Origin of the sequence: Streptomyces regalis (assembly GCF_001509475.1) — a bacterium.
Lineage (GTDB): Bacteria > Actinomycetota > Actinomycetes > Streptomycetales > Streptomycetaceae > Streptomyces > Streptomyces regalis.
Genome location: NZ_LLZG01000355.1, coordinates 1 through 57671 on the forward strand (window position 1 = coordinate 1; position 57671 = coordinate 57671).

The 57671-nt window shown below is 70.0% G+C and carries 39 protein-coding genes and 1 pseudogene (1 of these 40 running past the window's edge); 22 read left to right on the forward strand and 18 right to left on the reverse strand.

What is annotated here, in order from left to right; genetic code table 11:
* The first annotated feature begins 1073 nt into the window (after positions 1-1073).
* Complete coding sequence (locus ADL12_RS30235) at positions 1074-1400, forward strand: hypothetical protein (protein WP_062707369.1); 327 nt, start codon at positions 1074-1076, stop codon at positions 1398-1400.
* Positions 1401-1409: 9 nt separating this feature from the next.
* A complete protein-coding gene (locus ADL12_RS30240; RefSeq protein ID WP_244188114.1) occupies positions 1410-2573 on the forward strand; it encodes a helix-turn-helix domain-containing protein in 1164 nt (387 codons plus the stop codon).
* Here the strand turns inward: ADL12_RS30240 and ADL12_RS30245 are convergent.
* Genes ADL12_RS30245 through ADL12_RS30255 form a run of 3 tightly spaced genes read right to left on the reverse strand, consistent with a single transcriptional unit; the run spans position 2552 to position 8701 of the window.
* A complete protein-coding gene (locus ADL12_RS30245) occupies positions 2552-3190 on the reverse strand; it encodes a hypothetical protein (protein ID WP_062707372.1) in 639 nt (212 codons plus the stop codon). The genes ADL12_RS30240 and ADL12_RS30245 overlap by 22 nt on opposite strands.
* Positions 3191-3193: 3 nt before the next feature.
* Positions 3194-8218 (reverse strand): DnaB-like helicase C-terminal domain-containing protein, encoded by a 5025-nt coding sequence (locus tag ADL12_RS51155; RefSeq protein WP_079052361.1) that lies wholly within the window; start codon positions 8216-8218, stop codon positions 3194-3196.
* A 6-nt stretch (positions 8219-8224) separates the two neighbouring features.
* Positions 8225-8701, reverse strand: coding sequence for a hypothetical protein (locus tag ADL12_RS30255; RefSeq protein ID WP_062707374.1), 477 nt, complete (start codon positions 8699-8701; stop codon positions 8225-8227).
* Positions 8702-9807: 1106 nt separating this feature from the next.
* Here ADL12_RS30255 and ADL12_RS30265 point away from each other — a divergent pair.
* Complete coding sequence (locus ADL12_RS30265) at positions 9808-12231, forward strand: DUF3376 domain-containing protein (RefSeq protein ID WP_159053335.1); 2424 nt, start codon at positions 9808-9810, stop codon at positions 12229-12231.
* Positions 12232-12909: 678 nt separating this feature from the next.
* Here the strand turns inward: ADL12_RS30265 and ADL12_RS30270 are convergent.
* Positions 12910-13155 carry a hypothetical protein gene (locus ADL12_RS30270; protein ID WP_159053336.1) on the reverse strand — a complete coding sequence of 82 codons (246 nt, stop codon included), beginning with the start codon at positions 13153-13155 and terminating at the stop codon, positions 12910-12912.
* Positions 13156-13189: 34 nt separating this feature from the next.
* Between ADL12_RS30270 and ADL12_RS30275 the strand changes: the two genes are divergently transcribed.
* Positions 13190-14089 (forward strand): hypothetical protein, encoded by a 900-nt coding sequence (locus ADL12_RS30275; RefSeq protein ID WP_062707386.1) that lies wholly within the window; start codon positions 13190-13192, stop codon positions 14087-14089.
* Positions 14090-14411: 322 nt separating this feature from the next.
* Here the strand turns inward: ADL12_RS30275 and ADL12_RS30285 are convergent, their stop codons facing one another.
* From ADL12_RS30285 to ADL12_RS30295, 3 genes are all read right to left on the reverse strand, one after another.
* Positions 14412-19304 carry a tetratricopeptide repeat protein gene (locus tag ADL12_RS30285; protein WP_079052363.1) on the reverse strand — a complete coding sequence of 1631 codons (4893 nt, stop codon included), beginning with the start codon at positions 19302-19304 and terminating at the stop codon, positions 14412-14414.
* 1 nt (position 19305) lies between these two features.
* Positions 19306-19704, reverse strand: a complete 399-nt coding sequence (locus ADL12_RS56945; RefSeq protein WP_062707394.1) for a CU044_2847 family protein — start codon at positions 19702-19704, stop codon at positions 19306-19308.
* A gap of 152 nt (positions 19705-19856) precedes the next feature.
* Positions 19857-21875 (reverse strand): helix-turn-helix domain-containing protein, encoded by a 2019-nt coding sequence (locus ADL12_RS30295; RefSeq protein WP_159053338.1) that lies wholly within the window; start codon positions 21873-21875, stop codon positions 19857-19859.
* A 262-nt stretch (positions 21876-22137) separates the two neighbouring features.
* On the opposite strand from ADL12_RS30295, the gene ADL12_RS30300 reads away from it, so the two are divergent.
* A complete protein-coding gene (locus ADL12_RS30300) occupies positions 22138-23268 on the forward strand; it encodes a hypothetical protein (RefSeq protein ID WP_062707401.1) in 1131 nt (376 codons plus the stop codon).
* A gap of 357 nt (positions 23269-23625) precedes the next feature.
* Positions 23626-24921 (forward strand): hypothetical protein, encoded by a 1296-nt coding sequence (locus ADL12_RS30305; RefSeq protein ID WP_062707404.1) that lies wholly within the window; start codon positions 23626-23628, stop codon positions 24919-24921.
* Positions 24922-25017: 96 nt separating this feature from the next.
* On the opposite strand, the gene ADL12_RS54325 is transcribed toward ADL12_RS30305, so the two are convergent.
* Both ADL12_RS54325 and ADL12_RS30310 read right to left on the reverse strand, forming a co-directional pair.
* On the reverse strand, positions 25018-25179 hold the full coding sequence (locus tag ADL12_RS54325) for a hypothetical protein (protein WP_159053339.1): 162 nt from the start codon (positions 25177-25179) through the stop codon (positions 25018-25020).
* Positions 25176-26264 carry a hypothetical protein gene (locus tag ADL12_RS30310; protein ID WP_062707407.1) on the reverse strand — a complete coding sequence of 363 codons (1089 nt, stop codon included), beginning with the start codon at positions 26262-26264 and terminating at the stop codon, positions 25176-25178. The genes ADL12_RS54325 and ADL12_RS30310 overlap by 4 nt, the downstream gene beginning before the upstream one ends.
* Before the next feature lie 284 nt (positions 26265-26548).
* On the opposite strand from ADL12_RS30310, the gene ADL12_RS51160 reads away from it, so the two are divergent.
* Positions 26549-27310: a DUF6193 family natural product biosynthesis protein gene (locus tag ADL12_RS51160; protein ID WP_159053340.1), complete on the forward strand. Its 762-nt coding sequence runs from the start codon at positions 26549-26551 to the stop codon at positions 27308-27310.
* A gap of 90 nt (positions 27311-27400) precedes the next feature.
* On the opposite strand, the gene istB is transcribed toward ADL12_RS51160, so the two are convergent.
* The gene (gene istB, locus ADL12_RS30320; protein ID WP_062707413.1) at positions 27401-28171 is read right to left on the reverse strand and encodes an IS21-like element helper ATPase IstB; all 771 of its coding nucleotides are present in this window, start codon (positions 28169-28171) and stop codon (positions 27401-27403) included.
* Between the two features lie 20 nt (positions 28172-28191).
* Complete coding sequence (locus ADL12_RS30325) at positions 28192-29226, reverse strand: Mu transposase domain-containing protein (protein ID WP_062707416.1); 1035 nt, start codon at positions 29224-29226, stop codon at positions 28192-28194.
* Between the two features lie 145 nt (positions 29227-29371).
* On the opposite strand from ADL12_RS30325, the gene ADL12_RS54330 reads away from it, so the two are divergent.
* Entirely contained in the window at positions 29372-29839 is a 468-nt protein-coding gene (locus ADL12_RS54330) for a hypothetical protein (RefSeq protein ID WP_159053341.1), read from the forward strand.
* A 13-nt stretch (positions 29840-29852) separates the two neighbouring features.
* Here the strand turns inward: ADL12_RS54330 and ADL12_RS30330 are convergent, their stop codons facing one another.
* Entirely contained in the window at positions 29853-31682 is a 1830-nt protein-coding gene (locus ADL12_RS30330) for a tyrosine-type recombinase/integrase (protein ID WP_062707419.1), read from the reverse strand.
* Positions 31682-32704, reverse strand: a complete 1023-nt coding sequence (locus ADL12_RS30335) for a tyrosine-type recombinase/integrase (protein WP_062707422.1) — start codon at positions 32702-32704, stop codon at positions 31682-31684. The genes ADL12_RS30330 and ADL12_RS30335 overlap by 1 nt, the downstream gene beginning before the upstream one ends.
* A 954-nt stretch (positions 32705-33658) precedes the next feature.
* Here ADL12_RS30335 and ADL12_RS30345 point away from each other — a divergent pair.
* Positions 33659-35251, forward strand: coding sequence for a protein kinase domain-containing protein (locus tag ADL12_RS30345; RefSeq protein WP_062707423.1), 1593 nt, complete (start codon positions 33659-33661; stop codon positions 35249-35251).
* 73 nt (positions 35252-35324) lie between these two features.
* Here the strand turns inward: ADL12_RS30345 and ADL12_RS30350 are convergent, their stop codons facing one another.
* From ADL12_RS30350 to ADL12_RS30360, 3 genes are all read right to left on the reverse strand, one after another.
* A complete protein-coding gene (locus ADL12_RS30350) occupies positions 35325-35507 on the reverse strand; it encodes a hypothetical protein (RefSeq protein WP_167364443.1) in 183 nt (60 codons plus the stop codon).
* 388 nt (positions 35508-35895) lie between these two features.
* Positions 35896-39096: an AAA family ATPase gene (locus ADL12_RS30355; protein ID WP_062707429.1), complete on the reverse strand. Its 3201-nt coding sequence runs from the start codon at positions 39094-39096 to the stop codon at positions 35896-35898.
* Positions 39093-40415 (reverse strand): metallophosphoesterase family protein, encoded by a 1323-nt coding sequence (locus ADL12_RS30360; RefSeq protein ID WP_062707432.1) that lies wholly within the window; start codon positions 40413-40415, stop codon positions 39093-39095. The genes ADL12_RS30355 and ADL12_RS30360 overlap by 4 nt, the downstream gene beginning before the upstream one ends.
* A gap of 135 nt (positions 40416-40550) precedes the next feature.
* Between ADL12_RS30360 and ADL12_RS30365 the strand changes: the two genes are divergently transcribed.
* The 8 genes from ADL12_RS30365 (at position 40551) to ADL12_RS30400 (ending at position 52261) form a co-directional block, all read left to right on the forward strand.
* The gene (locus ADL12_RS30365; protein WP_062707435.1) at positions 40551-41396 is read left to right on the forward strand and encodes a hypothetical protein; all 846 of its coding nucleotides are present in this window, start codon (positions 40551-40553) and stop codon (positions 41394-41396) included.
* Between the two features lie 48 nt (positions 41397-41444).
* Positions 41445-42584, forward strand: a complete 1140-nt coding sequence (locus ADL12_RS30370; RefSeq protein WP_062707438.1) for a hypothetical protein — start codon at positions 41445-41447, stop codon at positions 42582-42584.
* Entirely contained in the window at positions 42581-44092 is a 1512-nt protein-coding gene (locus ADL12_RS30375; protein WP_062707441.1) for a hypothetical protein, read from the forward strand. The genes ADL12_RS30370 and ADL12_RS30375 overlap by 4 nt, the downstream gene beginning before the upstream one ends.
* Positions 44082-45431, forward strand: a complete 1350-nt coding sequence (locus tag ADL12_RS30380; RefSeq protein ID WP_062707444.1) for an AAA domain-containing protein — start codon at positions 44082-44084, stop codon at positions 45429-45431. The genes ADL12_RS30375 and ADL12_RS30380 overlap by 11 nt, the downstream gene beginning before the upstream one ends.
* A 179-nt stretch (positions 45432-45610) precedes the next feature.
* Complete coding sequence (locus tag ADL12_RS30385; protein ID WP_244188115.1) at positions 45611-47053, forward strand: DUF3375 domain-containing protein; 1443 nt, start codon at positions 45611-45613, stop codon at positions 47051-47053.
* Positions 47050-47640, forward strand: coding sequence for a DUF4194 domain-containing protein (locus tag ADL12_RS30390; protein ID WP_062707449.1), 591 nt, complete (start codon positions 47050-47052; stop codon positions 47638-47640). Before ADL12_RS30385 ends, ADL12_RS30390 begins: the two co-directional genes overlap by 4 nt.
* Complete coding sequence (locus ADL12_RS30395) at positions 47637-51080, forward strand: ATP-binding protein (RefSeq protein ID WP_079052365.1); 3444 nt, start codon at positions 47637-47639, stop codon at positions 51078-51080. Before ADL12_RS30390 ends, ADL12_RS30395 begins: the two co-directional genes overlap by 4 nt.
* Positions 51077-52261 carry a Wadjet anti-phage system protein JetD domain-containing protein gene (locus ADL12_RS30400; RefSeq protein WP_062707452.1) on the forward strand — a complete coding sequence of 395 codons (1185 nt, stop codon included), beginning with the start codon at positions 51077-51079 and terminating at the stop codon, positions 52259-52261. Before ADL12_RS30395 ends, ADL12_RS30400 begins: the two co-directional genes overlap by 4 nt.
* A 271-nt stretch (positions 52262-52532) precedes the next feature.
* Here ADL12_RS30400 and ADL12_RS53175 read toward each other — a convergent pair.
* Positions 52533-52670: pseudogene (locus ADL12_RS53175) on the reverse strand (IS5/IS1182 family transposase); the annotation flags it as partial.
* Positions 52671-52715: 45 nt separating this feature from the next.
* Positions 52716-53750, reverse strand: coding sequence for a hypothetical protein (locus ADL12_RS30405; protein WP_062707454.1), 1035 nt, complete (start codon positions 53748-53750; stop codon positions 52716-52718).
* A 166-nt stretch (positions 53751-53916) separates the two neighbouring features.
* Here ADL12_RS30405 and ADL12_RS30410 point away from each other — a divergent pair, with 166 nt between their 5' ends.
* The 5 genes from ADL12_RS30410 to ADL12_RS30430 form a co-directional block, all read left to right on the forward strand.
* Positions 53917-54180, forward strand: coding sequence for a helix-turn-helix transcriptional regulator (locus tag ADL12_RS30410; protein WP_062707457.1), 264 nt, complete (start codon positions 53917-53919; stop codon positions 54178-54180).
* Positions 54181-54394: 214 nt separating this feature from the next.
* Entirely contained in the window at positions 54395-55282 is an 888-nt protein-coding gene (locus ADL12_RS30415; protein ID WP_062707460.1) for a DUF6083 domain-containing protein, read from the forward strand.
* Complete coding sequence (locus tag ADL12_RS30420; protein ID WP_062707463.1) at positions 55279-55764, forward strand: hypothetical protein; 486 nt, start codon at positions 55279-55281, stop codon at positions 55762-55764. The genes ADL12_RS30415 and ADL12_RS30420 overlap by 4 nt, the downstream gene beginning before the upstream one ends.
* A 75-nt stretch (positions 55765-55839) precedes the next feature.
* Positions 55840-57309, forward strand: coding sequence for a UvrD-helicase domain-containing protein (locus ADL12_RS30425; RefSeq protein WP_062707465.1), 1470 nt, complete (start codon positions 55840-55842; stop codon positions 57307-57309).
* A 151-nt stretch (positions 57310-57460) separates the two neighbouring features.
* Positions 57461-57671, forward strand: the 5' portion of a protein-coding gene (locus ADL12_RS30430) for an IclR family transcriptional regulator domain-containing protein (RefSeq protein WP_159053342.1). Its footprint extends 203 nt past the window's final position; 211 of the gene's 414 nt are visible here — the first part of the coding sequence; it begins with the start codon at positions 57461-57463; its stop codon lies beyond the right edge, outside the window.

Below are 57671 nucleotides of genomic sequence, written 5' to 3' on the forward strand. Positions count from 1 at the left end.
GCCTGGGCGCGGGACCGGGGCCGTTGGCCCCGGTGGTGAACGGGCGGGTGGCGGGGGCGGGTTGTCCGTGCGGGGGGGGGTGCCTCTATGTCCTTCGTCTAGGCACCCCCCGCAACCCGCATCCCCAATCCCAATCCCCGCGGGGAGAATGCGCCGCGGACCGGCCGTCCAGGCCAGGGACGCGGCGGACGAGGCGCATCAGCCCGCCGGGCGTACGGCGATCCCCGGGCGGGCCGTCCGGGGCGCAGCTGAACGGCCCGCGGGTGAGGCGAGACAGCGTGCGAGGGTGACACTGAGCGATGCTCTTGGAAGAGCAGATTCTGAACGATGTACGGGATTTTCCGATGGCACCAGACGGCCCCGAACACCGCACTGAACACCACCGAACAACGCCGGACGCTGCCGAACACCACCGACCAGCCGGACCGTCATCACCAGCAACGTCGGCCACAACGACGCTCCCCGCGCCAACGCCCTCCTCCTCGACACCCGCCCGCGCTGGCCGGTCGAGCAGCTGAGCAACGGCCTCGCCGCAGGCCCGGGACGCGCGGGAAGTCACCGCCGTCGCCCTGGACGCACGTCAGGCCGTCACCGAGGGCGGTGCCGGCCTGACGTGGCGGCGGGCGCGGGCCAACGCGCCTGCCGGGAGTCCTGAAGCGGTTCGGGCTTGCGACCAGTAGCCGTCAGGAGGACACCGGCGAACTCGCCGCCGGTGTCGTGCTGAGACCACCGTCTTGCTGATACGGCCTAGGCCGCAAGTCAGCCGGAACAAACGGTGGGCCGCCAGAGGCGCCGCAGGCGCGCAACCCGTCGTCACCGGGCCGGTTTTGGCGGGCCGGCCGGGCGGCGGATTTCACGGGGAGACGGGGAACACCGGCGGGGCCGGCAAGCCGCATACCGGACAAAAGCTGTACCGGGGCGGGGCGGCGGGATACCGGAGCGTGGAAGGCTGTGTGCCGCGCAGCCCGACCAACGGCAGGGCCAACTGCCTTGAGGACTGCGTCACTTTGCGACCACAGCCCGGGCCCCGGCATACCGCCGGCGGCCCCCGTCAGGATGGAGTCCTGCGCACCATGAGCATTCCCCCTCTCCCCCACCCGGCCGGTCCCGCCCCGGCCTGCACCTGCGCACCCGCCGCCGAGGCACCGGCGCCAGCGGACGGCGGTGAACCGGACGGCGCCGCCGGGCGGTTCGGGCCCACTCACGCGCTGATCCTGCTGATCGCCGTCCTCGGGCTCGGCAGCGGCCTGTTCCTCGCTGGCACCAAGCTGGAGACCGTCTTCGCCCTCCTGGGCGGCTGCGGGGCGATCGGCGCGGCCACCCTCACCGCCGCCGGCGGAGGCCGCCGCCTGATGAGCATCCTCGTCGAGGCCGCCGTACGCTCCGGCACGGGCAAGTAGGCACCGGCCATGACCCGTTCCCCCGCCGGCGCCGCCGCTCAGCGCCACTACGCCCGTCTCGCCGAGCACCTCACCGCCCTGCGCGACACCGCCCGGCTGACCCAGCGCGCCCTGGCCGACGCCGCCAACATCTCCCGCGGCGCCGTCCAGCGCGCCGAGTCCGGCACCGCCCCGCCCACCCCGGCCGTCCTCGACGCCTACCTCCGCGCCTGCGGCGCCGGCCCGGCCGACCAGGACAAGGCCCGCCGCCTGCACACCCTCGGCCGCACCGCCCAGCGCGGCAAGCTCCGCGTCCTCAAGGCGCCCGCCCCCCACCTCGTCTGCGACGCGCGCGACTTCAGCCTCGTCCTGGCCACGGCGTACGAACGGGCCGGCGCCCCGCCCCTGCGCGACCTCGACCGGCCGGGCCGGGCACGGGTACCGCTCGCCACCGCGTCGCGGATCGTCAACCGCAAGGCCCTACCCACCAGCCGCGAGCAGCTGATCACGTTCCTCACCGTGTGCGGCATCTGCCACCCGGCCGCACAGCGCCCGTACCTCGACGCCTACAGCCACGTCACCTCCCGGTGCGGCACCCGCCCCGCACCCCCGCGCAAGCAGCTCACGCAACTGATCCGCCGCACCCACCCGCTCCCTCTGGCGTACGGCGGACCGGACATCGGCGCCCGCTACGACGCCGAGCGGCTGGCCGCGGGCATCAGACCGGTCATCGAAGCCCTCACCGCACACCGCGCCCGCTACGACATCGAACGGCTGGCCGCGGGCATCAGGCCGGCGGTCGAAGCCCTCGCCGCGGACCCCGGCATCCGCAACGCCCCCGCCGTCATGGCCGCGGGCGTCCAAGTGTTCGCGGACGCCTTCGCCGTCATGTTCCGGTCGGCCAGCCGGGAGGCACACCGCAACGGCACCACCCCACCCGACTGGATCACCGCCACCAACCTCCTCACCCACGGCACCGGCCCCACCCGACCCGGCACCGCCGCCCACACCACCCCCACCGACGACGACCACGGCATCGACCTCATCGCGCACACCGACGACGGCGGCACAGTCCTCTACCAGACCAAGACCCACCAGCAACGGCCCGGCCCTCCCCCGGCGTTGACGGGCACCCGCGTCCCGGAACCACCACCGCCACCGGTCCGCTCAGCTCAGGCGCCGAGGCCGACGTAGGAGACGTAGGTATAGGCGCCCCAGTCGGAGTCGAGCTCGGTGATGATGTCGTCCCAGATTTCCTCGAGTTTGCCTTCGTCGCTGGCTTCCATGGCGTCGACCGCGTCGTCCCAGATGTAGCGGACCGCGGGCAGGGTGCGGTGGGCCTGCTCGCCTTCGAGGTTGGGGCGGCGGGCGTGCTCGTCGACCAGGGACTGGTCGATGGGGTGGATCTCGACCGCGGTGCCCTTTCCCTGGTTGTTGAGGTGCTGCTTGAAGGCGCCGAGGTTGTCCAGGATGCGCCGGGTGCGCAGGTTCCAGTACGCGGTGTCGACGAGCTCGAGGTTCGCGACGCTGGGCTTCTGCTTGCCGGCGAACCAGTTCTTCAGGGCACGGGACTTGACGGTGATCCCGGCCTCCCGCATGGCCTCGACGCCGGCGTCGCTGTTGAGGTACTTCAGGCGCGCCTTCAGGCCGCGGGGGGAGGTGACGGGGGACTTGATGCCGCCCTCGATGATCTGACGTTCCAGGGCCTCTTCCAGGGCTCGGCCGAGCGCGACGCCGCCGCGGACGTTCTCGAGGGAGCGGTTCGCGCCGTAGGTCCCGAAGTTTTTCCAGCCGCTGTCGTCGTACGGCATCGGTTAATTCCCCCCGAGGGTGTAAAGGCGCTTCACCTTCATCTGGGTGGGCTTACGGCCCTCTTCCCAGACTGTTTTCCAGTCGCCTCCGGCGACGTGGAGTTCGTCGACGCCGGAGGCCTGGACCAGGATAAGGCCCCCCTTGTGGGCTTTCCATCCTTTCAGCCAGAGGCTCGCGAAGGCCTGGGAGCGGATGGTGTGGACCCACTCGGGTCGGCGGAGTTCGCGGTTCTTTCCTGATTCGCCGATCGTGGAGGTGAAACGGGAGTACATGGCCTTGACGTATTCCTCGGTGGCCGAGTCCTCGTTTTCGATCGCGGTCTGACGGGCCTGCTGCAGGACGCGGCGGAATTTCTCCAGGAGTGCTTCTGAGGCGCCGGAGGTCCACGATTCCAGGATCCGGGGCGGCTCGCTGAGTTCGAGTTCATGGCAGCGGATCAGGAGGCGGACGGTGGCCTCGTCCAGGAGGTAGGGGCCGGGCTCCTTGCGGTTGCCGATCGGGTTGGGCAAGTGGTCGTGGGGCCATACGAAGTGGTCGACGCGGTGGATCCCGGCGCGGCGGCGGTCGTAGCCCCCGTTGGGATCGTGCTTGAGTGCGCCGATGGGCAGGTGCGTCTTGAAGGCGGACAGGTAGGCCGCGTTGGTGTCCAGGCCGACCACGTCCAGCGGGTGGTGATCCCCCTTCTTGATGGCCTCGTAGAGGGGGGCGTTGCGCCATTTATGGCGGCCTTCCCAGATTCCGTCGGCCTCGCCCTGTCCGGGTTTCGAGAGGAAATCCAGAGCGGGCGGATAAACGGTGTGGACGTAATTGGCGCCGACCCGGGTGAGTTTGAACAGGGCCATGGAGTCCGGCACGGCTTTCTTCTGCAGCATCTTGACCGCGGCCTCGATGTCGCCGTGCGTCTCGTCGAGGGCCTGATCGACCGCGGCGCTGATCTTGTTGAGGAAGTAGGTGTAGTTCCGGCCGCCGGTGCCGGGAGTGTCCTCAGGCGGAGGCGTGTCGTCGCTGAACGAGGCCGAGGGCGCCTCCATGACCAGCCCCTCGACCACCTTCGGGGCCGGGTCGGCCGTACCGGGCGCGGCGCCGGTGTCCTCGGCGGCCGTGGCGGGCTCGGCGGCGGGGGCGGGCTCGGTGACCGTCAGGGACGCCGTGGCCGGGGCACCCGGGCGCGCGGGGGCGGGGAGGACGGACGGGGTGATCCCGGCCGCCGTCACGGCCGCGTGATAGGCGCTCAGGGCCGTGCGCAGCCGGTCAGCCTCGGCGGTGGCGGGCAGGCGCAGCCGGCGCGCGCCGAGCTCGGTGGCACGGGCCCGGGCGGCCGGCAGCACCGGGAGGAGGTGGTCGTTGCCGGGAGCGAGCGCATCGCGCAGGGCGGTCAGGACGTGCTGGCCATGGACCGACAGCTCAGAGCGCTGCTCGTTGCCGGTGAGGAATGGCGCGGCGGCGGCCAGGAGTTCGGCCTCCGCGGTGGCGAGGTCCGGCGCCTGGGCGAGGGTGGGGCCCGCCTCCGGCGTGCCGACGGCGGAGACCGGTGACGGCGCGGCCGACGTCGCCGGGGCCGGCCGCGCGGACGGGATGGTGGTGGGGGTGCTGCGGTGAGCGGCGGTGAACGCGGCCAGGGCCGTACCGAGGCGCTCGCCCTCCACTGTGGACGGCACCGGCGGGCGACGGGCAGCGAGGTCGGCCACGGCCTGGCGCAGCCCGGGCAGTTCGTCCGCGCGGCCGGGCATGGCAGAGGCCTCGCGCATGGCCGAGAGCGCGCCGGCCAGGCGGGCGGACAGGCCGTGGCGGGCGCCGGAGGTGAACGGCAGCGCGGCGTCGAGGAGTTCGGCCTCCGCGGCCGCGAACCCCTCCCCCGCGGTCACCGGGACGGCCGGCGCCGCGGCGGGCGCGGGAGAGGGCTGCAGGGCGACGCCAGGAGCGGCCGGGGTGGCCCCGGCGGCCGTGGACGCCGACATCGTCGCAGCCGGGCCGGCGGTGGTGCCGGGCGTCATACCGGCGCCGGGATCCGCCGCCGGCTCTACCGGCCCCGCCGAGGTCGCGTCCTGGGCGACCGGGAGCACCTCGCCGGGGACGGGGGCGTGCGGCGCGGCGGACGGACGGAAGCCGTGGGCGGTGGCGTACGCGTAGAAGGCCTCCAGGGCCTGCTGAAGACGCCGACCGGGGGCGGTGTCGGGCAGACGCGGGCGGCGGGCGGCAGCGGCGCACACCGCCCTCTGGGAGGAGGACAGCTCCGAGACGGTCCACTCGTCCCCGGCCCGCTCCTCGTCGAGGTGGTGGACCAGGGCGGCCAGCACACCCCGCAGGTCGTCCGGGAGCTGCTCGAGCGCGCCGGCTTCCATGTAGGGGCGGACCGCGTCGGCGAGGCCGGCCGTGACCTTCTCGCCCTCCGCACCGCGGAACGCGCGTGCGGCGTCGAACCGGCGGACCGGCTCGGGCGGGTCGGTGAAGCGGGCGCACGCGAGATCGGCGCGCAGCGGCACGGTCGTCAGCTCGCCGAAATCACGCTCAACCACCGACACCTGGGCGTCGTTGCCAGTGCGGGTCAGGGTCAGGGTGAGGTGCGCGGCGTCCAGCGCGGCCAGGACGTCGGGGTCGGCGGTGTCGAGCACGGCCACCACCGGCACGTTCCGGCTGCGGGCCAGGTGCGCCAGCACCCGGGCCGCCTCGGGCAGCGCGGGGCCGGACAGCGGGATGAACGGATCGGCCGCGTGCTGGAAGCGGTCGACGACGACCAGGGCCAGGCCCTCAACGTACGGGGCGGTCTCGGCGATCGCCTGGGCGGTCAGGCCGGTGCCGTCGTCGACGTGCAGGTCGGCGGCCGTCAGCCGGGCCTGAACCTGGGCCGCGGCCTGTTGCTCGTCCGGAGTGAGGGCGCCGGTGCGCAGCCGCCGGTAGTCGAGCTCGGCCTCGGCGGCGATCACCCGCAGCGCCACAGCCGTCCGCGACGGGCCCGACGCCGCGTACAGCACGGGGAGTTGGTGGGTGAGGGCGGTGTGCCGGGCGGCGTGCACGGCCAGGAGCGAGCCGCCCGCGTGCGGCTCGGCCGCCACCACCGTCAACACCCCCGACGGCAGGCTCCCCAGCGCGGCATCCAGGGCGTGCAGGCCGAACCCGAACCGCGGCACAGCCGGCGGCGCGACGGCCTCGGTCAGGGCCAGACCGGCGACCTCCCCCAGACCATGCAGCCGGCGCTGTCCACCACCCCCGGCCGACGGGGCCGCCTCAGCCGCCGTCCCGGGCGTCGTACCGCCCACGCCCTGGCCGACGGTGGTGTCCTGGCCGACGGTGGTGTCCTCAGCAGCGGCGTCGCCGACCGGCTCCGCCTCGGCGGCCCTGTCGGCCTCGACGGCAGCGTGACCGGCCTCGACGACGTCCTGAGCAGCGGTGTCGCCGGTCGGCGACACCGGGGCATTCCCGGCGGGGACCGCCGGCGCTGCAGGGACGGGCGCTGCAGGGTCCGAGACGGCGCCGGCGTCCTCACGGACCGCGGCCGCCACAGCAGTAGAGGCCATCTCGGACGGCTCCGTAGTGACGGCCGGTCCGGCAGCGGCCCCGCCAGCATCCGCGGAGCGGCTCAGCACGTCGGCGACCCGCGTGAAGCTCATCGGCCAGGGGCCCGCCCACCGAGGCCCGGACTGCTCCGACTCCACACCGGCATCCGGCCCGCTCCGCACACCCGAGATCTCGGCCAAGGCCTCGGGCGCCACGTCGGAGGCGGTCAGGCGAAAACGCACGGACACACCGGACTTCAGGCCCGCCAGATCAGGGTGCTCAAGGACACCGTCGAGACGGCTGTCACCGGTCAGGACCACGGGGAAGCGGCCCTCGCGCCGCATCTCGTGCAGCACCTCCAGCGCCCCGGTATCCAACCGGTGCGCATCGAGCACCACCAACAGACGGGCACTGCACTGCAGTTCGGCGGCGACCACGTCCTCTACGCCGCGAGCCAGAGCGCGGCGCCCTGGCCGGCGCAGGTCCAGGCGCAGCTGCCCGTGCAGGGCACTCAGCAAGGAGCCGCGGTCCATGCCCTGTTCCGACGTCACCCACACCGCGGCCGTACCCAGCGTCTTCCGGCATGCCTCAAGAGCCGTCCGGGCAGTGCCGTCCGGACCGGTGACACACACCACCGCCCCGGACTCCATCGCCTCCCGCAACCCCTCGAGAAGACTCACGACCTGAGACCCCGGCACCGGCTCCGGCACCTCGGTGGCCTCCCCCACCGCAGCCGGGACACCGACACCCGCTCCGGGAACCGTGCCGCTCCTGCGCACGACGGCGGGCGCCTCCTCCCCGGCGGCCGCGGCCGCCGGGGAGGGCGTGAACAACGCCTCCGCGGACACAACGGAAGCGGGAGCGGCCGCGGGGGCCTCGGCCGCCGCGGACAACGGAGCGGCGGGGCCGGTGGAGTCGGTGGAGTCGGTGGAGTCGGTGGAGTCGGGCACGGTCACCAGGGCGTCGCCGGGCGGCACCAACGCGGCGTCCACCAGCACCGCGACCGCCTTCGTACGGTCCAGCAGCACCTGCGGCACACCCCGCCGCACCGGCGAATCCCCCGCCTCCACCACAAGATCACCCAGCTTCGGACGCGCCGCCGTCCGCGCCCACGACGGCCACCCCGAAAGCCGGCCCCGCGACCCAGCATCCAGCCGCCCCACCGGAATCAGCGCCGCGCGATAGGTATGACGGGCCTTCGCATCCCGCTTCTCGACCACCACCACCTGGCCGTCGTCCCGCGCCGCGTCCACCAGCTGATACAGCCGGTTCCGCGCCTGAGACACCCCCAACACCACAACAGCCGTCGGACCGGCGACCTCCTCGGAGAGCGCGGCAGCGACGGCACCGTCGGACGGCGCAGCACCGGGCACGGCCGCCCTGGCAGAACCCGCAGGGACAGCCAACTCCCCGCCGCCGGCCCGGCCGTCGGCACCCGGGGCACCGGCGGACGCCTCGGCCGGCGCGGAGGTACTGCCGGACACGGCGATCCCGGCGGCAGGCTCGGAAGCGGGGTGGGCACGGTCGGCCATGACAGCTCAGCACTCCTTCGAAAAACAGCGAAACAGCCCGCCCGGAACGGCGAGACGGGACAAACACACAGGCCGCAACAGCCGGTTGAACCGCCCCTTACGAACCGGACGAACCGGCCACAGCACCGGCCCGGACACGGGCACGTTCAAGGCGCGCGGGGTCGGCAACCGCCACGAACGCGGGGTCCGCCAGCAACGGGGCCAGCAGCCCGCACGACGCGGCGTGGGAAGCGAGGTGGTCACGGATGTAGGGGTCGGCACGCCCCAGTCCCGCCCGCCCTGCGAGGTCAGCCGCCAGGGCTTGTCCATCCAGGCCAGCAGCGCCAGCGTGACGGCCTCACGCATGGAGGGCGGGGCCTGGCGGCGCAGCTCCTCGGCCAGGTCCTCATGGACCAGCCGGTACACCGACCGCTCCTCGGCATCGAGGCCTTCGACAACGAACTGCCCGTCAGCGCTCAGCAGCCACGCGACACCGTCGTCCACACCGCCCGGCGTACCCCCGTCGGCGCCGGTCAGGGACTACGGACCGCCAGACCGGCCCCGGCATGCCCTCCCCCTCGCTGAACGCCAGCACCGTCAGCAGCACGCGCCCGTACGCCTCACGATCCCCCAGAGCCTCACCCAGCGCCCACCGCACCGAACCCCCCGACCAAGGACCGTCAGAAAGCGGCTCAGGAAAACCGGGATGACTCCTCCACCGCTCCGCGAAACTCCTCAGCTCCCCCCACGCCGCCCGGGCGGCGTCCAGGTCGCCTCGGTACACGGCATCGACGAAGCCCTGGTGTGCCGCCTGCGCCTCCCCCAGCCGCACCCGGTAGACGTCCACCGCCGGCTCACTGTCCGCCGTCGGATACTCCGCACGCAGCTCCTCATCCAGACGCGCATCGACGAACTCATACACGGCCCGAGCCACGGCCTCGGACGGCACATCAGTCGGCGCAGGAGACACAACAACCCCTCCAAACGATCAACACGGCAACGACCAGCACGAGCACCGGACAGCCACGGGAGGCGGGACAACGAGACAGCGAGACACCCGCTGCCGCACCCCGACCGGGCACAACACGCCCACCCGACAGCCGAGTTCACACCCAGCCCGCCCGCAGCACCCCCACCCTACCCAACCCGTAACACCATCCGCCACACAATACGTAACGTGAAGGGGGGAGGGTCGGGAAGGAAGGGGACACGTAACACCGAGAGAGGGGCGGGCACGACCGGGTGAGGGACGGCGGGGAGGCCGGGCACCGACACCGCACAGACAGACCCACCCGCCCACAGACGCACGAGCCAGACGCACCCATCCCGCCACAGCACCCATGACAGCCCACGACGGCCCACCCCACCGCCACGGCCCACCGCCACGGCCCACCAGGCCGACGCACCCACCAACCATTACCTCCGTTCGGGCGTACTGCGGTCCCGTGCAATCGCGGGCCGCACGAGGAGCTGCAATCGTCGCAACCGGGGGAGGGCGGCGAACCAACCAAGGAGCATCGCGTGGGCCACGACGTCAGGCCGGGAGAAAGAGTGGCGAGGCAGCCATCATGAGGTTCCTCCCACTCCGCTGCACGCCAGCCACGGACGAGATGGATCGTGTGCAGGTTGCTGACGCTCAAACAACCGAAGTCCGGCTCGCCCTGGTAATGAACGGCGGAGTCAGCCTCGCAGTTTGGATGGGAGGTGTCGCCCATGAGCTCGACCTACTGCGTCGCGCGTCCCGTGGTGACGACGCAGAAGACGTGGCGGTTGAAGACAGGCAGGTCTTCGAACTCTGGAAGCGACTGGCAAACGATGCTCGCAAGAAAGTACGGATTGACGTCATCTCAGGAACGTCGGCCGGCGGTCTCAACGGCATGCTGCTGGCCACCGCGATCGGTCGTGGATCGGCCTTGCCAGACCTTCGGGAGATGTGGAGGTCGGCCTCGCTCGAATCCCTACTGCCACAGGCCTCAGACTCCGATGAGAGCGTCCTCAGCGGGCAGTCACTCGAGAACAAAATCCGCGAGGCCCTCGCGGCCGTCCCGGAAATGCCAGAGCCCGACACCGAGACGATCACCTTGTTCCTCACGGCGACGGCACTAGACGGCCAGAGTCGCGCCTTCAAGGACAGCTTCGAACAGCACTTCGACGTTCGCGACCACCGGCGTGTGTACCGCTTCAAGAACCAGCGGCCTGGAGGGGGTGCCCAGAGGTACAGGAAAGAGAATGGTACGTGGAAGTTCGGGCCGGATGAACCCAAGCATTTCGCCTCCATCAACGAGTTCGCCTTGCTACGGGCCGCGCGCGCCACCGCTAGCTTCCCGATCGCTTTTCAACCCGTCAGCGAGCTCCCCCTGCTGGACCATCGCGTGCGCCCCGACCCAACATACGGAGACCCAGCAAGTTGCGTCATGGACGGCGGCGTACTCAACAACGCGCCGTTCAGTCCTGTCCTCGACGAAATCACGAAGCGCCGCGTCACTAGGCGGCCGGTGGAACGCGCCCTCGTCTTCGTCGTCCCCTCCGCCGCGCGGCTGGAAGATGAGAAGGTCACGCAGCAGCGTTGCCACGAAATTCGCCCCGGCGTCGTGGGCTTGAGCGCTCTGAATTACCCACAGGAGGTGGATCTCCGCTCCGGCACTGAGGACATCGGCCAGCGGGTTCAGACCAGCGTACGCGGCACCCGCGAGAATCTGTTCGAACGCCTCGTCACTGATACCGGCACGCAGCACCGAAAACAGATGCAGGAGGCCGCCCAGAGTCTACTCGACGAGTACCGGCGAAGCCGCGTCAACGCCGTCCTGCTGGACCCAGTGGTCGGGTACACGAGCACAGGAGCGGTGACCTCTCTCGCGCCTCTGCCTGAAGTGGACGACGACGCAATCGCTGACATCCTCGATCGGCCGCTCTCCTGGTTTCCCCCAGGGGACGAGCAGCTCAGCGATCCCAACATCGACCACTGGCCGTGGGGAATCATCACTGCCGAGCGGCTCCTGCAGACCCTTGGTCATTACCTGCATGAACTCCTTAGGCCCACGCACGGTCGCGCGCCGAATCTCTCACCGGAGAAGCAGGCGGTGCTCGTCGAAGGGACTGCCAACATCAGCACCCGGCTCCGTGAGGCACTTGCTGTCAGGGATGCAGTCAGGACTGAGTTGGGTAGTCGACATCTCCTGGACGGCGGACTGGGCGAGATGCAGGCGGCCCTACTGGCCGATCAGGTATTCAACGAGCTGAACGTGCCGGAGGTGGTCGGCCGACTCGTTAACGAGGCGGCCACGTGCTTCCTCCGCACTCTCAAACAGACCACACCGGGCCCACACTGTCGGAAGCAAGAGGACGTGATTTCCGCCTATCTGACGGTAGAAGTGCTCACCCAAGCGTTCGCGCCGCCTGCGAAGGTCATCGACAACCTGACGCCGAAGTTCAAGTTCCTACGGCTGGGGCCTGACGACATGGGGCCGCTCTTCCACGAGGACTGGTCGGCGCGCCTTGGCGACAAGAAGCTCTACGGCATCCGGTTCCGCCACTTCGGTGCCTTCATCAACAAGGAGTGGCGGCAGTCAGACTTTGTCTGGGGTCGTCTAGACGCAGCCCACTACTTGCTGCCCCTGCTGCTTCCGGACGAGGCTGACAGGCAAGAGGAGAGGACCCTTCACGAAGCGATCCTTGCTGCCGAGGAACTGCCTGGCGAAGAAGGGGATAGCCCCACTGAACGGATGCGAAAGCGCCTGGCGGATCTGGCGACGAAAAGCGATGCCCAACTGCTGGCCGACCAAGACGCCAAGCCGGTGAAGAAAACCGGCGACAAGCTGATCGGCGTGATGGTGAAAAAGCAGCCGCTTTGCTTCATCGCTGGCCTGGTGTGGCACCGGACTTGGGTAATCTGGCGTAAAGGGCACGAGCAGGGAGAGCAGGTGTCCCTGAGGGATGCGGCAAAGTCCGCTCTGGCACAGATCGTGATCGCTCCACTCATGCTGGGGAGTGCCTTCATCGGGGCCGTGATCGTGGCCCTAATCCGCCATCTCTAGCAGCCGCCCGCTGCACCCCCGAGTCGGTGGGGCCGACGGCGCCAGAGACCAACCAGACCCCGCGCGCCCTCCAATGCACAGCACACCGGACACCCCACACGCCACACCCACAAGACCGGCCCATACCCCCTCATGCTCGGCTGTTGCGCCGATACTTCGTCTCGCCATTGATGGACGTGTCCTCACCCGCGAACCAGCGAGTCACGGCCGCGGGGCCCGGGACGTGCGGTCTCCGTGGGCTATCAGCAGTGTGTCGCGCTGGGGTGCGGGCCGGCTGAAGTCTCCGCGAGGGAATCCTTCGATCCACAGGGGCCGGTGTTCGTCGACGCTGGCGTAGTACTGGTTGCGCCAGTGGCCTCGGACCCAGTGTCCGGCGGGTGTGCGGCCTTCGGCGGCGGCCCGGGCGGCTGCGACTTCGTGAGCGCGGTTTCCGGGCGGCGTAGGAGTCTGTCGGGATCTTGGTGCCGCCGAGGTCAGCGGGTCTGTCCTGGCCGCCGACGTGATCAGCCAAGTGCCCGCGGGGTGTCACAGAGGCCAACCGGGAGGGGCAGCCGGCCCGAGGAACCGCGCGGGCGGGCACGGACGCCACCGCACGGCGGGCAGCCGCAGCAGTCTCCTGTGGCATGTACCGTGTTTCGGCTCGGCTGGGCAAGCCTTGGGCGCAACGACGTTCGGACGTCAGCGAACGGTGTCGAGGAGGGCGAGCCTGATCGGCCTTGGTGTCATGAGGGGGTTGTCGTGCAGGACGCTGTCGCTGTGCGCGAGCGGTGCCAGGGTCGCTGCGACGTCGGTGGGCAGTCCGGTGGCGGTGGCCAGACCGGAAACGGTGCGTGCCGGACGTACCTGCGGGCAGCAGCTCGGCCGAGGACGCCGACGCACGTCTCCCCGGTGGATGTCGCGGCCCTTGGCGCGCCGGTCCATCATCCTGCTGTGACGTACGCCGCGTTAAGGAGAAGGAATGGGCCGCTGGCTTGATGACTTGAGGGACGCGCGCAACTCCACCAAGATCGCCGCAGGGGCGTCCTTTGCCCTGGGTTTCCTCCTGCTCGCATGGTCCACGAGGAAAGATCTTACGTCTGGCTGGGGTCTGGCGTATCTACCGAGCCTGCTCTCTGGACTCACGGGCTTCCTGATCGGCGCGCCTATCGCACTCTTCTTCCTCAACGCGCTCAACAGAGACCAGGTGGAGCGCTCGGAGCGGCGAGCAGTGCTCGCCCTGGCTCGCAATGTGGCGGAGGATTTTCACCTGACGGTGCGGAGTTGCCTCCGGGTGGGCGACTCCGAGGCAGATGCTGAGGCGAGGCTCAACAGCCTTGTAACCAAGGCCGAGAACTTCTACAGATACGCCGTCACCGACACGAGAGACCTGCGCAAACCGAACCGGGGCATGCGCTCACGGGTGATCGGTGTTTCCGTGTCCAGGAGCGTGTGGGATCGGGCTGCAACTGCCGCGCGGGATTTCCTGGATGAGGTCGGTGCGGCGACGACGCTTTCGCAGAGTAGACAGGCCCTGGAATGGGCGGGGAAGGCCGAAGCGGAGTGGCGCTTCTTGGAACGCGACATCCGAGCTCGGCTGGTTGCAGCCGGTCGGATGTGGTTGGACCCCGACCTCGCCCAGTCGATGCACAGAGATATGGACCTCCTCACCGGCGACGACGCCCAGTGCCTACGCAGAACTCGCCAGCTGATCCAGTCCATGCCCAAGGCCAAGGGGGCGCCGACACTCCGAGACGTCCTTGATCTCTCAGACTGCGCAAGCAGCGCGTGGAGGTGGGCACATGCGCTGAGGAATGTGCAGACGGCATCGCACCGCCCCGCCGACTTTTGGGCCGAGACAGCGTCTCTGCCCACGAAGTGACGACGGGCATCGCGCGTGAGCCAGGGTCGGCAGCCCGTGCCGAGATCAACAGCCTCTCCAGCTATGAGCCACCGAGGACCAGGCCAACGACATCCGCCGTCAGAAGGACATCATCGAAGCACTCGCCGCACAGCAGGCGCCCGCCGGTGTTCGTCGGCCGGAGTGTGGTGGACGGTCGGCGTTCGGTCACGGGGACGAGGTCGCTGCGGCACTCGCCCGGCTCAGGGATGTCCTCACGGTGGCCAACCAGGACCGCAATCGGCACTGTGTCGGACTCGATGCCCAGGTCAGCAGTGTCTGGGGTGCTTCCCACGTGGGTGGTTCAGAGTCCTCGGGCCATCTCTTGAAGGACCGCGGCGGCCGTGTCCGGGCTGGTGTGCTGCTGGAGGGCGGTGGTGAAGAGTGTGCTGCCCAGCGCATTCTGGCAGGCGGCAAGGCTTCGCAGGCATTTGCTGGTATCCGGCGACTGCAGCCGGGTGAACATGACCAGTGCGTTCGCGTACAGCGGTACCGCTTGTTCCCAGGCTTCTTGCTGCCGTGCCAGGTTGCCAAGTTGGTGGTAGACCGTGGCAGTTGCGCCCTGATCGCCGAGCTGCTGGAAGGCGTCGAGGGCCTGGGCGTAGAACACGTGGGCCTCGTCTGGTGCGTCTTCGGTTTCCGCGATCACACCCAGTAGGTGGTGAATGCGGGCGGCGGCGGCCCGGTCACGCACACGCTCGAATGTCGCGAGGGCGTCGGTGCAGAGCTGTCGGGCTTCGCCCAGGTCTCCTCGCAGGTAGGCGAGGTTGCCGAGCTGGTGGCGGACGCGGGCGATACCGACTGGATCGCCGAGTTGCTCGAAGGCGTCAAGGGCCTGGGCGTAGAACGCGTGGGCTTCGTCCGGGTGGCCTTGGGTTTGGGCGAGGTTGCCGAGTTGGCCGTGGACTCGGGCGGCGCCAGCGAGGTTGCCGAGGTCCTGGAAGGTCTCGAGGGCTTCCAGGGCCAGACGGCGGGCCTCGTCCGGATCGCCTTGCGCATGGGCGATCATGCCGAGCTGGTGCAGGGTGTGGGCAATGCCGTCGCGGTTGCCCAGGCGCTCGTTTATGTCGAGTGCCTGCCGGAAGATCTGGCGGGCCTGGTCGAACCTGCCCTGGCCTTGGAGGATCACGCCGATTTGGTGGAGGGTCGCGGTGGCGCCGGGCTCGTCGCCGACCTGCCTCTTGATCTGGAGAGACTGGCCGTACAGCTGGAGGGCTTGGTCGAGGTCGCCCTGGGCCTGCGCGAGAATGCCGAGCTGGTTGATCGTGCGGGCGGTGTTGGCGTCGTCGCGCGCCCGCCGGAAGGTCTCAAGTGCGTCGGTATAGAGCCGGCGGGCCTCGTCCGGATCACCTTGCTCGTGGGCGATCATGCCCAGCTGGCAGTGGGTGAGGGCCGCGCCGACCTGGTCGCCGAGCCGTTGTTTGATCTCGAGCGAGCACTGGTAGAAGTGGCGGGCTTGGCCGATCTCGCCCTGGCTTTGGGAGGTCATGCCGAGCTGGTGCAGTGCGCGGGCGGTGCCGGCGTCGTCGCCTAGCTGTTGGAAGGACTCCAGCGCCTGGGCGTACAGGCGCCGCGCTCCGGCCGGGTCTCCCTGCCCCTTTGTGACGATGCCGAGGTGGAGTATCCAAGCGGCTCGTCGGCGCGAGTGATCGGGGAGCTGGTCCAACGTGGTGGTGATGAGGGTGCGGGCCCGGTCCCACGCTCCGCGGTTTTGCAGATCGAGACAGGCCCTCTCGGCGGCATCGGCGGCGTGTTCAACGTCGCCGGCCTGAAGCAGGTGGTGACGGGCCTCGAGGCGGTCGTGGATATCCGCCAGCCGGTCCTGGGGCCATGTTTCGGCGCGCCATTGCCAGTAGGCGGCGGCATCACGGTGGGTCTGGCGTAGCTCGTGCTCCCGGCCGGCCTGGGACATCTGGCGGTGGAGTTCGGTGGCGGTCCACCGGTGGACGAAGACCTGGCTGTGGTGCGGGTCGGTGTGCAGCAGGCCCGTGCGGGCGCACTCGCTGATGAGCTGGTCGAGGTCGGCGGGGCGGGTCCGAGGCGGCGCGGGTTTCTGCTGGTACTGGGCAAGCAGCGGGGCGAGTTCGTCGCGCAGTGCGGAAGGCAGCGCATCGAGGTCGACGGGCTGGTCCAGGGGAATCCCGGCCGTGGTGAGCACGTCGTGGATGCGCTGGCCGGTGGCGGCGATGGCTGCGTTGGCGTTTTCGTCGGGGGCGCCGAGGTGGAACGGCAGGGCGTTGGTGTCGACGGGTTCGCGGTAGACCGCGGCGGCGTGCAGCAGTTCGTACGCGGCCGGTGACAGGCAGGCGGTGAGTTCGGGCAGCATGACGTCGTCGGCGGCCAGGGCAGCGGTCTCGGCGAGACGGGCGTCGAGCCGCCCGCTGCCGTGTGGGGGGCTGCTTGTGCCGGCGGGTGCGGGAGCCGGCGGCTGTCGGCGGCGGAGGGCTTGGGCGAGGCGGTGGGTGATGTCGGGGTAGCGGGCGGTGTTGTTGTTCAGGAGTGCGTCGAGGTATTCCAGGGCGCGGGGGTGGCCGCCGACCAGGTGCCAGACGCGGGTGAGTTCGGGTTCGGTCAATCGGTCCAGGGCGGACAGGGACCAGGCGAGTTTGAGGGTCTCGGCGTGGCTGAGGGGGCCGAGGTGTTCGAAGACGAGTGCGTCGTGGGCGTGGCCGGGCAGCGGGAAGGGGAACCGGGAGGTGATCAGGAGTCGGGTGTCGCCGGGATCCAGGACCCAGGCTGCCAGGAGACTGGCGAGATTCGGGTCGCTGATCTGGCTCGCGCCGGGTACGTCGCCTTCCTCAAGTGCTGCCGTAGCGGGGGTGGGTGAGGTCCCGGAGTCCGTGGTGCTGGCTGTGGGGGTGGCGCCGCCGGTTGTGGTGAGGTTGTCGTCGAAGTTGTCGAGGCTGACCAGGACCGGGGTGTCGGCGATGGCGTTGCGCAGGTACCTCAGGCGCTGCTGCCAGGGCAGATCGCTGCGGCGGGCCTGGAGCAGGTGCGTGTGCTGCTGCCGGGTCAGGATCACCCCCGACTCTCCGGCGCGCTGCGCTGTCTGTCCGTGTACCTGTCCCGGTCCAGGTGTTGCCGGGAGGGGAAGGAAGGGGTCGGTGATGGCGGTGAAGAAGTCGTCGACGCAGATGTCACCGGTGAGTCCGGTATGGATCCATGCGGGGCGCAAGTGCTGCATGCGCAGGACGAGTTCGGCGGCGAGCGTGGTCTTGCCGATGCCGCCGATGCCGTGGAGGACGAGCCCGGCGGTGGCGGCGGAATCGACGGTGCGGGGCCAGGCGCGTTGTTCGCGGCGTCGTCCGACGAACTCGCCTTCCGGCCGGGTTACAAGACCGTCCAGTCTGCGCCGGTGCGGGACCGTGGGGTTCTCGCTGTCGGCTCCGCTGTCCTGGCTGGAGTCGGCGTTGGCGGTGGGCAGCAGAGGCAGGGTTCCGGTGGCGGCGAGGACGGTGAGGGCGGACCATTCCTCCAGCGCGGCGATCTTGCGTTCGCGCGCGTTCGGGGAGCGGGCAAGGTCGGTCTGGACGATGCGGCGGGCCTGGGCGACGGCGTCGATGACGTCGGCGGTGGCGTGGCTGGCCAGGGCGCCGTAGATGCGGGCGAAGACGCGGGTGGCGTAGAGGTCGGTGATGGAGGTCTCGGTGGCGATCACGGCCGTGACACCGCGGGCGGCCAGGCCCGCCGCGAACGTGGGTCGTTCACCGTCGTCGGCAGCGGTGTGACAGGCCGCCAGTGCCACGACGGGGGGCGTCCGTCCTGCTGGGACAGCCTCGGTGATGAAGGTGTCGGCATCCACCAGCCGCGGTTGGCCGTCCTCGTCCTCCAGTTCCATTTGTCCAAGATCGCCGTGGCAGGACAGGTGCAGGATGTGGAATCGCTCGCGTTCCAGCGCGGTGCGGATTGCGCTGGTGGTGGCGAAGGGCACGATCCGCACCCGGGCCTTGTCCTGGCGCGCGGAGCGTACGGAGGCCAGGACATTACGCAGTTCGCGTTCGTAGTCCAGGACTTCGCCGCCGCTGCCCTCGGGCCCGGCGACCGCAACCAGGATGCGCAGCGGCCCCGGCAAGGCGGGGGGAACGTGGGCCGGGGTTCTCCGGTAGAGGGTGACGTGCGGACAAAGAGCCAGTGGCAGACCGGTTTCGGGGTGGGTGAGCGTCTCCCACGGCAACCGCCCGGCCTGCCCGTCAGCCTGCACGGCCAGCCGGACCGGTGCGTGCTCACGTTCGGCCTGCCGCAGCACAGCGGCCAGCGCATCGGCCACCTCCCCGGTGACGAACGCCTCGGCCAGCAGCCGGCCCGCCCGGTGCACGGCGGCCGCCACCGGCGCCCGGTGCGCCATCTCGCTCCCCCGGTGCACCAACCCGCCGCCAACTGCTGCGGGTGTATCTGCCGGGTCCGGCCGTGCTGCTGCGGCCCGGGCCCGGTGGGCCTCCTCCAACGCGGTGGCCAGGGCGGGCCGCACCCCGCGGTGTGCGGCCACGGCCGGCTGCGGGCCTGCTCCGGTCAGGCGCACCTGATCCGGGCCGATGTGCAGGACCAGATCGACACCGCCGGCGGGCAGCGCGGCTGCGGGCAGGGCAATGGGGGTCATGTCCTGCAAGAGAGGAACGAGGTTTTCCGTCCGGGCGATCCAGATACTGTGCTGGAGCCACCCGTCCGCACTGTTGTAGCGGGCGGACAGCACACCGATGACGTGGCCGTCGCGGGCGCGGCGGACCGGCGCACCGCTCATCCCGGGAACGACGTCCTGGGCCTTCGCACGGCCCAGGGGGACTGCGCCGTCCCGCACCGTTCCGCCTTCGCACGTGCCCCGCGCGTCCAGGAACCGGTACTCGTGTACGTCCTCGACCTCCGGTACACCGGTGATCACTACTTCGGCGCCGGGCCGCTGATCATCGGTACGGTCCCAGCCCGGCACCGACGCCGCCAGTGCCTGCTGCGCTCGGATCACCGCCAGGTCATGCACATCGTCAACCTTCACGACGGTGCCCTCGAAAGCACTCCCGCCCGCCAGCGGGTCGACCGAAACACCCGCTCCTCGTTCACCTGCTCCTATACCGTCCAAGACGTGCCAGGCGGTGACCAGTAGCCCGGGCGCGGCCTGGAAACAAGTCCCAGCCGGAGCACCTCCACGGTCCAGAACCCTCCCCAGATACCCCGGCACCACCGGGGCCGCGGCGAGGGTGCTCATCTCATGCCCCCGCAGGTCCTGAGACAGCGCCGGTGCCCGGGACGGCCGGTGCTGCGGGGTCGGCGGCCGAACCGGCAGCGCCACGGTTGTAGGTGAGCTTGACCCGCAAGGTGGCCTCACCGGCCGAGCCCGCCACAATGACGTTTCCCTGAGCGGAGAACTTCAGCCCGAACTCCACCTCCATCGCGTCCGGACGGGCCGCCCGCTGCCCCGCCCTGTCGAGCACCGCGATTGTCGAGGTAGCCACCTCAACGATCGCATTCTGAGCCCGTGCGAAGGCCTCCCGCACACTCTCCGCCGCATCACCGACCCGTGAGGTGGCCTGCGTGCCACCAGCCTGCACCGTTTCCACGAGGAGTTCCGTCTCCCCGACCTGAACCGTGATCGGCCCGCTGGCCATACGTCCCCCCACAAGCAGTACTCACCTGATGCAACAGCCCCAGCCTAGTGACACCCGAAGTGCCCAGGTCTCAGTCTGGCAGCGCGGCAGCGGGGCGAGCCCGGCAACCGGCACGTGGGACTGCTGTAGTCGTTGATGCGTTCATGCCTGGCTCACTCGCGGGCGGTCGTCTCTCCAGTACCGGCCTCTTCCGCGCTTGTGTCCTTCTCAGGCTGCATGGCCGCGCGTACATCGCCGAACAGGTTGATCGTAGTGATCCGGGGTCGCTGTCCGACACCGTTCAGCGCGATGATCGACACCAGCCCCCAGATGACGGCCACCAGGCCGGCCGCGGTGCCCCGGGCGGCCTGTCCGGTCCCAAACCACGTCATCGCGACGGTGCCCACCCCCCACAGCATCCACGTCAGCCTGGCCGCGAAGGCCCGAACGACGGTGGAGAGCACCAGCGCCAGGATGCCGAGGCCGATCCACAGGGCGTGCGCGGCCCCGGGGGTGAGCGGCAGACCGGCGGTATGGGCGTGAAGGAACCGGCTGACCGGTTCGTCGACGGTGCGCACCGCCAGACGGGCGTGGTGGCCGAGGTCGAGAGCTCCGACGGCCTGGGCAAGGCCAACCCCGATGCCGTACAGGCCGGGTAAGACGATCGGGGTCAGGCAGATCCACATCCATGCGGGCGCCTCGCGCCATTTGCCGGACAGTACGGTGTGGAGTTCGTCGGCGCGGCGGTCGATCCACTGCGCGTCCATCACGCGCAACCAGGGCTGCTTCTTGGCGAGTTCGGCGGCATGGTTCGGGGACAGGTTCGGTGCACGCAGGTCGGCGGCGAGGTCGGCCAGGGCTGCACGGGTGGTGCGCCGCAGAGCCGGGTCGTAGCCCACGACGGTGATCGAGAAGAACAGCATCGTCCAGGGGGCGGTGAACAGCCACCACCACGGGCCCCAGGAGAGGCTGGCCTGCACGCTTGCCGCGGCGCCGGCGGCGGCGAGGGCGGCGGTCAGGCAGCGCAGCGCGCGGGGGGCGAGCGTGGCGTAGGTGATGGGCAGCGGTCGGGGCAGCGTTTCGCGGCGTGCCGCCGCGCGCAGCCACGGCCACAGGCCCGCGACCAGGTGCCAGGGTTCGGCGGCCAGGACGAGCCCGGAAAGGGCGACCGGGTCGGTGATCACGATCCAGCCGGGAGCGTGCGCGGCAAGGGCTACCAGGTGGAGCGAGGCGCCGGCGGCGGCGATCAGGCAGCCGAGCGTGCGGCCGAGCAGCGTCGTGGCGGCGTGCCAGCGCTCGCTGCGCCGCACCGTGATGTCGGTGGCGGCGGTGGAGGCCGCCAGGCCCATTTGGCCGGCCACTTCGGTGCGCAGCGCGTGGCCTTGGTCGAGGAGGATGCGGGCGGTGCGCAGGGCCTGGGCCGGGTCGGCCAGGAATGCCGCCTGGTCCAAGTCCGGGGCAGGCTGCTCCGGTTGTGGTGCGGCGGCCTCTTCCTTGATGGGGCCGGCCAGGCGGAGGAGGGCGAGTTCTTCTTCCAGTTCCAGGCAGCGGCGGCGGGCGGTGGCGGCGAGTTTCTCCGCCTCGTTGCGGGCTTGGCGGGATTCGGCGAGGTCCTGTTCGGTCTGCTTGAGCTGCTCGATGGCGCTAGCGAGTTCCTCCTGGGCCTGATCGGCGTTCTCGCTCTCCGGCGAGACGGCGGCGAGCTGTTCGATCTGGACCCTCAGCTGGGCGTTGAGAGTGGTCAGCAGAACCACGAGTTCCTGAGCGGTGGCCAGGTCCTGTGCCAGGCGGTGGCTGTGGGCGTCGGCCTGGGCCAGGCGTCCGCGGCCCTCGGCGATGAACCGTGCGGCGGCCGGCGCGGCACCCGGCGGCGGCCGTCGCACGGCCAGGTCTCCGGCGGGCGGGTTGGTCGCCCGTTCCCACAGCCGGACCGCCCGCGTCTTCACCGCCTCAAGCTGGCCGGCTGGGGCGGTGGCCTCGACCAGTTTCAGCACCACGTCCATCGTCGGGACCGTGCCGGACAGGTGGTTGCCGATGCTTGAGCGGGACCAGTTGAGTTCCTTGGCCAGGTCGTCGTAGGTCTTGCCGGACTTCTCGCGCAGTTCCCTAAGGAACTCGGCTAACGCCCGCGCCTGGGGCGTCTCCGCCCGGATCGGGGCCGGTTTACGGCCCCGCTTTCCCCCACCCGCCATCCACGCCCCCATCAGCGCATTCATTTGTCCTGGACATACCCAGCAATGTCCAGAGTCGACCTGCGTGAACCCTCCGTGGGCGGTGTGGACAATTCCCGGCCGCCGCACGCTCAAGGCGTACCGCTCAACCCCAACCGCCGTTACCGGGAGCTGACCCATGCGCACCGCCGCTACTGCGAGCCACCGTTCCTCCGCCGTCCGCCACCCTGCCCGCGCCGTGCCCAGTGCCCGCCGCCCGCGCCCCAGGCACGGGGACATAGCCGTGGACACCGCCACAGCCCTGCTCGTCGACCTTCGCCAGGCGCCGGACAGCGTCCGCGGTTTGCCGCGCGGGCGCGCTTCCGGCCGCTACAGCTGCCTGGCGTGCGGGCAGGCGCTGGAGCTGTGCGGGCCCCGCGACCACGCCGACTTCACCGCCCGCTTCCGTCACACCCGCAACGAGATCGACCGCTGCCCGGCCGGCCCCGAGCACCTGGCCCGTGTGCGTGCCGCCGTCGCCGACGCCCAGTCGCTCGCCGAGCACCTCGTGGCCGCCGCGCCCGGAGTGCGCATCCAGGCGGCGGTGACCGCCACCGGCGCGCCGGAGGTGATACCGGTGCTGGCGCTACGGCTGGAGGCCCCCTCCGGCGTCGGCGTCATCCACCTCCCCCACGGCGACCTGAGCGACGACCAGGCCGACCGGATCCTGGCCGGCGGAGACACCGTGACGCGGCAGTGGGTCCTGTTCGACCGCCATGACGGCGCCCACTACCGCGCGGCCGGCCAAGTCCAGGTCCGGACCCGCCGACAGGACCAGCGCATCGACAAGATCAGCCCCACCTCCGGCCAGCGGCGTCTGGCCCAGGCCCAGCTCGCCGTGGCCTGGCGCGACAACGGCACGCTGCTGCTGCCCTTCGGCGGCCACCCGATCACCTACCCGCCCCGGGCCGGAGAGGACTGGAGCGGATCGGCAGCCTCCTGGCAGCGGGACTGGAAGATCAGCCAGCCCAGGCCCGCCGACGGCGCCGCCTGGTGGGGCCTGCTGCCCCTGCCCCTGCGCGCCCTGGCCGCCCCCGCCCTGCTGGGCGCCGCGGTCACCGCGATGGCCGACCTGGAAGCAGCGCAGTCCGGCCGCGAGGCATACCGGCGCGGCAAGGCCCGCGAACGCTACGCCCAGCAGCAGACCCGGCTCGTCCCCGCCCGGCCGCAGCAGCTCGCCCTCCCGCTTCCCGCCGACACCGCCACCTCCCCCGACAGCACCATCTCCGCCGCGGACCAGATTCCCCAGCTCTCCACCCAGACCCCGGCAGCTGCCGGTCTGGCGCCCGATCCCGGACCCGCCGCCGCCCCGGAAAGCCGACCGCGCCGGTGGCGGCGCTGGCGCAGGCTCCTGGCCCGGCTGCGCCTCCGCTGAAGCGCCGAGCCGGCATCCCGGCCCCCGGCGCAGTGCCGGGGGCCGGGATGCCGGCACACGTCCGGCCGCTCACGCGCGGTGATGTCCGGCGCCATCGCCACCTGGACCGTGGCGGGCCGTACGGGAACAGCGGATCGAAGACCCTCGGCCGGTACACCGAGGCGCCATGACCTGACCGGGCGGCTGACGCAGCCCGCGCGCGGCACGAGCGCGCCGTAGGCCGCCCCGCACAGTCCGTGCGGCGGCATGGGCAGGCGTCCCACCGTAGATACGCCAATCGGCTTGCACCACACGGGATATGGGCCTCATTCTGGCCAGTTCGCCAGAATGAGGCCGGAGAGGCAGGCACGAACCCGCATGGACATCAAGACGCTCGAGGAGCTGCAGGCCGCCGACGAGCGCGCCCTGATCTTCACTCCCCTCGGGCTCGGCCTGATGACACCCAAGGACGCCGCCGACTTCCAACAGCGGGTGATCGCCGGGCTGCAACTGGCCGACGACGTCGCCGAGACGACGCGGCAGAAGTTCGAGCAGCTGCGTGCCGCCTTCAGCCACGGCGTGCTGTGCTACGAACTGTTCACGCTCGTCGCGGACGCGGCGCAGCTCGCGCTGGAGCAGGCGCTCCGTGACCGGTTCTGCGCCCACCACCGCGGGCAGGTCGTCGCTGTCCGGGACCGCAGGAGGCGTGAACACCGGATCACCATGACCAGCCCGACCGACTTCTTCGAGAAGATCAGGGACATCCGCGGCCCGGAGATCCGCATGGGCGCCGCCCGCGACTGGATGCCGTTCAATGGCATGCTCACCGGCCTGCTGACCTGGGCACGCCGGGAGGGACTGCTGCGCGGGCAGCGCAACCGGAATCTCGAGCCGGTCCGCAAAGCGCTGCGGAACATCGTCGCGCACGGGACGTACCACCTGGACACCCCGGTGGAAGCCGCCAGAGCGCTGTCCGACCTCGCGGAGATCATCAACCACCTGTGGGGACATCCGACACCAGGAGGCCGGCTGTATCCCGCGCCGCTCAGTCGAAACGTGGTCGCCATCGGCTGGAGCGACAACGGTGAGAAGACCACGGTCGGCTACGCCGACCAACTGGCCGAGGCCCGCGCCGAAGAGGGGTTCACCTACATCCTGGTCCGCGCCGTGTTCTGCCCGGGCGAAGTCACCGACCCCAATCTGCTGGAGTTCGACGCACGCAGCGCGACCACCGCCTTCCCCTCGCAGTACCTGTGGGGCCCCGGGTCTGGTGAGGAAGCCATCGTCTGGCTGGCCCGCCATCAGCCCGAGTCCGATCTGTGCGACTACCTCGACCAAGTCGTCCTCGTCCGAGTTCATGACAGCCACATCAGCCTGCCTCTGTATCCGGGCGTCGCAGCCGGACTCCCGGCAGCCGAGCAGCGCGGCACCTGGCACGCGTTGCGCGTCGACCGCGGCCTCGACGCCCTCGCCCACCTCCGGGCCCTCACCGACGCCGCGGCGGCACACACAAAGGAAGGGGAATGCCAGGCGTGCCCCGTGGATACGCTCGCGACCGGGGACCTCACGGCAGCAGTGAAGGCAGCGCGCGGCGCAGGCGCAGACACAACGCCACTGCACGTCCCGGACGTACGCACGCCCTTCGCACACTGGCTTGCGGGTTCGGCGACCTGACAAGGCGTCCGGCTACAGACGATGTCCCCTCCACACGCTGGGCCCTTGCGCGCGGGCTTAGCCTCGGACGGGCCGGGGCCCGCCCGAGACGGCAGATCAGCGCGTTGGCCAGGAAGCCGCGCCGACGGCGAGCGCGCACAACGGCAGCAGCGCGGCTACCGCTCGCCGCAGCGTCCGCCCGGTGGGGCGGTCCTGCAGCGAGCACTCGAACCCGCCCACCCGCAGCCGCAAGTACGGCCGCGCCGGTGTACCGCTCACCGGTACGCCTCCGCCACCCGGACGCCGGCCGCGTGACCGGTGGCCTGGGCAGCGCGGCGGCGCACAGCCTCCTGGCCGAACCGCTTAAGCCGTCGCCGCACCCGTTCCCCGAGCGCGAAGGCATCCGCTCCCGGCACCGCCGCAGCTGCGGCCTCGGCCCACGTGCCCTCACCCTCCAGGGCCAGGTAGGCGCGAAGCACCTCGCGGTCCTGTGCAGACAGCAACGCCTCCACGCGCCGCTGAAGCTCGCCGGGCTCCGCGCCCAGCACCGCCTCCTCGGGGTCCAACCCCGACGGCGACCAGGCCGGCAAGGTGCGTGCGCGGTCGTGGACGTACGGGTCGGCGGGGTCGATCAGCACGATCCGGCGGCCGGCGACCTGGCGCCGCGTGAGCAGACCCGCCTCCGGGCCCGGTCCGGCGACCGCTTCCCACAGCCGGGAGCGCAGCTCGCCGTCCCCGTATGGCCGGTCCTCCAGCTCGCTGCGGGCCGTGACAGCGTTCGCAAGCTCGGCGAGCAACTCGGGGTGGCCGACCGGCCCGGACGGCCTCGTGCCGTCGGCGTCGGTGATCCAGTCGACCAGCCAGTGGCGGCGCAGCGCCTCCAGATGTGCCTCCCGGTCGGGCAGGCCGATGGCGGCGCGGGAGGTGAGCACCGCGGCGGACAGCGAGCGCATCGCCGCGTAGATGAAGCCGGTGCCGAACTGAGCGACGTGCTCCCACAGTTCCAGCGCGTCCTGGCCGGGCACCGGCTCGGTGACCTTGCGGGCGTAGAGATTGACCCCGGGCGCGGGCAGTTCGCCGACCGCTGCCGCGTCGGAGGCTGCCGCCGTCGCGGGGTGCCGGGCCCCAGCCTGGTCATTGAGCCGTTCCCGCCTGCGGCTGACGTCGGGTGTGGCGAAGACCGGGAGGTAGGCCGGCAGGTCGGCGACGGGAAGCCACCACGGCTCCGCTCCCCGCGCGCTGCGGGTGAGCAGGCTGCCGGTCGTCCGCGCCGCGCGATGGGCCAGACGCGCCGCCGGGAGCAGGCCCCGGCCAGGCTCGGCATCGGCGGGAAGAGGCTGGGGAGTTGGAGAAGCGGTCGCCACGGGATTCCTCCTGCTGTGCGGTGCGGCACTTTTCACTGGTAGGCGACGAGCCGCACCGCGAACGGCAAAAAATCTTCCGCGGCTTCGCGCCCGTGGAATGAGTATGTTGATGAAGGGCATCAACGACTGTCGATGAGTTCCAGCAACGGTCGGGCGGTTTCGGAGCTGGAAATGTCGATGAGTTTCAGCAACACCTCAGGAGGGCCGCCGATCCCGTGACGCAGTGCGCTTGCTCTCGGGCTTCGGGCGGGTCACACCTCCACCCCACGACCTACGGTATGCACATGAAGGAACGTTCAAGCGAAGTGCCGACCGACCTCTATCCAGAGTTGGCTGAGCCGGGCGGCTTGGGAGAAGCGTTGGCTCGCGAAGCGGCTCGCCGCGGGCGCGCTGTCGGCCCCATGGAACCCGTTGAGGGGTTCGCCCCAGCAGTCGCCGCATGCCGTGTTCGGGGAAAGTCGCGGTTCGCGGTATATGCGACCAACGACGACGAACGCGAGTTCCGCATCGAGATCTCCGCGGACTCCGGATGGCTCTGGGGCGCCTTCGGCAGCACCGATAGCCTCGCGGTGGTGGCCGCCATCCTGCACGAATGGTGTGAGGGCGCATCGATCGGTCAGCTGCGCCGCGAGTGGACGCTCCTCGCGGATGACCCGCTGAAGGCGGCACCGCCTGGAAGGGTCGTGTCGACCGCCTGGCGACTGACCTTGGAACGCTCGCGGGTGATCAGGCTTGGCGACGCCGAACTTGCCGAGGCTCTTTATGCCCAGCCAGCCCTGCGTGTCTTCTTCCCGTGGCCGTCGCACGGCCAGTTCAGCCTGCTCAGCAGCACCGCGGATCCGTTCCACAACGAGCTTCCGCGTGTGATTCCGACAATAGACGGGCTGTGGGATGTGGTCGCAGAGGGATCTACGCAGACACCGTCACGTGTGCTCGGTGCCCGCCTCAGCGCCAGCGAGGCCGCAGCGCTGGTGGCGGCGAACATTCCCGCAGGCAGCGGCCCGGCCATCGAGGGAGGTTGGCCGGAGCGCGAGAGCACCGCCTGACCTTCGATCGTACGAACCTGTACCATCGACGGATTTCGCCGCCTGGTTGGCCGCCATCTCGTCGGTGGCCCGACAGGCCGTGGCGTTCTGTCAGGTAGCGGCGTACTTCCCGGCTTTGCTCCGGGTGTGAGCGAGTCGGTAGGAGTCGGTGCCGGTCTCGATGATCGTGCCGTTGAAGGTGAGCCGGTCGACGATCGCGGTGCAGAGCCTGGGGTCGGTGAAGGTTTTGGTCCAGCCGCCGAAGGATTCGTTGGAAGCGATGGCGATGGCCTTGTTTTCCTCCCGTTCCGTCAACACCTGGAACATCAACTCGGCGCCGTGCCGGTCGAGTTCCATGTAGCCCAGCTCGTCGATGCATAAAAGATCGACGCGCCCGTAGCGGGCGATGGTCTTGCTCAGCTGTTTGTCGTCCGCGGCCTCGACCAGCTCGTTCACGAGCTTCGTCGCCAGGATGTACTTCACCCGGAACCCGGCCATCGCCGCTTCGGTGCCCAACGCGATCAGCAGGTGCGACTTGCCGGTGCCGGAGTCACCGATGAGGCAGAGCGGCTGTGCCTTCTTCACCCACTCGCAGGTGGCCAGGGTGTGGATCACGGCGGGGTCGATGTTGGGGTTGGCGTCGAAGTCGAACTCCCGCAGCGACTTCTGCCTCGGGAACGCGGCGGCTTTGATCCGGCGCTCGGAGCGGCGTCGTGCCCGGTCATCGCACTCGGCCAGCAGCAGCTCGGCGAGGAAGGTGAGGTAGGACATCTGCTCGCGGGAAGCCTGCTCGGCCAGGTCGGGGAACTTTGCGCGGATGGTGGGCAGCCTCAGCATGCGGCAGGCGCCGACCACGGCGGTCTCCGCTGCCTGCTCGCTCATCCGGTGACGGCTGGGGGTACTCACGGCATCGACTCCTTCGGAGCGGCGGGACGATGGTGCAGCAGCTGGTCGTAGGCGGCGGGCGAGGGCAGCGGCCGACGATCGGGCGGCAGATGAGCGAGGCGGCGTCGGGTCAGGGATGCGACGGACGACGGCTCTTCGTGCTGCTGCGTGGCCGCGGATTCGTCCTCGGACTCAGCGGCCTTGCGGGCCTCCAGGGCCACCGCGTCCGCGGTCAGCGCGCCCACCCGCAAGGACGCGGCGAGCCCGGCCACCAGGTGCTCGTGCGGAATGCGCCGGTGCAGCAACAGCACCTCGATCAGGGCCTTCGTGCCGTCCTTGTCCCCGCGTGCCTTGCGGGCCGCGGCCCACCACGCGTCGTGGATCGGGGTGAACTTGCCCGCCTGACGAGCCTGCTCCAGCGCGGTCGCGCCGGGAAGCGCGCCCGGTTTGCGCAGCAGCGTCTCCAGATAGTGGTCGAGTTCGAGGCGCTCGCCGGCCTTGGCGACCAGCCGCTCGTGCCGGGCGATCTCGGTGGCACCGTCGTAGACGGCCAGCTCGTTGGCGTGCAGCACGATACGGACCCGGCGCTCGATGTAGCGGGTGGGCACCGAGTAGAACCCGGTGCGGGCCCAGATCCGGCTGTGCCGGTCCACCCGGGTCTCAATGACATGTCCGGCGTCGAACACCTCGATGGGCAGCGGCGCCAGCAGCGGCTGCTCGACGGCGAAGTACTCACCGACCGTGCGCGGCCGCATCCGAATGCGCCGGGCGTCGTCCTCCTGGTCCCGCTGCTCCACCAGCAGGTTCAGCTCGGCCAGCGAACCGACCTCGGGAACGGGCACGAAGTGGTTGCGGCGGAAGCGGCCGATGTCACCCTCCACTCCGCCCTTCTCATGGGCGCCAGCCAGGCCGGGGCGGCAGTAGAAACTGTCGACACTGTAATGCTCACGAAAGGCGAGCCAGCGTGCACTCTCCTTGCGTTCCCGCGCGAACCCGATCACCTTGGCGACCGCGGCCTTCAAGTTGTCGTAGCGCACCTTGCCCCGCGGCACCCCTCTAATATGCGGGTCTCACTTGTCAATCCGTCGGTTGTGGAGAGCGCGGACATCCCATCCGAAGCTGATCCGATGCCAGTGAAGGCGCCTCCTTCCTGTCTGAGTACCAGCGTTCTTCTTGCCTCTGACGCAAACTGCCTCAATGCTGGAGCGCACTACTTTGGGGGCGGGAGACGCTGTGGCGGGGGAATTGACTCGGCGGGCAAAGATCCTGGTGGGAGACGTTGGTGCGGATGGCGTGTTCTTCGGAGCGGCAGCGTTGGCCAACCCGGTCGGCGCCCTGGTTGGCCAATCCATCGCCGCCATCGGTAAAGCAGTGCAGGGTGGTTTGTATGTTGACGGACGGATATCGCTCGATGACGCTGAACTGAGCTTCCTGGGGAACCGATCCAACGTGATCTTCTTTGGTCGGCGAGTTGAGCTGACTCTCAGACTCGATGCAATTGAAGAGGTCAGCGCACGGCGATTGCTCGGCAGTAACACGATCACGATCTCCAAGCAGGACGGCCAAATGAAGATCGTCGTGTTCGACCCCAATGACCAGTTCGTAATTGCCCTCAGAGCGGCAGTTCGTCACGCACGGAGGCCGCCACCTGCCGCGACTGATTGAGAGCGCATCATGATCAAGAAGCTTCTCCGTCGAGGCGGTCGAGGAGGCCGTCGAAGATCCGCTCGCGTGCCACCTGCCCCTTGGCTGCTGCGTCGTCCCGCTGGCGTTCGAGGGTGGGCCTGAACTCGATCGTGGTGACGAAGAACGTGCAGGACTCGCAGATCGACTCGAAGTGGCAGTCCATCTCGACTGGCCGGGCGCAATAGCCGTTGCCGAGCATGCGACGGTGCACTTCGCGACGGAGCTTGGCCATCTCCGAGCCCTCGGCCTCGGCCGGCAGTTGACGCGGGGCGTCGTAGAGCGCCTCGACCTTCTCCGAAACGGCGAAGTACTCGTCGGCGACGGTCCGGTCGGCGATCCGCGCGTAAACACGCGTCATGGACAACGAACGGTGCCCGAGCAGGGCGGCGATCGCCTCCAGGGACATGCCCCTGTTGATCGCCTGGGTGGCCAGGGTATGCCGGAGCTGGTGCGGCGTGACCCGGCCCAGCCCCGCCCGCTCGCCGGCCTTGCGGACCGCGGCCTCGATGCGGGAGGCATTGACCGGACGGCCATGATCGGTGAACAGCAGATTCGAGCGCAGGCCCTCAGGCCGGTGCAGCAGCCAGTCGTCCAGCAGCGCCTTGAGCTGCGGGTGCAGAGGGACGTAGCGGTCGGTGTGCATCTTGCCGACCGGGACGCGGAGCCAGTAGGCGGAGCCTATCTGGACGACCGCGTCGATGGTGAGGCCGAGCATCTCGCTGCGTCGCATCCCGGTGCGGGCGAGGATCTCGATGGCGAGTCGGGCGAACGGATCAGGATCTTGGCGGGCGGCGACCAACAGCTTGGCGGCCGCGGCATCGTCGAGGAAGCGGGGCAGCGGCTCGTCCGCGATCGGGAAATCGCTGTCGAAGACCAGCTGGCGGGGCGGCCGATCGGCGGCGTCCCACTCGTCCAGGCGGCGGAGGAAGCCGCGGAGTTTGCTCAGCCGGTCGCGGACGGTGTGCCGGTGCAGCGGCCCGCCGCGGGCAGCCGGACGCTCCAGCAGCCACTGCCGGTAGCGTTCGATGTGCCGCCTCCGGAGCCCGGCGACGCTCGTCACGGAGGTGTCCTCGGTGGCCACCAGCAGGGCGAACTCCCGCAGCGTCAGCTCGGCGTTCTTCACCGTGCCTGCCCGCAGTGTCCCGGTGATCTGCTGCAGGTAGTGCTGCATCGTGTCCGCCATCGGGGCCGGGACACGGGCCCACTCCCGAGCCCGCATATCGGCCCGGTCCGGGGTGCGACGGCGTGGGAGCTGGTCGGTCAACTCGCAGTGGAAGAGCGTCGCTTCGAGGTTGAACAGGGCCGTCGACAGGGCCTTCACCCCGCGGTTGGGGATGCGGCGGGCCGCCTCCAACAGCATGCGACGTCCCTCGTCCCAGTCGCTCTGCTGCAGCTCCTCGGGCTGCTTGCCGAACAGCGCCACGAAGTGGCCGAGCAGGTTGAACTGGGTCATGGCGACGGTGTCGCGAAATCCGAGGGAACGGGCGGTCTCCATGAAGCGCAGGTGCAGTTCCGGCTCGGTCCGCGCGAGCACGATGCCTAGCCGCGGGCGGCGGGCGACCAGGTAATCCCCACCCGGCTGCAGCCGTCCGGTGACCGAGAGCCAGCTGATGAACCGGTGGGTCTCGTGGTTGAAGGCGAGTTGGCGCTCCAACGGCAGACGATGGAAGTCCGCCAGGTCCGGGACGGTGGCGAGCAGGACGCGGGCGCCCCAGCGGACCTTGTGGTCGGTGTTCATGCCCTGCGCTGCCCGGTGGGCAAGGTAGAACTCGACGAGATCCGGGCGCACGATCGGCAAGGCCGCGGCTCGGGCCCGGCGCATCAGATGTCCGCCTGGTCGGCGTCGATGGCGGCACTCGCCGTCAGGTACTGCTCGACGAGCCAGCTGTTCGCCAAGTGGATATAGATCCGGGTTGACTCGATGGAACGGTGTCCGGCCTGGGCCTGTACCGCTTCCAGGGCCATGCCCGCCTCCCGCAGCCGGGTCAGGCAGGTGTGACGGAGCTGATGACACGTCAACTTCGGCAATCCGGTCCGCCTCCGGACGCCGGCGAGGATCTCGTCCAGGCCGTCGGCGGACAGCGGACGCCCCCGAGTCGGCCCGCGCAGCACCACGAACAGCCGGTCGTGGTCCACCGTCGGCCGCTCGCGGTCCAGGTAGTCGCCGACCGCAGCGAAGAACTGCGCGGAGACCGGTATCAGGCGCTGGTGCCCGCCCTTGCCCTCACTGATGAAAACCCGACGCTCGCCCGGCGAAAGGTCACCCAGCCGCAGGCCGAGCACCTCGCACCGGCGCAGGCCGCCCAGCAGCATCGCGAGCACCATGGCCCGATCCCGTGCCGTGTTCACCGCGCCGAGCACCGCCTCGACCTCTCCCGGCCCAAGGACCCGTGGAAGGGTGCGGGGCGTGCGCAGCAGCGGTGCCCCGCGGTTTCCGCCGCGGCGGCGGGTGGCCAGCCCCGTCGGCACCGGATTGCGATCGATGGCGAGGTCGTCGCGGGTCATCAGGTAGCCGAACAGTCCGGAGATACTGGCGAGTCGCCGCTTGATGGTCCGTGCCGAGAGCCCGGCTTCCCCGTCTTCGAGCCGGACGACCTTCGGCCCTCGTCTCGGCTTCTTCTGCGCGGTGATGAACGCGAAGAGGTCTGCGGTGACGACGTCGGCCGGCTCCTTGGGCACCGTCGAGAAGAAGACCTTCAGGTCATAGGCGGTGGCGAGCAGGGTGTTCGGCCGGCAGCGTGCCGCCACGAACTCGAGGTAGTCGTCGACCAGGGCGTGTCCGAGCGATGCCGCGGGGTTCCCCGCAGCATCGACGCGTCGTACCAACTGCGGCTGCCAGGCCATCCGAGCTCCTCGACGGGAGCGACCATCCTGACCGGGAACACGAGATCGCGGAAGAGTTGTCACCCACATAACCGCCCAGCACGCTGAAGGCGTGGACGTGCCCCTCCAAGAACGCCTCCTGCCCGCTGGAGGCGAAGACGCGGTGCACCGCCTTGCCGGAGTAGGACAGGCGCAGGCTGAACAGACTGCAGACCAGCGTCTGCCCGGCCAGGCGTACTGTGACGTCCCCGAAGTCGACCTCGGCCTCCTGACCGGGACGGTGAGACTGCGGCACGAACACCTCCGCGCTACTGCGGCCGGCCTCGGCACGGATCTCGCCTCGCCGCACCGCCACATGAGCGCGGACCATGCCGTAGGAGATGCCGTCCGCGTGATGCTCATCAACCAGCCGGTCGAAGATCCGCTTGGCCGTGTGCCGCTGCTTGCGCGGCGCGTCCAGGTCCGCCCGCAGCATGTCGTCCACCAGCGGCTTGAACGGATCGAGCCGGGTCGGGCGGGGCGGGAGCTTCTTCCGCGGCTGCGGCCACGCGGACTCCAACGCCTTCTGCACCGTGGGGTGACCGACCCCGTACTTGCGCATCAGGGCGCGCTTGCCCAGCCCGGCACGGTGGTCACGGCGGATCGCCGCGTACAGATCAGTCCTCGACTTCGGCGTCATCGGCGGCCCCCAGCAAGATGGAGCAGTCTCATGCTCCCACTGCAAGCCCCCAGGTGTTGCCGGAACTCATCAACACCGTTCCCCGCGAACTCCCGCTGTTGTCCGCACTGAACGACGAACGTTGCTGGAACTCGTCCACATACTCACCGTGGAAGCAAGCCGCTCAACAGGTCAGTTCCGTTTGACCTGCCGCCGTCGACAGGAGCGCAGCCCGCAGACGTAGAGGTGGGGTCGCTCGATAGCATGCAGCACCCGCACGACCCATACGCGCTGCTGATCATGTTTGAGGAGCCTCTGTGTCCAGCCGTATCCAGCCGGTGCACCCGGGCGATCCTCGCCGCATCGGCCCCTACCGCGTCATCGGGCGGCTCGGGACGGGCGGCATGGGCTCCGTCTATGCCGCGCTCCATTCCTCAGGAATGCAGGTAGCAGTCAAGGTCGTCCACCCCGCACAGGTGGCAGACGAGGAGTTCCGGTCCCGCTTCCGCCGGGAGGTACGACTCTCCCAGCGGGTGACAGGCCCCTGTCTGGTGCCCGTCCATGATGCCGACACCGACGGCCCCGTTCCGTGGCTGGCCACTGCCTTTGTGCCCGGCCCTACCCTCGACCAGCATCTCGCCTCGAGCGGCCCCCTGGGCGGGGCCCGTCTGTACGCGCTGGCCGCCGGAACAGCAGCCGCGCTCGCCGCGGTGCACGAGGCGGGCGTCATCCACCGCGATGTGAAACCCCAGAACGTCATCCTCGCCCCGGCCGGCCCCCAGTTGCTGGACTTCGGCATCGCCCACCTCCTGGACGGCACCTCGGTGACCCGCACCGGGGAGATGACCGGAACCCCCGGCTGGATCAGTCCGGAGCACTACCGCGCAGCTGAAGTGAGTCCTGCGGGGGACATATTCGCCTGGGGTGCCTTGATCGCCTACGCCGCCACCGGCCGCCTGCCCTTCGGCACCGGCGCCCCCGATGCCGTGGCCTTCCGCGTTCTCTCCGCCGAGCCGGACCTGCAGGGCACTCCCGAGGCCCTGCTGCCGCTGATTGTGCAGGCACTCGCCAAAAAACCCGACGCCCGGCCGACCGCCGCCGAACTCCGCGACGCCTGCACTGTGCTGCTCGCCGCGCAGGCCACAGCCGCCACCCCGCGCGCTCAGGAGCAGCCGACACTGGTTGCCGATCTGGTGAGCGCCCACTGGGACCTGCCACCCGAGGACGACACCGCCTGGCCCACCACTGCCCGCAGCCGCCGCGTCAAGCCACTGGCCACGATCGTTGCCGTCGCGGCCGTTGTGGGCGGCGTCGGCGGAGCAATCGCCGCATCATCAGCGTCCACACCCGCGCAGGGCCGGGAAACGGCGACGTCCAGCAGCCCGACAAGGGCCGTCAGCGCCCCGCCCGCGGCGGAGCCGGCCCGCAACAGCGAGGGGGACACCGCGTCGCCGACGCCCTCCCCCGCTACGCCCTCGGTCATCTCGACGGAAACCCGCACGCCGTCGCCGACGTCCCCCTCGCCGCTGCAACCCCCGCCCTTCACTTACCTGCCGGACCAGCTCGACTGCGTGCCCCGGAAAGGAGCAGAAGTCGACGGGGCCTGGCAGTACTTCGCCGCCGGTGACGTCCGGGCCGGAGACGCGGTGGAACTCAGCCTGCGCAACAAGTACGGCAACATCGACCCCGTACAGATCGAAATGCCCGTTCTGGCCCGCGTCTACATGCCCGACGGCATCTCACGCCTGGCGCGCACCACCGTGTACTCCGACACGGCGGCCACCGTGGTCTGGCCCGGAGACTTCCCAGGAGCTGTCGCTCACTACCCACCGGGCACATACACCGTGGTCTGGTCCGTCGGCGACGGCTCACAGCGCTTCATCACCTGCACCGGGTTCACCGCACAGTGACCGCCTGCTCCCCGGCAGCGGCCGCGTCCTGGTGACCGTTGGCATCACCCCCTACCCACCGCGACCGCGCTGATCACAGCTGCTCGGGCCCACCGGTCGGGGCCGAGCCCGAGGACGAGAGAGCCTCGCCCAGCAGACCGTCGGTGATCCAGAACCGGTGTGCGGACAGGATCGTGCGCAAGGCCTGGTTCGTCGCGGCCCGCTGGGCATCACACAGCTCGGTTGCGGGGATGTCGACCGCGACGGCCGTGGTCACGAGCACCGCCCCGTAGGCCCGATGAAGTGGCCCCCTCGGTCAGGGCGCCAACATGAGCGCGGATTACCGCGCCGCGGCCTTCGGCGCCGCGCACCAACTCGCCGATCTCAACCTCGGAGACGAGCTTGAGAGTGAGGGAGACACTCTGTGAAGCGTGGCGAGGTCTGGGCCCTCCCCCGACGAGCGCAACGTTCTGATCATCTCTCTGATCTCTGACCTGCCTAGAAGACCGGTGGCATGAAGTGCGCCCCACCCAGTCCGCGCCCAGGCGAGAACCCGCTCCTCGTCGGGCCCCGTCTTCGCACCAGCCCGGGCCAGCACCGTGTGGCCGTCCGCGCCCGGCCCGCTGCCCGGTGAGACCACCGTCTCGCCTGACTCGCCAGCGCCGCTACCGCGCGAGTTCCTGTAGGCCGCTGGCCAGATCGGCTTGCACCAGGTCGTCGCGTTCGGCTGACGTCAGCCAGTGTGCGGAGGACCCGGCAGGGGTCCGCTCCACCCACAGGACATCGTCGACCGCTTCGGCGACGGCATGCAGATGGCTGATCACCATGACGAGGCGGTTGCCTCCGGCCTGGGCGCGCAGCACGTCGAGGGCCGAGTCGAGTGTGGTGGTGTCGAGGGCTGCGAAGCCCTCGTCGAGGAACAGCGAGCCGAGGCTCGACCCGTTACGGGAGTGCAGTTCGGCGAGCGCCAGGGCCAGGGCGAGCGATGCCAGGAACTTCTCACCGCCGGACAGCCGATTCGGGTGGTGGTTGACTCCGGAGCTGCGGCTGACGATGTCGAAGGTGTCGGCGAAGCCGAATCGTCCCTCGGTCATGTGCTGGAGCAGGTCGCTGGCCACGCCGAGCAGTGCGTGGGTGCGCAGGGTGGTGAGATGGCCCAGGAACTTGGCGTCGACCAGTTCGGTGCGTAGCACCTCCAGTGCCTCGTAGCGGGCTTTGCCGGCGGCTATGGCGAAGTCCAGGTCGGCGGCCGGTTTGATCGTGTCCAGCGCCTTCTGCTGTTTCTGGAGCTGCTCTTCGGTCTCTCTGTTGGCGTGTGCGGCCGCGGTGACGAGGGGATGCAGTGCCGATGGAGCTGTCAGGTCGGCTGCGGAGGCGAAGTCCTCGACATCGCAGAGCGCGGCGGCATGCTCGCCGAGGCTAGTTGCCGCGGTGTTCGCGCGTTCGGTGGCGGTGGTGGCGCGTTCGGTGAGTTGGTCGTCCAGCATCTGGGTGACCGCGGACAGTTCCACGACGAATTGCCGGACTTCGGCGATTCCCGGCTCGGTGGGGGCCTGGGGCATCCGGTGGTTGCTGGCGTCGTCGAGGTGGGCAACCGCCTGGGTTGCGGCATGGGCCCAGGCGTCCAGGTTGCCTCGCAGTTCGTTCAGGGGGCGTTCCAGGTCGGTGCGGGCCTCCTGGTCGAGGGCGCGCTGCTGGGCGAGTACAGAGGTCTTCTCCGCTCGGGCCTCTTCTCTCCGGTCGAGCAGTTCTTGGGTTTCGGCCTGCCGGATGGTGACCGCAGCGGCGGCAGCGGATGCCTCGTCGGCGGTGACGTCGATGGCCTCGTCCGGCAGTATCGCCCGGATGCGGGTGGGAAGCGCGTGGAGGTCGGCGGTGGTCCTGGCCGCGGCACGGGCGTGCCTCTTGGAGGCTGTCGCCGCGTCGTCGACGGCGCGGCGGTGGGCTTCCTTGCGCCCTTCCAGCGTTGTGTGTTCTGCCTCAATGCGGGCGGTGAGGCGGTGCTCTTCGGTTTTCAGGTTCTCGGCGTGGTCGTCGGCTGTCTGTTCGCACGCGGCGATGGCGTCGGTGATGGGTGCGGTGTTCTGCTCGGGGCGCTCCTGCGGTTGTGCGGCACCGTCGGTGGTCGGGGTCGCCAGGGCTGTGGTGGCCGCGGTCAGTGTCGCCGAAGCTGATTCCGCCTCGAAGCCTCGGCCGGTTCCGGCGGCCAGGGCCTCGAGGTCTTCGAACGCGCTCACTGCTTCCGCGATGGCCTTGCGTGCCTTTTGCTGTGTGTCCCGGTGGTCTTTCTCGCGTGCGAGGACCGTCTTCTCGGCCTCGGTTACGGTGGCGCGGGCTTCGGCGAGCCGATCCGCTGCCGCCTCTCGTGCGGTCTTCGCCTCGTCGAGCTGTGTTTTCGCCGTAGTCAGCTCGGCGGTATCGGTGGTGGAGCCGGGTGCGAAGTCGGCCGGGAGTTGGCGGTGGCATACGAGGCAGTCGTCGCCCGGCTGCAGTTCGGCAGCGATCGCGGCGGCCCTGTTGCGCAGTCGGTGCGCTTCCAGATGCCTCTCGGCGGCGGCTAGGGCTTTGTCGGCGGCGGCTGTTGCCGTTTCCAGCGGGCCGAGGCCGTCCCGAGCGGACCGGTGTTCGCTCACTGCGGTGGCCTCGGCGCTCGCGGTGTCGGCGACGCGGCGGGCCGTCGAGAGGGCTGCGGTCAGCGCGGTGCGGGCGGTGGCGGCGCGGATGCGGATCTCTCTGCTCGCCTGCGAAGCGGCGCGGGCTGCCTCTGCGAGCGGTTTCGTGTGTGCGACGCGCTCGGCCAGGTCCGCTTCGGTCGTGGCGATGTCCTCGCGTTCGCCTGCGAGTTGTCCGGTGAGCTCGGCGAGCCGGTCGCGCTCGCTGCGGTGTTCCGTGGCGTGCTCCGCGAGGGTCTGGAGGATCACTGCGGCTTTGGTGAGGGCGCTTGGGCCTTCTCCTTCCGCCTCTGCCGCGGTGATCTCGTCGGTCAGTTCGCTTTCCTGGGCTCGGGCTTGGGCGTCGCGGTCGTCCAGGGCGTCGCGTCGTGCGGCGATGTCGGCGGCAACGGCTTCGAGTGCGTCGAGGGAGGTGCCTGCGCCGGTCACCGTGCGCGCCGACAGAGTCGTTCTGGCGGCGGCCGCCTTTTCGGCGGCGGTCCGGGCTTCGGAGATTTCTTTCTGCAGCCCGGTGATGCGGTCTACGGCGGTGCTGAGGCGTTCGGCGCGTGCTTCGGCCGCGTCGGCGGCGGCGCCGGCTTCCTCGGCGGCCCGCTCGGGGTCGGCCGGCATGGAATCGCGTTTGGCCCGCGCGTCGACCAGCAGGTCCTTGAGCGCCTCGCGACGGCGGGCGGCCATCTGTTGGACCGACTCCAGGGACTCGGCACCGAAGAGTTCTCTCAGCCGCGCGCTCCGTTCCTTGGGGGCGGCGACAAGGAGACGGTCGAACTTGCCTTGCGGGAGCAGCCCGACACGCAGGAACGTGTCGTAGCCCATCTGCAGGATCGCCTTGATGCGGGGGTCGACGTCGTTGGCGCCGTCGATCTCCTCTCCGGTGTCGAGGTTCTTCAGATGGTGCCGGGCCGCGTTCGGGTTGGTGGCGTGCATGGTGCGATGTATGTGCCAGCGTTGTCCGTTATGCAGGAAGGTGAGTTCGACGCTCATGGCCTGCGCACCGTCGGCGATGAGCTGCCGGGGTTCCTTGGCGTCCCAGGAGCTTTTGCGGAACAGGGCGAAGACGATGGCGTCGAGCATGCTGCTCTTGCCGGCGCCGGTGTTGCCGAGCGCGGCGACCAGGCTCTTGCCGGTGAAGTCGACGGTGACCGGGGTGGGGTAGCTGCGGAGTCCGATGATGGACAGTGTCAGGGGTTTCATCGCGTTGTCTTCGCTCCGGAAGTGTCGATGCCGGGCAGCAGGCCTGAGCGGTCGATGGTGTCGAGGGGCTGGCCGGCGATGGCCGCGGTCAGCAGGTTCTCCTCGCAGCACGGGGCGGGATCGTCGGGGTCGGGTTCGGCCTGCAGATGGGCGAGGGCGGCCATGGCACGGTCCAGGGCCAGGCCGGTGGTGCCGCGGCCGGGCAGGTAGTCGCGCAACAGGTCTTCGACATCGGGGAGTTCTCCGGTGGAGGTCTCCCGGTCCAGTACGCGGTCGGCTGCCCCGGTGCGGCGTTCGTCGATGTCGACGAGCGTCGCCTGCGGCATCATCTTGGCGAGGGTGTCCGGCAGGAAGGGGTTGGAGACCTCCACGTTCACCACCGCCTTCACCCAGGCGTCTCCGACACGGCCGGCGCGTTGCGTGATCTCCTCCAAGGTGCCTTCCAGCCGGATCAGACGGCGGCCGGCGGTCAGCGGCACGAAGTCGATGCGGGGCTCGGTGTCCGGGCCGACCTCGGCCAGCACCACGCCCTTGGTGTCGCCCCTCTCGCCGAAGTCCATCTGCAGCGGGCTGCCCGCGTAATGGGCCGGGAATCCGGCACGGCCGACGGACTGCTGCTTGTGGATGTGGCCGAGGGCGCCGTAGGCGACCTCGGGCAGGTCGGCGGCGGCTGCTGCGTACTCGGCGGCGAGGGAGATCTTCCGCTCCGAGTGGGAAGGGGTGGCCCCTTCGACGAACAGGTGGGCGGCGAAGATCAGGACGTCCCGTGCGCCGCGGCCCGCGGCCAAGCGGCGGTACACGTCGGCCTGGACGATGCGTATCCGCTCGGTGTAGGCCGCGGTTGTCATGCCGGGGTCGGCGAAGTCGTAGGTGAACCGGTTGGGGTGCAGGTACGGCAGCGCGCCGATACGCAGTGTCAACTCCTCGCCTTTGGTGGGGTATTCGGCCACGAGCAGCCCGTCGGGGCGGGCGTCGGTGGCGAAGCGGACCCGGACCTCGTCCCCTTCGCGGGTTCCCATGTCGCTCATCATGAACTTCAGGAACGCCAGGACGTAGGTGGTGTCGTGGTTGCCAGCGACGACGACCACGGGCGCGATCTCGCCGAGGCGGCGCAGTGCCTGCGCCGCACGGCGCAGGTCGTCCAGGCTCGGCCGGGAGCTGTCGAACAGGTCGCCGCTGTGCACGATCAGGTCGGGGGCGAAGTCGGCGGCGATGTCGATGACCTCGTCCAGGACGGCGTCGACTTCGGTGTCACGCCGGTAGCGGCCGATCTGGCGGCCCAGGTGCCAGTCGGAGGTGTGGAACACGCGTCCCGTCACGGGGTGCCTCCAGAGGAACGGTCTGCGGGACGGCGCGGGCTGCGCCGCTGCGGCCGGAGGTTCGGTGGCGCCGACTGTACACCGGATCTCGGGAAGAAGTCTGGAAAGCTCTGGAACTCTGGTAGCGTCTGGGGCATGAGTGATCCGCTGGACGCCTTGGAGAAGAGCATCAGCACCCTGCGCCGCGCGATCCGCGACGCTTCCGCCGCCGGTGACACCGAGCGCGCCGGCGAGCTGCGGATGCAACTGCGCCGCGCCGAGCGGGCCTGGGACGCCCTCGTCGACGCCGACGAACCGGCCACCGCCCCGCCTCACCCCGTACCGGCAGCGGCTCCGGCCGCGCAGGGGTCACAGCTCCCGGCGCGCGAGCACGTCCACCGTGCCCTGATGCTGCTCGGGACCCCGGCCGCCCCCAAACTGATCGTCGGCGTGCACGAGGCGTTCTTCCCGGGCGAGCTGTCCGCGTCCAAGCTCTCCAGCCTGCGCCGGGACGAGGAGCGCTCCTACCGGTCCAGCCCCGGCGCCCGGCCGTACTACCTGTGCCCGGCACTGGCGCACGACCTGCTGACGCCGGTGCGGGCGCTCATCACCATCAGCACCTGGACGCTGGACCAGCGGGTGATCGGCCCGCTGTCGCCGCGCGTGGACTTCCTCACCAGCGCGATCCGCATCGCCGAGGCCGTGCGCACCTCGGCCGAGTCCACAGCCGGCGGGCCCGGTCCGGAGGCGCTGCGGCTGCTGTGGCGCTTCGCGGTGAACATCCCCGACGCCCTGCCGAGGAGCGTGGCCGGTCACGAGGGCGCGATGGACCCGCAGCAGGTGATCGACGCCGCCGGGGCCGAGCTGGACGTGCACGCCGACGCCGACCGCGCCGCCCGGGCGGAGGCCGCACGGCGGGCACGCAAGTCGCTCAAGGACGACCAGCAGTTGTTCGGCGCGCCCGCGCAGGGCGTGACGTACCTGCGGACGGCCCGGGCCTGACTCCTGACGCTCAGCAGTCCCTTCTCCCCCGCAAGGATCTACGAGACCGTGAATGCACCAGTCGACGAACGCCTCGCCGCGCTTCGCGGATCCGCGAAGCGCCTGGACTACAACGCCCGGTCGCTGGCGGCCCTGCAGAACAACCCGCGCTGCACGCTGCGGGCGCTGCTCGACGCCTCCGGCTCCGACAAGGCCGCGATCGCCGCGCACGCCGGCCACCCCTCGCCCTTCGGCCAGTCCGTCTTCGCCCTCGCGCGCGGAAACGCCTTCGAGACGATGGTGAAGGACAACGGCTGCGCGGAGCTGGTACGGGTCCTGCGCGAGACCCTGCAGCTGACGCTGCCGGAGGTGGGGTACGAGGACCTGAACAACGTCGGCGGCGACGGCCGCGCCGCGGTGCGCCACGACCGCACCGCACAGGTCCTGCTGCAGGCTGCCCGGGGTGACGGTGACGGCACCTTGTTCGACCATCCGATGCTGCGCCTGCGGGTCGGCGGGCACGAGGCGTTCCTGGAGCCGGACCTGGTGGCCTTCCGTATCGACGGGCGCTTTCACATCGTGGAGATCAAGAGCTTCCCAATCCTCGACGGGCAGGCCGATCCCACGCAGGTGCGGGCGGCGACCACCCAGGCGTGCGCGTACATCATCGCGCTGCGCGACCTGCTCGCGCGGGCCGGTATCGACGGGCAGGCCGTGTCCGACACGGTCGTGCTGGTCGCGCCGAAGGACTTCACCAACCGGCCGACCGCGGCGTTCGTCGATGCCCGCAAGCAGGTGGCCGCGCTGAGCCGCCAACTGTCGCGCATCGAGCGCATCGGCGACCTGGTGGACCTGGTGCCCGAGGGCCTCACCTTCGATCTCGACCTGGATGAGGAGCAACGGCCCCGGCGCCCGGCCGGGGAACTGACCGCATCGCTGGATCGGGTCCTCGTGACCTACCGTCCGGACTGCCTGAACCACTGCGAGATGGCGTTCTACTGCCGCAGCCGTGCCCGCGCGGAGGCCTCGCTGGATGTCCTCGGGCCGGTGGTGCGCGAGCAGTTCGGCGGTATCGACACCACGACCATGGTGATGGGACTGGCCCACGGCGAACTGCAGCCCAGCGAGGCCCAGTCCGAGATGGCCGACGCCCTGCGGCACGCAGCACGGCTGCGCGCCGAACTGGAAGGTCTCGGAGGTGCGGCGTGAGCATACTGTCGGCGTTGGCGCATGTGCAGGCGATGGAGTCGATGCGGGCGGTGCCGCTGACCGAGTACCGGCACCGGCGTCTGTCAGGCCGGCCGCTGGTGATCGTCCCGCTGGCCATGGCCGGAGAGGCCGGGGCGCCCTTGGCCGCGATGGTCGGCTCCTCCAGGAGGACCGGGACGCTGCTGGTCGTGCCGCAGCCCCGCAACCGGGACCAGCGGTTCGCGTTCGCCGCCGGTCTCGGCCGGATCGTGGTGGACTACATCGATTCCTTCCGTCACAACCGCCGCGGTGAAGACGAGCGTTCCCTGTACACCGACGCTCCGCAGGTCCTGGTGCCCAACCCTGGCGGCGTCAAGGCCCTGGCCGATCTGGGACGCATGTGCCGCTTCCGCTCGACGTCCGGTCCTCACGCGGTGCCGGATGTCGTCCCCGAGTTCGGCATGTGGCTGACGTTCCTGGTCGACAGGGCCGAGCAGGCAGGCACCTCCCTTCTGCTGCCCGTCACCAGGATGCTCGCCGAGCACTGGGCGACCGGCCAGAGCACGCTGGAGGACCAGAACCTCGCCTCCCTGATGGCCTGGATCTCTCCCCCGGCGGGCTTGAGCGTCGAGCAGGCCATGGCCGAGGCGGAGAACCCGGACGTGTGCCCGCCGGCGGGCCCGACGACCTCCCCCGAGTTCGACAACCGCGACCTGGCGCCGGCGATCAGACGGTTCGACACAGCCCGCGCCCTCGGTGACCCGCGTGCGCTGGCCACCGCCGAGTCCGACCTGCGGGAGCTGATCGCGGGGCAGATCCAGCCCACCTGGCGCATGGTGTGGGAGGCCATATCGCTTCTGCGGTCCGTGCGCGAGGCGCCGCAGACCGCCAGGCGCTTCGAACGCGATTGCGCGGCCTTCACCCGCTACTCCGACGACCGGGACGCCGGGGGCCTTCCGCAGCGCAAGCGGGACACCGCGATCAGCGCGGCCCGGAGGCTGAGCCGACTGGAACGCGCGCTGGCCGACTTCGAGTCCGAGACGGCGTTCGACGACCGGTTCGTGCGGGCGGACCGGCGCAGCGCCGGGGAGGCGTTCGCCGGGACGGTCGTGGAGACCGAATCCGGCCGGACGGTCACCACGGCAAAGAACAGGCGGGTGCCACGGCCGCGGGTCACCGTCCGCACCGAGGATCCCGTGCGGCTGGTCGCCGACACGAGGCTGATCAGCCCGTCCATGCCGGCCGGTCACAAGGCCGTGATCGTCTCCGTCCTCCCCGACGGGGACGCCACGCTGGTCGTGGTGGAGGTCACGGGCGGAATGGGGCGCTCTGTCGCCCCGAAGCCGGGCACGGTGCCGGAGCTCGGCCAGAGCATCGACTACTTGCCCGACCCGGGGTGGCGCCCGGAGCCACGATTCCCGGCGTCCGATCACACCCCGTGGACGCACAGTGCCGGCCCGGACGGGCCGGACATCGAATCCGCCGTACCCGAGGACGCCGCCGCAGAGGAGTGGGGCAATGACGACTGACGACACCACCGCGTTCGACGCGTCCGCGGCTGCGGGCGCCGCCACCGCAGCGATCCTGGCCGACCTGGCCGACTCCCGGCACAGGGCCGTCGTCGTCGACTCCCCTCCGGGCGCCGGCAAGAGCACCCTGGTGATCGACGCCGCCCAGGAACTCACGGCGGGCGGCGAACGCCCGATCATCGTCGCCCAGACCAACAACCAGGTCGACGACCTGATCGAGCGGCTCGCCGAGAAGCATCCCGACCTTCCCCTCGGCCGTCTGAGCGCAAGCACCTACAGCCCGCCGCAGTCCCTGAGCGAGCTGACGAACACCACGATCGGGCGCACCCTGACCGATCTGGCCGGCTGCCGGATCGTCATCGGCACCGCCGCCAAGTGGGCCACCGTCCACGACGCCACCACGTTCGGCTGGGCGATCCTGGACGAGGCCTACCAGATGCGCTCGGACATGCTGCTGCAGATCGTCGAACACTTCGACCGCGGTCTGTTCGTCGGCGACCCCGGCCAGCTGGACCCCTTCACGATCGTCGGCACCGAACGCTGGATCGGGCTCCCGCACGACCCGACGCAGAACGGCGTCAGCGTGATGCTGGAACACAACCCCGGCATCCCCGTGCACCGGCTTCCGGTGTCCTGGCGCCTGCCCGCCTCGGCCGCACCGACCATCGCCCAGGCGTTCTACCCCTTCAACCACTTCACCGCCGGAACCGAAGAGGCCACCCGCGCCCTGGAGTTCAGCACCACCGGGTTCGCCCGCACCGACCTGGACGAGACCCTCACCAAGGCGTTCACCACCGGCTGGGCCCTGCACGAACTGCCCCGCCGACACGTACCGCGCACCGACACCGAGACCCTCCGGACCGCCGCCGATCTCGCCGCCCGGCTGCTGATCCGCGGAGCGATCGCCACCTGCGAGCGCCACCCGGACGGACGGCCCTTGGACGCCCGTGACATCGCCATCGGCGTCGCCCACCGCGACCAGGCCGACCTGGTCCGGGCCGCGCTCGCCCGGACCGGAAACCCCCGCGCGCGGGGCGTGGCGGTGGACACCGCGAACCGGTTGCAGGGCCGCGAGTTCGAAGTCGTCATCGTCGTGCACCCCTTGTCCGGCCGCCGGGACGCCACCGCCTTCCATCTGGAGGCCGGGCGGCTGTGCGTCCTCGCCTCCCGCCACCGGCAGGCATGCATCGTCGTCGCCCGCGAAGGAATCACCAACCTCCTCGACAGCCACCCGTCCACCGACCCGGTGCACCTTTCCGTGCGCGCGAAGTTCCCTGACGGGTGGGAGGCCAACCAGGTCATGCTGGACAAGCTCGCCCGACACCGCGTCGCCGCATGATGCCCGTGCAACGTCAACGCCCGAGTACGGGGCTTTCCCGCCGAATTCGCAAATTCATTCGGTTTCCCGGGTTTTGTCAGTGCCGGTTTCTAGAGTGACGTCACCTGCTTTGCCGGGGGCAGGACAGACTTTGCATGCGATCGGGGGGTTGTGTGGATTTCGACCAGGTCACAGAGCTCATGCGTCATCCGGCGTGGGTGCTGCTGCGCGCGGACAATGCCGCTTTGGTGCTGTCGTTCTGCGGCACGGTGTTCGTCGACGAGAACGCGCGCGGTGTGCCGGAGACCGTGCTGGAGTCCCGGCTGGACGACCGGCTCTACGTCCTCAACGAGGAAAAGCCCGGCTCGTTTCCCCGGCCTGCCGACGCCTATCTGGCGGAGTGGACGAAGAACGGCTGGCTGCGTAAGTACTACCCGCCTGGGGAGGACGAGGCGCACTTCGACGCGACTGCGGCACTCGAGAAGGCCGTGGCCTGGGTACGGGAGCTGCCCGCACGTTCGTTCATCGGAACCGAGTCCCGCCTGAACACCATCGTCGCGCTCCTGCGGCAGATGGCGTTCGGAACGGAGACCGATCCGCAGACACGCATCGACGAACTGCGCCGGGAGCGTGACGCGATCGACGCCCAGATCGCCCGGCTGCGCGCCGGTGAGGTCGACATGCTGTCCCCGCTCGCTCTGCTGGACCGCTACCAGCAGGTGGAGAGCACCGCGGTCGAACTCCTGCGGGACTTCCGCGAAGTGGAGGCGAATCTTCGGGAACTGGACGTACGGCTGCGCCACCAGGTCGCCACCGCCGAGGGCGGGAAGGGAGAGCAACTGGCCGCGTTCCTGCTGGACCGCGACGAGATCGCCCGGTCCGATCAGGGACAGAGCTTCCAGGCGTTCTTCGATTACCTCCTCTCCCCCCGCCGCCAGCAGGAACTGCGGGAGCTGCTGCAACAGGTCAACCAGCTGCCGCAGTTGGAAGGCAGGGCCAACCAGAGCCTGCTGAAAGTCCCCTTCGCCTGGCTTGAGGCAGCCGAGAACACCCAGGACACGGTCCGGCAGCTGACCGAGCAACTGCGCCGCTTCCTGGTCGACCGCAGCCGAGCGGAGGACCGCCGCGTACTGGCGCTGGTGCGCTCCACCCAGCGTCACGTCACCGCCCTGGAAGGCCAAGCCGACCTGCCCGGCATGACGCTGGACATCCCTCAGGCACATCTGACGCTGCCGATGGAGCGACGGCTGTACATGCCCGTCGAACGCATCGAGCTGGACACGATTGCGGTGGAGGAATCCGACGACGCGGAGGTGGACATCTCCGAGCTTTTCTCCGGCGTCCACGTCGACACCGAGGCGCTGGCCGGTCATGTCCTGGAGGCGGTCGCCGCAAGCCCGAGCGGCCAGGCGAACCTGGCCGCCATCGTCGACGACCACCCGCTGACCCTGGGGCTGGCGGAACTGCTCGCCTACTTCCAGGTGGAGCACCCCGGCCTGGACATGATCGTGGACCCGGACCGCACCGACCTCCTGGTCTACCCGCGCGTCCACGTGCCCGGACACACGCAGGCGAGAGTGCCGCACGTGACGTTCGTACGCGACGAAGGCGGCAACGCCGCCGGAAAGGCGGAGCAGGAGTGAGCGACGCCCTGACCGTCCCCGTGGTCCACCTGCTGAAAGGGGGCGTGCTCTATCAGAGCGACGCCCCTGCCGTCTGGGAGCAGATCGTCAGCCAGCAGGCGGCGATCGGCGACTACCTCAGCGTGATCGGCCTCGACGTCGTCATCGACCGCGCCGAGGGCTACGCCTACGTCCGGCAGCAGGATCTCGATTCCCGTGACGACGGCGCCCCGGTGCCGCGGCTGGTCACCCGCCACCGGCTCTCGTTCCCCGTCAGCCTGATGCTCGTCCTGCTGCGCGGACGGCTCGCGGACAGCGACGCCGACTCCGCCGACCCGCGCCTGGTACTCACCCGCGACGACCTGGTCGAGATGGTCCGCGGCTTCCTCCCACCACGCAGTAACGAAGCCCAGCTCGTCGACCAGATCGACGCCCACATCAAGAAGCTTGTCGACCTCAAGGCACTGCGCCAGACGAAACAGACCGGCGCCTACGAGGTCCGCCGCCACATCAAGGCCCTGGTCGACGCCCAGGCCCTCAACGACTTCAACGACCTCCTCGCCACCTACCGCGACGCTGCCTCCACCACGGCCAAGGACGACACATGACCCTCACCACCGACCCGGCAGCGCTCATCCCCCGGCAGGCGACGCCCGCAGAGTCGGCCGGCACGTTCGGCGTCGGCCCCGGTTACCGGCTCGCCCGCCTGGAGGTGCTCAACTGGGGCACCTTCCACCGCACCACCTGCACCTTCACCATCGACGGGCACTGCGCCCTGCTCACCGGGGGCGTGGGATCGGGCAAGTCCACCCTCGTCGACGCCCTCACCACGCTGCTTCTGCCCGCCCACAAAATCGCCTACAACAAAGCGGCGGGCGCCGACGCCAAGGAGCGCGACCTGCGGTCCTACGTCCTCGGCCATCACAAGAACGAGCGCGTCGAGGCATCGGACACCACCCGCCCCGTGGGGCTGCGCGACCACACGTCCTACAGCGTGATCCTGGGCGTCTTCGCCAACTACGCCCTCGGCGCCCACCTCACGCTCGCCCAGGTCTTCTACTGGACATCCCCGACCAGCACCGGGCAGCCCGAGCGGTTCTACCTCACCGCCGAGGCACCGCTGTCCATCGACACCGACTTCACCGGCTTCGGCACCGACATCACCGACCTGCGCCGGCAGCTGAAACAGCGCGGGGCCACCATCCACGGCAGCACATACACCCAGTACGGCAAGGCATTGCTGAGAGGTCTGGGCATCCCCAGCCTGCAGGCCCTGGACCTGTTCCACCAGACGGTGTCGATGAAGGCCGTGGGCAGCCTGGACGAGTTCGTCCGCGAGCGGATGCTGGAGCCGTTCGACGCGAAGACGGCCGTCGACAAGATCGTCGCCCACTTCGACGCGCTCACCGCCAGCCACAACGAAGTCGTCCGGGCCCGTCGGATGATCGAGGACCTGACGCCGATAGTGGTGGCATGCGACCGGTACGACACCGTCCAGGGGGAGATCACCGCCCTGGACAAGCGCCGCAGTGCCGTCCCCGCGTTCTTCGCCCAGCACCGCCACCGGCTCCTCACGACTCGTCACACGGCGCTCATGTCTGGTGCGGCGGAACTGGAGGAACTGCAGTCCACTCGCGGGCGGCAGCTGGAACAGCTGCGCGGGACGGCCGACGGCCTGCGGCGCCGTATCGACGGCGTCGGCGGGGAGAAGCTCATCTCCCTGACCGGCCGCATCGAAGAGCTCGGCCGTGAACGCGAACGGCGCCGCAAGCGCGCCACCGAGTACGGCACCTGGCTCGCGCAGGCCGGCATGGATCCCGTCCCCGACGCCGCCTCCTTCCGTGAGCGGACCGACCAGATCTCCACCGCCCGTTCCCGGGCCGAGGAGCAAGAGCAGCAGGCCCGCGGGAAACTCGACGATCTCGCCATCGCGCGCCACGGCAACACCATCGCGACCGACGCGCTGCGGCTCGAGATCAGCAGCCTGCAGCAGCAGCGCTCCAGCATCCCCGCCCAGTTGCTGGTCCTGCGCCACGAACTCGCCACCGCCGCAGGCGTCTCCGACGAGGTCCTGCCGTTCGCCGGCGAGCTGATCCAGGTCCGCGACGACGAAGCCGAGTGGGCCGGCGCCGCCGAGCGCGTACTGCACGGGTTCGCCTTGTCCCTGCTGGTCCCACACGCCCACTACGACACCGTCTCGGCCTGGGTCAACGGCCGTCACCTGGGCCTCAGACTGGTCTACTACCACGTCCCCGCCCACACACCCATCACCACGCTGCCGGACGACCCCGCCCTGCTGAGCGGAAAACTCCAGCTCAAGTCCGACAGCTGGGCCTGCGACTGGCTCGCCGCGCGGCTGCGCTCGCGTGCCGACTACCTGTGCGCCGAAGACCTGGACGCGTTCACCCGCGCCACCCGGCCCGCCGTCACGCGGCAGGGCCTTGTCAAGGGCGGCGGAGGCCGCCACGAGAAGAACGACGCCTACCGCATCGACGACCGGCGTAACTGGGTGCTGGGCTGGAGCAACCAGGCCAAGCTCGACGCCCTCCTCGCCGAGGCGACCCGCCTCACCCGCGAAAGCGCCGACATCACCACGGCCACCCGGGAGCTCGAGAAGCAGCAGCGGGCCCGCGCCGGAACCAGTGCCGCCCTCACCCTGCTGGCCAGCGTCGACACCTACGCGGAACTCGACTGGCCAAGCACCGTCGCGGATATCGAGCAGTTCGAGCAGCAGAAGAAAGCCCTGGAAGCAGAAGCCGGCCTGGACAAGCTCACCGCGCAGCTCCAGTGGACCGAGGACGAGATCGTACAGAGCAGCAAGACGTTCACCACGGGGCAGGAGGAACTGGGCGGTCTGCGCCGCGACGTCCAGAACATCGCCGACCTGCTGGGCAGGACCACCACGTTCCTCGCGCAGTGCGACCTCGACGGCATGGCGGAGCACGAGGAAGCCCTGAGGAAGTTCCTGCCCGCAGCCGACAGCGACGAGCACAGACTCCTGGAGATGCTGGACGACGCCGAGCGCCATGCCGAAGCACGTCTGCTGCGCAGCAGCGGCAGCCGCCACGACGCCCTGCGCCACGCCAGCAGCCAGGCAGCGGGGCTGATGACCGCCTTCCGCGGCAGGTACCCGGTCCACACCGCCGAGCTGGACAACACCATCGAATCCGCCGACGGCTACCGCGCGTTGCACAGCCGGCTCACCGATGAGGACCTGCCCCGGTTCGAGGAGCAGTTCCTCCAATACCTGCGCACCAACGTCATCCGCGACATCGCTTCCTTCCAGGCCCGCCTCGGCGCTCAGGAGCAGCAGATCCGCGAGCGCATCGACGTGATCAACACCTCGCTGGCCGGCATCGACTACAACCCGGGCCGCTACATCCGGCTCAACGCCGCCCCCACTCCGAACAAGGAGGTCCGCGAGTTCCAGCACGACCTGCGCGCCTGCACCAGCGAAGCACTCTCGAACGACGCCGACGACACCTATACCGAGGAAAAGTTCCTCCAGGTCAAGGTGCTCCTCGACCGCTTCAAGGGCCGCCCGGAGCACACCCGTCTCGACAAGGAGTGGACCGCCCGGGTCACCGACGTGCGGCGCTGGTTCGTCTTCTCCGCCAGCGAACTCAACCGCGAGGACGACGCCGAGTACGAGGTCCACTCCGACTCCGGCGGCAAGTCCGGCGGCCAGAAGGAGAAACTCGCCTACACCATCCTCGCCGCTTCCCTCGCCTACCAGTTCCGCATCGACCCCACCGCCCCCAAACCCAAGACCTTCCACTTCGTCACCATCGACGAAGCCTTCGGACGCGGTGACGACCCCTCCGCCCACTTCGCCCTCGACCTGTTCCAGCGCCTGGGTCTGCAACTCCTCGTCGTCACCCCGCTCCAGAAACTCCACGTCATCGAGCCCCACGTCACCCGCGTCGGCTACGTCGACCGCCCCGACAAGACCCGCTCCCGCCTGAACAACCTCACCATCGAGGAGTTCCGTGCGCGCAAGCAGGTAGCAGCCCAGCAGGCGAACCAGCCCTCGAAGGAGCAGTCGTGACCCCGGCAGAATGGACCCGCCCCGAGCATGTGGTGGAAACCCTGCGCCGCAAGTGGACCAGCGGCCGCTACCTCACCGCCGCCGCGGGCGGTCACCCCTTCGAAGCCATCGGAGTGCCGCTGAAGGGACCGACCGCGGCCGATGCCCTGCAGCACTACGAGCAGGCACTCGCCTGGGCCCAGTGCTGGGCCCCCGACCGGAACCCCCATCTGCGTATCCAGACCAAATCCATCGGCGGCCGCAACGGCACCCCGTCGAATACCGTTCCGGCCCGAGTCTGGGTCGACACCCGCGACCGCCTCTGGACGCTGCTCCGCGTCACCACCCAGGTCGACCGCTTCCACACCCTGCACGAGCAGACCGCACGCCAGGACCCCGGCATCGCACGGTGGATGGCCGACCATCCCATGAAGGTCCTCGCCCACGCTGCAGACTGGCACCGGCTCGTGCGCACCACGTGTTGGATCCGCGACCACGACACCGAGGCGGTCTACCTGCGCGAGATCGACATCCCAGGTGTGGACACCAAGTTCATCGAGACCAACAAAGGAATCCTCGCCGAACTCCTCGACTGTGTGCTCCCTGAAAGCCGCGTCAACACCAGCGCGCCGAAGAGTGATCTTGTTGCACGCTACGGCTTCCGGGCCAAGCCCATGTACATCCGCTTCCGGTACCTCGGGACCTCTCCCCTGCCCTTCAGCGAACTCACCGTTCGCGCCGAAGAACTCAACGCGCACCCGCCCAACGCACGCACCGTCTTCATCCTCGAGAACGAGACCACCTACCTCTCGCTCCCACCGGTCCCCGACGCCGTCGCCGTCCTCGGCTCCGGATACGCCGCTACCCTGCTGCGCCACCTGGCCTGGCTCAAAGACGTCGACCTCTACTACTGGGGCGACATCGACACACACGGCTTCGCCATCCTCAACCAGGTCCGAGGACTGTTCCCCCACACAAAGTCACTGCTCATGGACCGCGCCACCCTCCTCGGCCACGAGCCCCACTGGGGCGAGGAGAAGACGCAGGCCCCGGACGTCCTGTCCCATCTCACCCCCGAAGAGGCCCAGCTCGCACAGGACCTCCGCAACGGCACCTACCGGCCACACCTGCGCCTGGAACAAGAACGCATCAGCATCGCTGCCATCCGAGTCGCCCTGACACAGAGTCAGCGTGAGCCATGACGAGCCCGATTATCCGCCCAGCCGAGCCAAGCGACGCGCCCTCTGCGAGGTAGTGGTTGTGTCAGCCGAGAGACGAACGCCGAAGACATGCCGAGGGCGGGATGCCGATCAGATCCGCCAGCCGCCTACCCGCCAGATCGCCGGGAACCCGCGGGCAGGAGCCGTGAACACGGCGTGACCACGAACCACCACAGCCAGGACACACGGCGCTGTCGGCGCTGCGGGCCTCGACAAGTAGCACCTCACCATTCATATCGACCGACGTGACCAACCTGTCGGCGAGCGACTTGAACGGGAGCCGGTTGAAGCAGCGTTCGACGACATCGCGGCGCCAGTAGGCCGCCCGGCCGAGTCGGCAGCGGCTTTAGCCTCGCCGGATACGGCCGTTGCTCTGGTCGATCCGTTCCGGATCGCTGCTTTGATGCCGCAAGCACAGCAAGGCTCACCGCCTGTCTCACCGCACCCTCGGCTCACCCTCGCTGCGGAGCCCAAGGATCCAGTGGAGATCTTCCGTATCGGAGGCGATTCGCCATGAGTCCAACAGTCCTGCCGTGGCCAACTGCTCAAGCGCGTGGGGCAGTTCGGCTGGTTGGATACCGCACTCGTGCGCTGTCCGATCGGCCTCATTGAGTCCGTGGCCGGTTTCGGATTGGCTGTGTGCCGCGAGGTAGACACTCATCAGCTGCGGAAGCGGACCGAGCACCCCGGCCCGGCTCGGGCAGCTGCCGCGCAGCGCCCAGTCCGCCGCGCGGCGGCGGTCGGTGCGGGCGGGTGCCTGGCCGAGCAGCGCGGCGTCCAGCAGTACGGCGGCCACCTCGTCAGCCGCGCGGTCAGGAATCCTTCGCAGCCACCGCGCTTGCTCCAGTTCCCGCCACGGGTTCAGGGTGGCGCCCAGGCGGAGGCCGCGCAGCAGGCCCAGGGGAAGCCTGACCTGCATGCTGGCGTTCATACGCAAGGCGCACTGCAGGGCGATCAGCCGGGCGGCGGCCGAGGCTCCGGCTGGGAGCGCGGCGGCCAGATAGCTGAGCATTTCCCGGACCCTGGCCCGCCCGTCCGGCTCGCTGGGCCGCCGTCTGCGGCGGGAGGTTGCCGGCGGAGACGGCCGGGGGGCGAGAAGGGCGGTGTCGGGTACGACGGCGGCGTGGGCTGTCGCTGCGGCGCAGGCGGTGCAGGTGTCGGCGAGTCGCCAGACCCGGCCGCCATGTTCACCGGCGAGGAGCAGGCGGACAGGGCCGGCGCAGCCGCGGTGGCGGCCGTGCCAGCGGCAGCCACGCTCGCGGCACTGACAGATCCTCAGGTGGAGCGGGAGGGTGTCGCTGCGGGCGTGCCGGGCGAGATGGGTGAGGGCGGCCGCGCGGGCGGATGACGCTGTGACCGGGCCGCCGCCGTGGGGGCATCGCTGGCAGACGAGAACGAGTCCGCCGGTGTGTGAACGCAGTTCCACGGTCCAGGCACGCGGTGTCGCGGGCCATGGTGCGCGCAGCCTCATGGGCGGGTGGCCCTCCTCTCGGTGCCTCTGCTGGTGTCCGTCCGGGAAGGAGCGGCGGCGGACCACCGTAGTGCAGACGTCTGCCCTTCAGCGGTTGCCTCCACCTGGGCAAATAGGGCAGAGGTCTGCACTGACAGGGCAGGGGTCTGCACCGTCGGATGGACAGGTGACGATCTTGCCGCCCGATCCGGACCTCAACGCGCTGCGGCTGGAGCTCGCGCGTCTGCGGGCCGTGCGCGGGTGGACGTACGACGAGCTCGCCGCCCGCAGCGGCCTGGCCAGGCGCACGGTCATCGAGATCGAGCAGGGCCGCACCATCGGCACCCTGAAGACCTGGCACGCTCTCGCCCACGCCCTGGGGACTCCGTTCGAGCAACTCTTCGGCACGCTGTGCCACGGCCACGACCTGCCCGGCACCGCCGACGGCTGACGGCTGACGGCTGACGGCTGACGGCTGACGGCTGACGGCTGACGGCTGACGGCTGACGGCCGGAGCAGGGCTGCCACAGATCACCTGAAACAGCGACGTCGCACCGAACATTCAGACGCCCCTTCGCACATCAGTCGCCCCGCACAGGGCCGACCGGGCGACGTGGCGGTGCCGCTCCCGCAGGTGCGGCGTGTCGGCTGGCAGGTTCACTCGCATGCGCTCCACGCCTTCATCTTCTGCGCGGCACTGGGACGGCAGCCCTGTCGCGGCCCCGGTGCGTCGTTCCCTGCGGGTCAGTCATGGTGGTACCAGCCGGCTGATGCGCTGCGGCCAGCACAGCCGTTGCCATGAGTGCGGCAACCGGATCGAGTGGTATCACCGCAGCGACCCGCAGATGGCCATGGTCCCTCTCCATCCGCATGAACTCCCGGCCGCCCGGGTTCCTGCCGACTGCCGCTGGCACGTCAGTTCCGGCATCGCCCACCCGGCCGGGGACGGCAGCGGCTGGTGCCGCATCCCGCACGCCCTGCTGTGCCCCGCACGGAACGTCCCCACGGCAGCCGGGCTGGGCACGCTGCGCAGGGCGCTCGCTGTGCACACCCGCCGCCTGATCGACGCCGGGGCCTTCATTCCGCCGACCGCCCGGCCGGACGAGGCAGCAGCAGAGTCAGCCGTGTGCCGCCCGGCCCGCCCCGTTGTGCAACTGCTGTACGTCCGCTACCTCGCCGCTTGCCCGGTGGAGGAGATCCGGTGCGTTGCCCAGACCCGGCGCCGCAGCCGCTGTGCACAACCGCTGCTCGCTCCCGACGCCTCGGCCGGCACCTGGACCCTGATGCCCGCCACCGCGGCCACTGGCCAACTGGCGCTGCCCGCGGATGTCATGACCGTCTACGACCTCAGCGCCCTTCCCTACGCCGAGCAGTTGCGCTGGCGTGCCCAGCGCTGTCCCCAGCACGCGGCCACCCCCTCGGCCCCCGACCTGACGGTGCCGGACTGGGAACCCTTCGACCCTCTCCTCCACCGGGAACACATCCACACCCGGCTGCCCACTCGCAGCCGCACCCGGGCCTCGGGCCGCTCGCGGAAGGCAGCCCAGCCGTGACGCGACACCATGCCGTCGAAATCCTCCTGACTCGGCCCCTCTCCCCCGGTGAACTCAAGCGCGCCCGGCGGCGCGGTGTACCGCTCGCCGTGAACGCCGACCACACCCGCCTGATGGCCGTGCAGTACGCCCAGGGCCCGGGCCACGCCCTGCGCAAGCTGCGGCGCCGCCTGGGCCCAGGGCTGCCCATTGACGTCCTGAGCACGCACTACCCGGACCGCAAGGGGCAGGTGCGGCTCAATGTCGCGTTCAGCCGCAGTGACGAGGCGGCCATCCGCCAGGCTGCGGCTTCTTGGGGCCAGCGGCCGGCAGAGTTCCTCAGCTGGCGCGTGACCACGGCCCTCGCTGAGCGGGAGCAGGGGCGCCTTCGCGCTCTGGAGGACCGGCTTCAGGTCCTGCTCGCCAACCACACGCTCGAAGAGGTGCTGACTTGCGCGGCCCGAGCGCGCGGCCGACGCCGCCGCTCACCAACGGCACCCTGACCCTCAAGCCCGTGAGACGTCCCTCGCCCGAAAGACAGCGGACGTTCTCTTCTTCTGCCCTTCGCGGAGCCTTTGTTGTCTACCCCCACGGATGAACAGGTCCACGCCGCCGACGCCTTCCGCGCCGGCCACCACCTCGTTCTTCAAGCCGGTGCCGGCACGGGAAAGACCACCACCCTTGCCCTGCTCGCCGCCGCCACCCAGCGCCGCGGCCGCTACCTCGCCTTCAACAAGAGCATCGCCCGCGATGCCGCGGCCCGCTTCCCTCGTACCGTGCAGTGCAAGACCGCCCACGCCGCCGCCTACGCGGCCCTCGGCCACCGCTACGCCCACCGGCTCAACAGCCCCCGCCAGCCCGCCTGGAAAACCGGCCAGGCGCTCGGCATCACCCGCCCCGTCCGCATCAGCGAACACGAGATCGGCGCCAGGTCTCTGTCCAACACCGTGCTGCGCACCGTCACCCGCTTCTGCTACTCAGCCGACCGCTCCCTCGACAGCCACCACGTCCCGCCCCTGCGCCGTCTGGGAACACCTGCCGAGCAGGCGCAGCTCGCCGAAGCGGTCCTGCCGTTCGCCAACCGTGCCTGGGCCGACCTGCACAACCCCGACCATGGGGTGGTGCGCTTCGAGCACGACCACTACCTGAAAATGTGGGCCCTGACCCAACCACGCATCGACGCGGACTTCCTGCTCCTCGACGAGGCCCAGGACACCAACCCCGTCCTGGAACAAGTCTTCTCCGCCCAGCGCGACCGTGCGCAGCTCGTCATGGTCGGTGACTCCGCCCAGGCCATCTACGGCTGGCGCGGTGCCCGCGATGTGATGACCGGCTTCGACGCCACGCACCTAACCCTTACCCGTTCCTTCCGCTTCGGTCCTCTGATCGCCGACCAGGCCAACCGGTGGCTCGAAATCGCCCAGGCCCCCATCCGCCTGACCGGCACCGAGACCATCCCCACCACGGTCGGGGACCTCGACCGTCCGGACGCGGTGCTGTGCCGTACCAACATCGGTGCGATGACCGAGGTGATGGGTCTGCTCGCCAGCGGTCGGCGCGTCGCCCTGGCCCGCGGCGGACAGGCTCTGGCCGCGCTGGCACTTGCCGCCCGCGACCTCAAAGAGGGCCGCCCCACGGCCCATCCCGAGCTCGTTCTTTTCAGGTCCTGGGGCGAAGTGCAGGAATACGCCGAACACGACCCGGCCGGACGCGACCTGCAGCCCTTCATCAACCTCGTCGACACACACGGACCCGACGCCATCCTCGCCGCGATCAACCAGCTCACCGACGAGAAAAACGCCGACGTCACCGTCTCCACCGCGCACACCGCCAAAGGCCGCGAATGGCCCACCGTGAAAATCGCCGACGACTTCCCCCCTCCCAAAGACACCGACGAACACGACGCCCAGGGCCGCCCCATCCCCGAACCCGTCAGCGACACCGACGCCCGCCTCGCCTACGTCGCCGTCACCCGCAGCCGCCACCACCTCGACCTCGGCGGCCTGTCCTGGATCGACACCCACCTCCCCCCGCCTCCTGCCGCCTGACACAAGGCCTGGGTCGATCCGCCTCATTGTGGTTGCAATGGCCTGATCATCACGGCGGCACCGCGCTGCGCCAACACGTGCAGCTCGCGGTGCTGGAAGGCACCGAGCGGTACTCGTCGAACGCCTGTCGGCGGACAACGCGGTGGACGTCATGTCGGGGCCCGGCGGGAGGTTGCCGCTGCACAGCTCCGGGGTGGGCAAGGTGCTGCTCGCCCACGCCGACCCCGAGCTGACCGAGCAGGTCATCGCGCAGGGCCTGCCCGCGTGCACCGAACGCACCGTGACCGATCCCGCACGGTTGCTGGAACAGTTGGACGAGTGTCGCCAAACCGGCGTAGCCGTCGTCCGTCAGGAAAAGACAC

Excerpts from the sequence above, each read along its gene's own strand:
- ADL12_RS30395 (WP_079052365.1), top strand. The coding sequence starts at position 47,637 with ATGACCCTCACCACCGACCCGGCAGCGCTCATCCCCCGGCAGGCGACG.
- istB (WP_062707413.1), bottom strand. The coding sequence starts at position 28,171 with ATGAGCGAGCAGGCAGCGGAGACCGCCGTGGTCGGCGCCTGCCGCATG.
- ADL12_RS30285 (WP_079052363.1), bottom strand. The coding sequence starts at position 19,304 with ATGAGCACCCTCGCCGCGGCCCCGGTGGTGCCGGGGTATCTGGGGAGG.
- ADL12_RS51160 (WP_159053340.1), top strand. The coding sequence starts at position 26,549 with ATGAAGGAACGTTCAAGCGAAGTGCCGACCGACCTCTATCCAGAGTTG.
- ADL12_RS30245 (WP_062707372.1), bottom strand. The coding sequence starts at position 3,190 with ATGCCGTACGACGACAGCGGCTGGAAAAACTTCGGGACCTACGGCGCG.
- ADL12_RS30405 (WP_062707454.1), bottom strand. The coding sequence starts at position 53,750 with ATGAGGCTGCGCGCACCATGGCCCGCGACACCGCGTGCCTGGACCGTG.
- ADL12_RS56945 (WP_062707394.1), bottom strand. The coding sequence starts at position 19,704 with ATGGCCAGCGGGCCGATCACGGTTCAGGTCGGGGAGACGGAACTCCTC.
- ADL12_RS30355 (WP_062707429.1), bottom strand. The coding sequence starts at position 39,096 with ATGAAACCCCTGACACTGTCCATCATCGGACTCCGCAGCTACCCCACC.
- ADL12_RS30335 (WP_062707422.1), bottom strand. The coding sequence starts at position 32,704 with ATGGCCTGGCAGCCGCAGTTGGTACGACGCGTCGATGCTGCGGGGAAC.
- ADL12_RS30380 (WP_062707444.1), top strand. The coding sequence starts at position 44,082 with ATGACGACTGACGACACCACCGCGTTCGACGCGTCCGCGGCTGCGGGC.
- ADL12_RS54330 (WP_159053341.1), top strand. The coding sequence starts at position 29,372 with ATGCTGGAGCGCACTACTTTGGGGGCGGGAGACGCTGTGGCGGGGGAA.
- ADL12_RS30385 (WP_244188115.1), top strand. The coding sequence starts at position 45,611 with ATGCGTCATCCGGCGTGGGTGCTGCTGCGCGCGGACAATGCCGCTTTG.
- ADL12_RS30415 (WP_062707460.1), top strand. The coding sequence starts at position 54,395 with ATGCGCTCCACGCCTTCATCTTCTGCGCGGCACTGGGACGGCAGCCCT.
- ADL12_RS30275 (WP_062707386.1), top strand. The coding sequence starts at position 13,190 with ATGGGCCGCTGGCTTGATGACTTGAGGGACGCGCGCAACTCCACCAAG.
- ADL12_RS30270 (WP_159053336.1), bottom strand. The coding sequence starts at position 13,155 with ATGATGGACCGGCGCGCCAAGGGCCGCGACATCCACCGGGGAGACGTG.
- ADL12_RS51155 (WP_079052361.1), bottom strand. The coding sequence starts at position 8,218 with ATGGCCGACCGTGCCCACCCCGCTTCCGAGCCTGCCGCCGGGATCGCC.
- ADL12_RS30305 (WP_062707404.1), top strand. The coding sequence starts at position 23,626 with ATGGACATCAAGACGCTCGAGGAGCTGCAGGCCGCCGACGAGCGCGCC.
- ADL12_RS30330 (WP_062707419.1), bottom strand. The coding sequence starts at position 31,682 with ATGCGCCGGGCCCGAGCCGCGGCCTTGCCGATCGTGCGCCCGGATCTC.
- ADL12_RS30240 (WP_244188114.1), top strand. The coding sequence starts at position 1,410 with ATGACCCGTTCCCCCGCCGGCGCCGCCGCTCAGCGCCACTACGCCCGT.
- ADL12_RS30265 (WP_159053335.1), top strand. The coding sequence starts at position 9,808 with ATGGATCGTGTGCAGGTTGCTGACGCTCAAACAACCGAAGTCCGGCTC.
- ADL12_RS30295 (WP_159053338.1), bottom strand. The coding sequence starts at position 21,875 with ATGGCGGGTGGGGGAAAGCGGGGCCGTAAACCGGCCCCGATCCGGGCG.
- ADL12_RS30235 (WP_062707369.1), top strand. The coding sequence starts at position 1,074 with ATGAGCATTCCCCCTCTCCCCCACCCGGCCGGTCCCGCCCCGGCCTGC.
- ADL12_RS30365 (WP_062707435.1), top strand. The coding sequence starts at position 40,551 with ATGAGTGATCCGCTGGACGCCTTGGAGAAGAGCATCAGCACCCTGCGC.